The sequence below is a fragment of the Arthrobacter sp. UNC362MFTsu5.1 genome (genome assembly GCF_000685965.1).
GTDB lineage: Bacteria > Actinomycetota > Actinomycetes > Actinomycetales > Micrococcaceae > Arthrobacter.
The window spans coordinates 56,901-100,518 of sequence record NZ_JMLE01000017.1 but is presented as its reverse complement, the minus strand read 5'-3'; the positions used below and the strand labels follow the sequence as shown (position 1 = coordinate 100,518).

Sequence of the window (43,618 nt, the reverse complement as noted above, 5' to 3'; positions counted from 1 at the left end):
GCATGGTCACCAAGTCCAACCTGATCCTGGGCATGGGCGAGACCCGCGAGGAAATCTCCGAGGCCCTGCGGGACCTGCACGAGGCCGGCTGCGACCTGATCACCATCACCCAGTACCTGCGCCCGTCCGAACGCCACCTGCCGGTGGACCGCTGGGTCAAGCCGCAGGAATTCGTGGACCTCGCCACCGAGGCCGAGGAGATCGGCTTCCTCGGCGTCATGTCCGGCCCGCTGGTCCGCTCCTCCTACCGTGCCGGCCGGCTCTGGGCCACCGCGATGCGCAAGAAGGGCTGGGAGATCCCGGCCGAACTCGCGCACATCGAAAGCTCCGGCAGCACCCGCCAGGAAGCCAGCTCCCTCATCGCGGCACACCACTAGGACCTTTCGTAACATTTACGCCTGAGGGCCGGCACCGGAGCAATCCGGCGTCCGGCCCTCAGGCATAAATCACGTAGAATTAAGGCACTATGGCGAATTCCCCTGATTCCAGCAAACCGACTCCGGCAGCCTCCGACGCTCCGAAGCGTGGCCTCTTCTCTCGCAAGCCGAAGGAAGCCAAGGTCAAGAAGCCCAGCAGGCTGAAGCAGATCAACGAAGTCTTCCAGATGACGCGCCGCCACGACCCCATGGTGGTCTGGATGATGCTGCTTGCTTTCCTGGGCGTCGTCGCCGTCAGCTTCCTGGTGGGCTTCCTCCTGGAAAACTGGATCACGGGCCTGATTATCGGCATCCCCCTCGGCCTGCTGGCCGCAACCCTCATCCTTTCGCGCCGCGCTGAGCGGGCCGCGTTTGCCCAGATTGAGAACCAGCCCGGAGCCTCGGGCGCGGCACTGGGTACCCTGAAGCGCGGCTGGATCACTGAGGACCAGCCGGTTGCGGTCAACCCGCGGACCCAGGACGCCGTCTTCCGCGCCATCGGCCGTCCCGGCGTCGTACTCGTCAGCGAAGGCCCCACCCACCGGGTCCGGCCCCTCGTCGACGCCGAACGCAAGCGCCTCGCCCGCATCCTGCCCAACGTAACCGTCCACGTGATCGAGACCGGCCGCGGCGAAGGCCAGACCCCCCTCAGCCAGGTCGCCAAGAAGATGAACAAGCTGGACAAGGAACTCACCAAGCTCGAAGTGAGCGCGGTGTCGAAGCGGATTTCCTCGCTCGGAAACCGCCTCCCCATCCCCAAGGGAATCGATCCTTACAAGGCTCGGCCGGACCGCAAAGCAGCCCGCGGCCGCTAGCAGCCTTGGCAACGCCCCGGAACCGGTCATCAGCCGGCGCCGGGGCGTTCGTTTTGAGCCGGTCAGCCGTACTCACGGCTTTGTCAGCCCCGCACCCCCGTAGCAAAACCGCACTGCCCCCCAGAGAAACCGGAGTACCGTGAAACTGCCCTCGAAATCCACCGTTATCCGGCTCTTCCGGGTCCTCGCCGTGGCCGAAGCCTTCAGCTGGGCGGCCCTCCTGACCGGAATGTACTTCAAATGGATTGCCCGGACCTCCGAGCTTGGCGTGGAGATTGCAGGACCGATTCACGGCGCACTGTTCATCGCCTATGGAGTGGCGGCGCTTGCCCTGTGGCGCCTGCAGCGGTGGCCGTTCCTGGTGGCGTTCCTCGCCGGTTTCTCAGCGGTGTTGCCGTTCGCCACCGTCCTCTTCGAACGGTGGGCGGGCAAGCGCGGCTACCTGACGCCGACGGGCAGCAGGCCGGCAGAGCAGCGCGATAACGTCACCGCAGGCGTCTAAGCCGGACCGGCTACCTACGGACGAGGACGGTGTTCATCGCCTTGTCGTGCAGGCCGCGGTGATCCGGATCAAAGATGACCGCCGGAATCACGAGGCACAGCAAGATGGTGCGGACCAGCGCCGCGAGCGGTCCGGCCGGAGCGCCGCCCAGGCGGACTACGTGGATGCCAAGGAGCCGGTGGCCGATGCTGTAGCCGAGGGTGCCGATCAGGAGGATCTGCTCTATGGCGAACACGGCAAGCGTGCCCCACGGATCCCCGCCGAACGCGTAGTTGCTGATCAGCAGCGCGAGTCCCCAGTCGATGCAGATGGCAAGGATCCGGCGTCCGGCCCGGGCGATCGAGCCGGGGCCTGCCTCGGGCCGGCCGAGGCGCTCCCCCGGGTACTTGGAAATGCCGGACGTATCCGGCCCGCTGAGCCAGGAACCTATATCTTTACGATCAACCACGGATCAAGCCTATCCGTTGCACGGGTCCCGCAGTTAAGTTCACAGTATGGATGCGGATGGACCACAGTGTGGACACCGTATAGCGTTTACATATCAGGCGGTTCTGTAACCTGCCGGAAACATAGCGGACACGGACGGGAAATCCCGTGTCCCTAGGGTGGTAACAGTTGCTAGCGAGCTGGGAGCGGGGACACTTTTGTGTTTTCGCGCCGTCGGATTGCGCTGGACCATATGGCTTTCCAGCCAGTTATTACTTATGCGTAAGGAGCATAGATGTTCAAGACTGCGGACGAAGTCCTCAAGTTCATCAAGGACGAAGATATTAAATTCGTCGATATCCGCTTCACCGACCTCCCTGGCGTGCAGCAGCACTTCAACGTGCCGGCCAAGAGCGTTGATGCAGACTTCTTCATCAACGGCCAACTGTTCGACGGTTCGTCCATCCGCGGTTTCCAGGGCATCGCCGAGTCCGACATGCAGCTCATCCCGGATGTCACCACGGCATTCCTGGACACGTTCCGCATGGAGAAGACGCTCGCGCTGAACTTCTCCATCGTGAACCCCCGCACCGGTGACCCTTACCACCGCGACCCCCGCGGCGTGGCCGAGAAGGCTGAGGCCTACCTCGCTTCCACCGGCATCGCCGACACCGCGTTCTTCGCTCCCGAGGCCGAGTTCTTCGTGTTCGACAACGTCCAGTACCAGTCCTCCCCGCAGGGCAGCTTCTACAAGATCGACTCCGAAGAAGCCCACTGGAACACCGGCCGCGAAGAAGAAGGCGGAAACCTGGGCTACAAGACCCCCGTCAAGGGCGGTTACTTCCCGGTCTCCCCCACCGACAAGCAGGCCGACCTGCGCGACGCCATGTGTGTTGCCCTGGACGAAGCCGGCCTTGAGGTCGAGCGCAGCCACCACGAAGTGGGCTCCGCCGGCCAGGCTGAAATCAACTACAAGTTCACCACGCTGACCCACGCGGCTGATGACCTGCAGAAGTTCAAGTACGTCATCAAGAACACCGCCGACGCCTGGGGCAAGTCGGTCACCTTTATGCCGAAGCCGGTCTTCGGTGACAACGGCTCGGGCATGCACTGCCACCAGTCGCTGTGGAACGGCGGCGAGCCGCTGTTCTACGACGAGAAGGGCTACGCAGGCCTCTCCGATATGGCCCGCTGGTACATCGGCGGCCTGCTGAAGCACTCCTCCGCCGTCCTCGCCTTCACCAACCCGACGGTCAACTCGTACCGCCGCCTGGTCAAGGGCTTCGAAGCTCCGGTCAACATGGTCTACTCGCAGGGCAACCGCTCCGCCGGTATCCGTATCCCGATCACGGGCTCCAACCCGAAGGCCAAGCGCATCGAGTTCCGCGCTCCGGACCCCTCCTCCAACCCGTACCTGGCGTTCGCTGCCCAGCTGATGGCCGGCATTGACGGCATCCGCAACCGCATCGAACCCCCGGCTCCCATCGACAAGGACCTCTATGAGCTCCCCGCTGAAGAAGCCAAGGACATCCCCAAGGCTCCGGGCACCCTCGAGGAAGCCCTGGACGCACTGGCCGAGGACAACGAGTTCCTCCAGGCCGGCGGCGTGTTCACCCAGGACCTGATCGACACCTGGATCGAGTACAAGTACGAGAACGAGATCCGCCCGCTGTCCCTGCGCCCGAACCCCTACGAGTTCGAGCTCTACTACGGCGTCTAGTCAGACCCCCGGCCTAACCATCGCTTAGTCCGCAGAAAGTCCGCATGTGCTGCTACGGCAGCACGTGCGGACTTTTTTGTGTCGAAAGACGAGTAACAGCAGCCCGCCGCGCGCGGAGGGCAACCAGTTTGCCAGTAGCGCCCACTCTACGAATGCCTGGACTCCTTCTATATGCTCCGGGGACGGTATAGGGATACGCGAGGTTTGGGGGACTCCATGAAGCGGGCCGGAGCATGCATGGCAATGGTGACGGCTTTCTTCCTCACCTTCAGCGCAAGCGGACCGGCGGGGTCCGCCGGTTTGGCTACGATGGTCGGGCTGGCCACCGAGGCGGGGGGCCCCATTCCAATCGGCGTGGCGTCGCCCGTGTACGGTTCCCCTCCGCAGGCGCTCACCACCGCGCGTGCTTTGCTGAGTTCGCTGACCGTCCGCCCGCCGGGCGGTCCTGCGTACCAGGAAACCGCATATGACTATCCGGCAATGGGAGACGATGGCTGCAACACCCGCGAGCATGTCCTGATCGCCAGTGCGGGGGGTCCAACGATGGCAGGACCCTGCACTGTGGCCACGGCACAATGGATCTCCCAGTGGGACCGCGTGGTCACGGGTGATCAGGCGTTGCTCGATGTGGCCCACACTGTGCCGCTGGAGGAAGCCTGGCTGTCCGGGGCGTGGGCCTGGACGCCGGAGCAGCGCCGGGACTTCGCGAACGACCTGGTTGGCAACATCTCGCTCTACGTCACCACCAAGGACACAAACGTTGAGCGGGGATCCGCCGACCCGGCCCGATGGTGGCCGCCGCACGACGGAGTCCACTGCAAATACGCAACCGAGTGGGTCTGGATCAAGGCCCGGTGGAATCTCAGCGTCGACGAGGCAGAGTACACGGCGCTAATGACCCAGCTCAACGAAGCGGAAACCAACATGTGCCGGGATAAACCCTCTAACGTCCCGCCGTTGGGGCTGACACCGGGTGTGGGACCGGCAGCCATCGTGGGACGCATTTTCGCCCCGTCCGGCACGCCTTACAGCCCGGTGAGCGTACAGGCGTATTCCGCTAACCACGCAATTGTCAAACAAACCCAGGTGCGGGTGGAGGGAACGTATGAATTGACCGGCCTCCCCGCGGGTACCTACACAGTGAAATTCCTGGGCGGCACCAGCGGCACCACAGACCAGTGGTACAGCGAATGGGGACCGGGCGGTTTCCCGAAGCCGATCACAGTAGCGGCCGGCGGGATCGCGAGCGGCGTCGATGTGGGGATGATCGTGGCACCTTCCTTCACGGACATCCGCGCCGACAACCAGTTCTACGGCGAGATAGCCTGGTTGTTCTCCACCGGTATCACGGAGGGATATCCGGACGGAACCTATAGGCCGCTGACTGGGATCAAGCGGGATGCCATGGCGGCCTTCCTCTACCGCCTGGCCGGGAATCCGGCGGTCCCTGCGGACGCACCGACTTTCCCGGATGTTCCCGCCGGAAGCCAGTTCTACGACGAGATCCGCTGGCTGGCATCGACCGGCATTACCCGCGGATTCCCCGACGGCGGATTCCACCCTGCAGACAACGTCAACCGCGATGCAATGGCCGCTTTCCTGTACCGCTTCGACGGCAGCCCTAACATCAGCCTTGCTCCCTCTGTATTCTCGGATGTCCCCGCCGGCAGCCAGTTTGCCGCGGAGATCTCGTGGCTCGCCGCCGAGCGGATCACCACAGGTTACCCGGATGGATCCTTCGGAGCCCACAGGGAGGTCAACCGTGATGCGATGGCAGCGTTCATGACCCGGTACGCCGCGAGTGTTGCGATCCCTTCGACACCCTGAACGTTCGGCGGCGCAACTCGTCGCAGTGCCGGCACGAAGGCTCAGAAGGACCGGTACATGGTCCGTTGCGGTCCGGCGTCGCCGCCGAGGTACTGTCCGCGGTCTTCAAATCCGGCTTTGCGGTAGGCGGCCTGGCCGGCCGGGTTGCGCTCGTTGACTGACAGTACGACGCCGGCCTCTCCGCCACCCAGCCTTACCGTCAGTTTCGCTGCTTCCCTGACCGCTGCTGCGGCCGCAAGGGTGCCGAGTCCCCTGCCCTGCCGGTTCCTGTCGATGAGGAAGCCGCGCAAGAGCCACACCGCCTGATCATCCTCCCAGCCCGCCAGTGTCGCCGCACCGCGCTGCAACGTGAATACGCCGACGGCTTCTCCGCCGGAGTCCACCACATAGGGAAAGCGTGAATCCTCCTCCAGCGCCACGAGCATCATGCGCAGCGGATCACCGGCGAAGTCGCGCTGGTCCTCCCCCAGTTCCAGTCCCGCGACCTCGCCCAGCTTGATGGCCCTGGCGTCGTCGTCGAGGTTCTTCAGGGCGATAAGCCAAACGGATTCAGACATGGATCGAGCCTACCCAGAACCCGCGACGCCGGCCGCCACCTTTCGGGTGACGGCCGGCGTCGTGCCTCTGGCCGGTGCCGCGGCGGTGACGGCCGGCGTCGTGCCTCTGGCCGGTGCCGCGGCCGCCGGCGGGGCGGGGTGAAGCTATGGCGTCTGGGCGTCAGCCGGCGGCCCGGCAGGGTCCATCCAGAAGACCTCCCAGAGGTGGCCGTCCGGGTCCTGGAAGCTGTGGTTGTACATAAACCCGTAGTCCTGGGCCTCCTGCGAAGGCGCACCTCCAGCAGTCATCGCCTTCCGGATCGTGTCGTCAACAGCTTCACGGCTGTCAACGGAAAATGCCACGATCGCTTCGGCGGTGCTGCCGGTATCCGCAATGCCCTTGGAAATGAACGTCTTGAAGTAGCCTTCCACCAGCAGCATGACGTAGGCGCCGTCATTGATGATCATGCAGGTGGCATTTTCGTCGGTGAAATCCGGGTTGAAGGAAAAGCCGAGCGCGGTGAAGAACTCGACCGACCTGTTCAGGTCCTTGACGGGGAGATTCAGAAAGAGTTGCGTGGCCATTGGCTCAAACTAGCATCCGGGCCGCCCTGTGTCAGCCCCCGCGATGACGTGCCACCGCCGAAAACCAGCCCGGTTACTGCCCGTAGAAAACCCTTTCGAAAACACCGCGGGCACGCCTGCTGAGCCTCAGGTAGTCCTCTTCCAGCGTGGCCGCGTTGCCTGGCGGGTAACCGCACCAGCGGGCGACTGCTTCCAGGTCCCTGCGGGAAGACGGCAGCAGGTCGGAGGCACGGCCGGTCCAGATCACGTTGGCGGACCTGATGCGGCTGGCCAGGTGCCAGGCCTTGAGGAGGAGTTCCGCCTCGTCCCGTTCCAGGAACCCGAGGGAAGCTGCGGCCTCCAGCGCCGGCACCGTGGACGCGGTCCGCAGTTCCGGGTGCTTGCCGGCGTGCTGCAGCTGCAGCAGCTGCACGAGCCATTCAACGTCGCTAAGCCCGCCGCGCCCCAGTTTGAGGTGCCGCGCGGGATCCGCGCCGCGGGGCAGCCGCTCCGCTTCCACCCTTGCTTTGACGCGGCGGATTTCGCGCACGTCCTTGTCCGACAGTTCCGCGGGATAGCGGATGGTGTCGATCAGCTCCACGAAGTCCGCTGCCAGGTCGTCATCCCCTGCGATGGGCAGGGCCCGCAGCAACGCCTGGGCTTCCCACACGAGCGACCACCGGCGGTAGTACTCTGCGTAGGAATCGAGGGAGCGGACCATGGCACCGCTCTTGCCTTCGGGCCGCAGGTCGGCGTCCACCATCAGTACGCGTTCGGCCAGGATGGCGGGCTTGAGCGGCTGGGTCAGAAGGTTCGAAATGTGTCCCACGATCTGCGCGGCCTGGTTCTGCGCTTCTTCCTCGGGAACGCCCGGCAGCCCGCGGTGCACGTACATGACATCCGCGTCGGAGCCATAACCGATTTCGCGGCCGCCCTGCCGGCCCATGGCCACCACCAGGACACGTGTCTTCAGGGGACCCGAGGCACCCACGATGCCTTCGGCGACCCGGAGGGCGCCCAGCACGGCTGCGCGGTCCGTGTCCGCGAGGGCGGCACCCACCTGGTCCTGGTCCAGCAGCCCGGCGCTGTCCGCAATGGCTACCCGCAGGATTTCCCTGCGCCGGATCAGGCGGATGAGCCGCATGGCGCTTTCCGGGTCCTCATGCCGCGACATCTTTGAGGTGATTTCGAGCCACTGGGCCTCGAATCCCAGCGGAGCCAACTCCTTGTCCGTCCCCAGCCAGGCCACCGATTCCGGAGACACCTCCAGGAGGTCGGCGATCAGGCGCGAGTTGGACAGGACATGGCAGAGCCGCTCGGCCGCCGCCGTCGAATCCCGCAGCATCCCCAGGTACCAGTGCGTTGTTCCCAGCGCCTCGCTGACGCGGCGGAAACCCAGCAGCCCGGCGTCGGGGTCCACGCCGTCGGCGAGCCATCCGAGCAGGATGGGCAGGAGCTGGCGCTGCAGCGCCGCACGCCGGCTGACCCCGGCCGTGAGCGCCTCGATATGCCTCATGGCGCCCCGGGGATCCTGGTAACCGAGGGCGGCAAGGCGGCCTTGTGCTGCCTCCGGCGTGAGCCGCGCTTCTTCGCTGCTCAGCTTGGCGGCGGTGTTCAGCAGGGGCCGGTAGAAAATGCGTTCATGCAGTTCCCTGACAGCGCGTTTGGTTTTCTGCCAGGCAGCCAGGAGCGCATCAGGGTGCGGGCGTTCCCGGGCGAAGGGGCCCAGCACGCCCTTCGCCAGCGCGCGCAGGGCGTCTTCCCTCACCGGCATCAGATGCGTGCGGCGCAGCTGGAAGAGCTGGATCCGGTGTTCCAGGAGCCGGAGGTACCGGTAGGCGTGGTCAAATTCGGCGGCATCCGTCCGGCCGATGTAGCCACCGGCCGAGAGCGCGGCGATGGCTGAAGTGGTGTCTCTGTGCCGGAGGGATTCATCGGCTTTGCCGTGCACCAGTTGCAGCAACTGAACCGTGAATTCGACGTCCCTCAGGCCGCCGCGGCCCAGCTTGATCTGGCGCTGTTCCTCATCCGCGGGAATGTTGTCCGTGACGCGCCGGCGCATGGCCTGCACGGATTCCACAAATCCTTCGCGGTTCGCCGAACCCCAGATCAGCGGAAGGACGGCGGCCTCGTACCGGGCGCCCAGCTCCGCGTCCCCGGCAATGGTCCGGGCCTTCAGGAGGGCCTGGAATTCCCAGCTTTCGGCCCAGCGGGCGTAATAGCTCTGATGCGACGCCAGCGTCCGCACCAACGGTCCCGATTTGCCCTCCGGCCGCAGGTTGGCGTCCACCTCCCAGAGGCCGGGCTCCCGGCCGATGGACATGATGGCCCGCGAGATCCCGGTGGCAAGGGCCGTCCCGATCGTGTTGGCGCGGGCATCATCCAGCTCGCCGGCGTCGATCACATAAATGACGTCGACGTCGGAAATGTAGTTGAGCTCGCGGGCACCGCACTTGCCCATGCCGATGACGGCGAGACCCACTTCGGCGACTTCGGATGCCGAGAACTGCTCGCCTGCCTCGGCCCGGGATACTGCCAGCGCCGCCTCGATGGCAGCACCGGCAAGATCCGCCAGTTCGGCACCGGCCGCGGGCATGAAGTCCAGCGGGTCGGCGGCACACAGGTCCTTCACCGCCAGGTCAACCACGCCTCTGCGGTACGCGGTGCGAAGGGCCACGTAGGCCTCCGGGCCGGAGAGCCCCGCCACCGGCCTGCGCGCCTTCGGGTCGGCCTGGACGGACCGCAGGAGACGCGCCCTGAGTTCCCCGGCATCCGCCGCCGCAGGCTCCGGGCTGGCCACCACGTCAAAGGCGTCAAGGTGCTCCGGATGGCGGATCAGGAATTCACCCAGCGCCTCCGAGGCACCCAGGACCCGGTACAGCGGCTCGCTGGTGTCGATGTCCGCAGCAGCAAGCTTCCGGAGATCGGGATGTTTTTCGATCAGGCGCACCAGCGACTGCAGGGCGGTGTCCGGGTTGGCGGCCAGGTGGAAGCCCGCGAACAAAGCCTCCTGGTCGATCCCTTCCAGTTCCCGGGCAGCAAGGAACCGCTCCCCCTTTTCCAGGTCACTGAAACCGGCGGAGATCAGGCGACGGGCGAGGCTCACCGCAGCCTCCTACAGAATGCCGAGGTTTCGCTGCAGCTCGTAGGGCGTCACCTGGAGGCGGTAGTCCTGCCATTCTGCGCGCTTGTTGCGCAGGAAGTACTCGAAGACCTGTTCCCCGAGGATCTGCGGCATAAGCTCGGAATCCTCCATGGCCCTGATGGCATCGTGCAGGCTCGCGGGGAGCGGATCGTGGCCCATGGCGCGGCGTTCGGCCGAGCTCAGCGACCAGATGTCGTCCTCGGCGGCAGCCGGAATCTCGTAGCCCTCTTCGATGCCCTTGAGGCCGGCGCCGAGCAGGACGGCGTATGCCAGGTAAGGGTTGGCCGCGGAGTCGATGCCCCGGTACTCGATGCGTGCGGACTGCCCCTTGCCGGGCTTGTACAGCGGAACTCGCACCAGGGCGGAACGGTTGTTGTGGCCCCAGCTCAGGTAGCTGGGGGCTTCGCCGCCGCCCCACAGGCGCTTGTAGGAGTTCACGAACTGGTTGGTCACGGCGGTGAACTCGGGCGCGTGCTTGAGGATGCCCGCAATGAACTGTTTGGCCGTCTTGGACAGCTGGAATTCCGCGCCGGCTTCGTAGAACGCGTTGGTGTCGCCTTCGAAGAGCGAGAAGTGGGTGTGCATGCCCGAGCCCGGGTGCGCCGTGAACGGCTTGGGCATGAAGGTGGCGTAGGTGCCCTGCTGCAGGGCCACTTCCTTGATGACGGTGCGGAAGGTCATGATGTTGTCCGCAGTCTGCAGGGCGTCCGCGTAGCGAAGGTCGATCTCGTTCTGACCGGGACCGGCCTCGTGGTGGCTGAACTCCACCGAGATGCCCACGGATTCCAGCATGGTGACCGCGGTGCGCCGGAAGTCCTGCGCAACGCCGCCGGGGACGTGGTCGAAGTAGCCGCCCTCGTCAACGGGGACGGGTGAACCGTCCGGGCCGGGCTCCTGCGACTTCAGCAGGTAGAACTCGATTTCGGGATGCGTGTAGCAGGTGAAGCCCATGTCGGCGGCCTTGGCCAGGGTGCGCTTCAGGACGTTGCGCGGGTCCGCTGCGGAGGGCTCGCCGTCGGGGGTCAGGATGTCGCAGTACATGCGCGAGGTCTGTTCGGTCTCACCGCGCCACGGCAGGATCTGGAACGTCGACGGGTCCGGCTGTGCCAGCATGTCCGATTCGAACACCCGGGCCAGGCCCTCGATCGCGGAGCCGTCGAAGCCAAGGCCCTCTTCGAAGGCGCCTTCAACTTCAGCGGGGGCAAGCGCAACAGACTTGAGTGAACCCACGACGTCCGTGAACCACAGACGCACAAACCGTACGTCGCGCTCTTCGATTGTCCGCAGGACAAACTCTTGCTGGCGGTCCATAATGGCCTCTTCTCCGGATCAACGTATTGATGCCCCGGGTCTGTATTCGCTAGAGCCGGCGGCAGCTCACGATTCACTTTACTAAGCATTCGCGCGGAATGTTGGAGCCGGAGGTCCGCGTAACACAGCGTTAACACGCACACCGGCCCGCGGCGCCCGGCGGCGGCGCCGCGACCGGGCCCGGGCGCTGCGTTTGTGACGCGATTCACCGGCTACGGCCCGGCGCCCGGTAGCTAGGACGCGCAGTACCGCATTACGCTCTAGCCATGGCCACAAGCAACAGCTCCGATTCCAGCATGTCCGCAGAAGTACCTGCTCCCTACGGCAACGGTCCCGCGGGGCCGGCCGCAACGCCGTCGGACACCGTCAGGAAGCCCGCGGCCCGGATCCGGATCCACCACCTGCAGCAGGCCAAGGAAAAAGGTGAGCACTTTGCGATGCTCACAGCCTACGAACAGTACACTGCCGAGATCTTTGACGAAGCGGGCATTGAAGTGCTCCTTGTCGGCGACTCCGCATCCAACAACGTCTTCGGCAACGAAACCAGCCTCCCGGTCACTGTGGACGAGCTGCTTCCGCTGTGCCGCGCCGTGGCCCGGTCGGCCAAGCGGGCCCTGGTGGTCGCGGACCTTCCGTTCGGAAGCTACGAAGTTTCGGCTCAGCAGGCCGTAGCCACCGGCGTCCGCTTCCTGAAGGAAGGCCTCGCCCATGCCGTCAAGATTGAAGGCGGCAAGTTTTACGCGGACACCGTCCGGGCCATGGTCCAGGCCGGTATTCCGGTCATGGCGCACATCGGTTTCACCCCCCAGAGCGAGCACTCGTTGGGCGGCTACCGGGTCCAGGGCCGCGGCGATGACGCGCAGCGGCTGATCGACGACGCTGTCGCCCTCGCCGACGCCGGCGCCTTCAGCGTCCTGATGGAAATGGTTCCCGCCGCCACCGCAGCGGCCGTCGATGCTGCCATTTCGGTTCCTACCGTCGGCATCGGCGCCGGAAACACGACCACGGGCCAGGTCCTGGTCTGGCAGGACATGGCGGGGCTTCGAGGCGGGAAGATGGCCAAGTTCGTCAAGCAGTATGCTGACCTGCGCACGTCGCTGGGCAACGCGGCCAAGGCGTATGGCGAGGACGTGCGGACGGGCCAGTTCCCCGGCCCCGAGCATTCGTTCTAACAAAGCTGCGGGGCCGGGATTTCCCCTATTCGGCGGCCGGTGTGGCGCCGTCACCGACTTTGATGGCGGACACTTCAAACTCCAGGGTGATCTTGTCCGACACGAGCACGCCGCCGGAGTCCAGGGCCGTGTTCCATTTGAGCCCGAAATCCTGGCGGTCGATGCGACGGGAACCTTCGAAGCCGGCCCGAAGGTTGCCCATCGGGTCCCGCTCGACGCCGATGAAGTCGATCGGGATCGAAATCTCCTTGGTGACGCCCCGGATGGTGACGTCTCCGCTGACAATGAAGTGGCCCTCGTCAACCTGATCCACGCGGTTGCTCAGGAACGTGATCTCGGGGAACCGGGGAGCGTCAAAGAAATCGTTGGTCCGCAGGTGCTGGTCGCGGTCGGCGTTGCGGGTGTCAATACTCGCTACCTTGAGAGTCAGCGCCACCTTTGAGCGGTCAACGTTCTGCGCGTCGACGGTGATCGAGCCTTCGAGATCGTTGAAAGCTCCGCGGACCTTGGTGACCATTGCATGGCGGGTGGAGAAGCCGATGCGCGTATGCGTCGGGTCGAACCGCCACTCTCCTGTGTATTCTGGCTTGATTTCGGCCATGACTCTCCTCGTTGCGGTACCGGCCGGTCCGGTACTCGGAAGTGTACTAACTCTCGCAGACGGTCAGTCCTCGTCGCCCTTTTCCCATGCTTCATTGCGCGTCTTGACCTTCTCGAGCGCGTGCTCTGCTTCCTCGCGCGTTTTGTAGGGCCCGATCAGCTGCGTCCAATCGGACATGGCGTCTTCCTCCACCTCGTGGGTTTTGACGTTGTACCAGTACTCGGTCATCGTTGCTCCTCGCATTATGCAGGCTCCACGCCCGCCGAAAGTGATCCACGTAACGTAGGGCTACATCGTGTTCCGATCCGGCTTTCCGTTACATGGGCTTCTACGCCTGCTTATATGATCAATCTATGCCTTCTCTTGCCTCGACTGCACCCACCGGCACACTGGTCCCCGGAACCATCAGCCCGCAGCTGCCCGTCCCGGCGTCTATCCCCCGCCCTGAGTATGTGGGCAAACCGGGTCCGGAGAAGTTCACGGGCTCAGAGGTGAAGTCTGCCGAGACCGTCGAGAAGATCAGGATCGCCAGCCGGATCGCGGCCCAGGCAATCGTCGAGGTCGGCAAGCACATCGAACCCGGCGTAACGACCGACCAGCTGGACAAGATCGGCCATGAGTTCCTGGTCGACCACCATGCTTATCCGTCGACTCTTGGCTACCGGGGCTTCCCCAAGTCGTTGTGTTCGTCGCTGAACGAGGTGATCTGCCACGGAATACCGGACAGCACGGTGGTCCAGGACGGCGACATCCTGAACATCGACATCACCGCCTTCATCGGAGGGGTCCACGGCGACACCAATTTCACGTTCCTTGTAGGCGACGTGGATGAAGAGTCCCGGCTCCTGGTGGAACGGACCAGGGAATCCCTCAACCGTGCCATCAAGGCGGTGGCCCCCGGACGTGAAATCAACGTCATCGGCCGCGCCATCCAGTCCTACGCCAAGCGCTTCGGCTACGGCGTTGTCCGGGATTTCACCGGCCACGGTGTCGGCGAAGCATTCCACACCGGCCTGATCATTCCGCACTACGATGCCGCCCCCGCCTACAACACGGTCATGGAAGCCGGCATGGTCTTTACTATTGAACCGATGCTGACGCTCGGTACGGTGGAGTGGGACATGTGGGCCGACGACTGGACCGTGGTGACGCGCGACCGCAAGCGCACCGCCCAGTTCGAGCACACCCTGCTCGTCACCGAATCAGGCGCAGAAGTCCTCACCCTGCCCTGATTGCCCCGCCCGGCGCCGCCGGCAGGCACATTTGCCCAGTTAACCCTTTCCCGCCCACAGCCACGAACGGAATCACATTGGCCAAGAAGGACGACAAGTCAACCAAGAACGCACCGCTGATCGGTATTGATATCGGCGGCACCGGAATCAAGGGCGGCATTGTCGACCTCAAGAAGGGCAAACTCGTAGGCGACCGCTTCCGCGTTCCCACCCCACAGCCGGCGACGCCCGAGTCGGTCGCCGAAACAGTGGCCGCGGTGGTCGCCGAGCTCGACGCACGGCCGGATGCGCCGGCTCCCGATTCGCCCATCGGAGTGACGTTCCCCGGCATCATCCAGCATGGTGTGGTCCATTCCGCAGCCAACGTCGACAAGTCCTGGCTCAACACGGATATTGACGCCCTGCTGACCAAACGCCTGGGGCGCCCCGTGGAGGTCATTAACGACGCCGACGCCGCCGGGCTCGCCGAAGCCCGCTACGGCGCCGGTGAGGGCGTCTCCGGCACGGTCCTCGTGATCACACTGGGGACCGGCATTGGTTCGGCCTTCATCTTCAACGGCAAGCTGGTCCCGAACGCCGAACTCGGGCACTTGGAAATCGACGGCTACGACGCCGAGAGCAAGGCTTCCGCCGTGGCCCGCGAACGCGACGGCCTCAGCTGGACCGAGTACAGCGTGCTACTCCAGCGCTATTTCTCGCACGTTGAGTTCCTCTTCTCCCCTGAGCTGTTCATCGTCGGTGGTGGAATCTCCAAGCGCGCCGACGAATACCTGCCGCACATGAAGCTGCGCACAAAGATCGTCCCGGCCGAGCTCAAGAACGACGCCGGCATCGTGGGCGCCGCGATCGAGGTTGCGCTGACGCACAAACTGGCCAAATAGGCGGACCTGCCGGCTCCGCAACAGCGGCGCCGGCAGGTCCCTGGTACAGCACGTGGTGCCGGTGGTGGCTTCGGCTTCCCCTCCGCTGCCACCACCGGAGTCTAGAGGGGGCTCTTCTCGGAGCTCTTGCCCTTGGCCGCTTTGGCTTCGACTTCCGCTTCATGGCGAAGGATGGCAATGGCGGTCTCAAAATCCTCAAGGGACTCGAATGCCTGGTACACGCTCGCGAAGCGGAGATAGGCGACTTCGTCCAGCTTCTGCAGCGGGCTAAGGATGGCGAGGCCCACTTCATGGGCGTCGATTTCCGCAGCGCCGGACGCGCGGATCGTTTCCTCGACCTCCTGCGCCAGCATGGCAAGGTCGTCTTCGGTCACAGGCCTGCCCTGGCATGCTTTCCGCACCCCGTTGATCACTTTGCTGCGGCTGAAAGGTTCGCCGACGCCGGAGCGCTTGATCACCGTGAGGCTGGTGGTTTCCACTGTCGTGAAGCGGCGGCCGCATTCAGGACACTGACGGCGGCGGCGGATCGCGGAGCCGTCATCGGCCATCCGGCTGTCCACCACGCGGGAATCAGGGTTGCGGCAAAACGGGCAATACACGTTGCTTCCTTCCCTGGCCGGAAAACATTTTGGCCGGAATATTCTTCCACATCAGTTTACGACTACATGTAGCCGAATCACAAGCCTGTAATTACTACATGTAGTGGTTAGGCATCGCCGGTGAACCGCGCCGTCACGGCCTCGCCGTGGGCCGGCAGGTCCTCTGCCCCTGCGAGGCTGACGATGTGCCCGCTGACCCGTTCCAGGGCAGGCTTGCTGTAGTTGACCACCTGGATGGCACGAAGGAACGTGGTGACGTTGAGGCCGGAAGAGAAGGCTGCCGTGCCGCTCGTCGGCAGCACGTGGTTTGACCCTGCGCAGTAATCCCCCAGGCTGACCGGGCTGTAATCCCCCACGAAGATTGCCCCCGCGTTGCGGATGCGCGCAGCGACAGCCGGGGCGTCCGCCGTCATGATCTCCAGGTGTTCCGCGGCGTAGGCATCGCAGGCCGCGATTCCCTGGTCCAGGCCGTCCACCAGCACCACGCCGGACTGCGGCCCGGACAGGGCTTCCCGCACCCGGTCAGAGTGTTTTGTCAGGGCAGCCTGCACGTCAAGCTCGGCCCGGACGGCCGCAGCGAGCTCTTCGGAATCCGTGATGAGGACCGACGCCGCCTTCGGATCGTGTTCGGCCTGGCTGATGAGGTCGGCCGCCACCAGCGACGGGCGGGCGCTGCCATCGGCAAGGATGGCGATCTCCGTGGTGCCCGCCTCGGAATCGATGCCCACAACGCCTTTGACCAGCCGTTTGGCCGTTGCCACAAAAATGTTGCCCGGCCCGGTGACAACGTCCACCGGATCCAGGGCTGCCGCCGGGTCTTCCGCGGGGACACCGTATGCAAAGGCCGCGATGGCCTGGGCACCGCCGATGGCGTACACCTCGTCGATGCCCAGCAGCGCCGCGGCGGCCAGGATGGTGGGGTGCGGGAGTCCGCCGAAGTCTTTCTGGGGAGGCGAGGCCAGGGCGATGGATTCCACCCCTGCCGCCAGTGCGGGGACGACGTTCATGATGACCGACGAAGGATAAACAGCCAGTCCGCCGGGAACGTACAGCCCGACGCGGCCAACCGGCACCCAGTTCTGGCTCACGACTGCGCCCTCGCCGAGTTCGACGTCGACGTTTGCCGGCCGCTGGCGGTCAGCGAACTTCCGTGCGCGGCTGATGGATTCTTCCAGGGCTGCCCGCACTGCGGGGTCCAGTTTCTCCAGCGCCTCCTGCAACGCAGCGCCCGGCACCCGCGGGTGTGCCTGCTCGACGCCGTCGAACGCCTGTGCGTACTCGCTCAGCGCGGCGAAGCCCCGGGAACGGACCGCCGTGATGATGTCGGTGACCTTCTGTTCGGCGTCCGCCATGGTCTGGTGCCGGGCCCGGGGAACAGCCGCCCGGAGTTCGGCCAGGGAGAGCCTCTGGCCGCGCAGGTCAATGGTGCGGTAGCTGACGGCCGGCGCGGTGATCTGGGCGGGGCTGTCCGGAGAAATAGTCACCCGCCCATTTTACGTGGTTTGCCCAGGAGGCTGAGCAGGTTGGCCACAAAGACGGAAATGGCCACCGCTGCCGGCCAGATGGCCAGGACGGCGAAGGACCGGAGCGAGAAGGCAATGCTGGCGTTCGGGGCGGTATCTTCAGCCGGGCCCCACCACTGCCCCGCCAGCACCCCTGCCTGCCAGGCGATGACGGCGCCTAGCGCACCGCCGATCACGGCGAGCAGTACGGTCCGTGGCGCAGGGGCTCCGGTTCGTTTTCCGTCGAGGAGGAAGCCGGTGACGCAGCCTGCCAACAGGAACAGGCCAGCCAGCACAAGGTCCCGGGGAAGCCAGCCTTCCGCATTCGTTCCGGTGGCCAACGAGGGGTCGCCGGAGAGCAGGTTCAGGCCGCCGGGCGCCAGCAGCCACCACGCAAGTCCGACGGGGATCCCGGCAGCGGCAATGACTGCCGGCACGCGCCACGAACCCCCGTCACCGCGGTAAAGTTCACCATAGGCGGGAGGGAGTCCGGCGTCCCCGGGATGGCTCGGATTTTGCGGAGCCGGGCCGGTGCCTGATGGCTGTTTCATGAAACAAACATTAACAAACGTTCACCGCCGTTCAACAAATGACGCGGCAGGTAACCAAGTCACGGACGGCACCGGGGCACCCATACGCTGGCATGCAGGACAAACCGGATTAGTTTCAGCAGGGAGTTAGATCACAGTGACCTCAGATAACGCAGCCTTCGAAGGCACGTTCAAGGAGATGTTCCGCCGGCATGCGGCCGGCGTGGCAATTATCACAGTGAACTACAACGGCGTCCCGTACGGATTCACGGCCACGTCAGTGGCCTCGCTGTCCGCTCAGCCGCCGCGCTTTACCTTTAACATGGCCCGCAGCTCCAGTTCGTGGCCGGCCATTGCCAACACCACGCACATCGGTGTGCACATGCTTGGCCTGGAGAACCAGGAACTGGCGGACCGCTTCGCACGGACCAAAAACCGGTTTGAGGGAGACCATTGGGAACTCGGACCGCACGATGTGCCCGTCCTCAAAGACGTCGCTGGATGGCTGATCGGCAAGATCCAGATGCGTCTCTCCTTCGAGAACAACGCGGTGGTTGTGGTGGAAGTCGTGGAAGGACAGGTGGGCGAGGACGGTTCTCCCCTGCTGTACCACTCCGGCGCCTACAGCCAGCCCGTCCCGCTCGACTACGAAATCTAGCGCCCTACCAGGGCAGCGGCGCGGACGATCCGAGTTCGAAGAACCGCGGACTGGTACCACCCGGTTCGGAAAGCTCCCGCAGCAGCTCGCTGGCCGCCGTCGCAGGCTCCTTCGAGGCTCCGCTTCGTCCCATCCCGGTGGCCAGGGCTCCCGGATGCACGGACCATACGTCCAAGACCGCGCCGAACTCCTCATGCAGGCTCAGCGTGAGCATGTTGAGGGCGGCCTTGCTGAGCCGGTAGCCGTAGCTCGTCCCGAAGCCGGCGAATTCACCGTTCGCCTGCAGCGCTGCGGATCCCAGCCGGGACGACACGTTGACGACGAAGGGCCGGCGGCCGCCTGCGCCCGGGCGGAGCAGCCCGGCCAGCGACGCCCGGGTCACCCTGACGGCGCCCGCGACGTTATTGTCGAGGAGGTGCGCGAGGGAATCGGGGTCTACTGCCGCCAGTGTCCTTTGGTTGCTGCCCACTGCGGCGTTGTTGACGACGACGTCGATGCTGGCCCCGGCGAGAACCCCCGCCACGCCGTCCGGGCAGGGTTGCGCGATGTCCCATTCCAGGAACCGCACCCTGCCGTCGGTCCCGGTTTTTGCCGCGGAGCCCGGCCGGACAATGCCGTAGACCGTCCATCCTTCCGCGGCAAGGACCGCCGCCAGGGCGGCGCCGAAGCCCCGGCCCGCACCGGAAATCACCGCGACGCCCGCGGCCGGGGCCGGGCCCTGTGCCGGGGCCGGGGTCACCGGATGTCCAGGCGCAGTGGCTGCCCGGGCAACTAGCTGTCCAGGCAGGTGGGCCCGAGGAGCACCTTGAGGTCGCCGAACAGTGATGGACTCGGGTTGACCCTCAGGTGCACCGGAAGCGCCATCACTTCCACCCTTGTGTCGCCTTGCAGGTGCAGCCTGACTTCCGAATTGCCGCGGTGGGTCCGCAGTACGTCGCCAAGCTCGGTCACCACAGCCTCTGTGGCCTTGTGCGTCTGCATGGTGATCACCAGCGGCCCGTTCAGGCCCTCGCTGAGGTCCGGGACGGACAGCTCCATGCAGTTCAGGGCGACTGCGCCGTCGTCGCGGCGCTGCAGCCGGCCCTTGACCACCACGACCAGGTCTTCGGCCAGCACGGACGCGATGGGGCCGTACACCTGGCCGAAGAACATGACCTCGATTGAGCCACCCAGGTCCTCGATTTCCGCGCGGGCATAGGCGTTGCCGCTGGCTTTCGCGATCCGCCGGCTCAGGGAGGTGATCATGCCCGCAATGGTGATGATGGCGCCGTCGTGCGGGCCGTCCTCGGCGATGACCGAGGTGATGGACTGGTCGGCGTGCTGGCTCAGCAGCCCTTCGAGGCCTTGCAGCGGGTGGTCCGAGACATAGAGGCCCAGCATGTCGCGTTCGAAGGAGAGCTTGTCCTTTTTCTCCCACTCGGGAAGGTCCGGGATTTCGATGCTCAGGGACGCTTCGGATTCGGCCTCGTCGAAACCGGCGAAAAGGTCGAACTGCCCGATCGCTTCGTTGCGCTTGAGGGTGATGACGGAGTCGATCGCTTCTTCATGGATCATGGCAAGCGCGCGCCGGTGGTGGTTCAGGGAGTCGAACGCCCCCGCCTTGATCAGAGATTCAATGGTGCGTTTGTTGCACACCACCGCCGGGACCTTCATGAGGTAGTCCTTGAAGGACGTGTACGCGCCTTCCTTTTCCCGCGCCGCCACCATGGCTTCGACGGCGTTCACGCCGACGTTGCGGATCGCGCCCATGCCGAAGCGGATGTCGTTGCCCACAGGGGTGAAGTTCAGGGCTGACTCGTTGACGTCGGGCGGCAGCACCGTAATGCCCATACGCCGGCATTCGTTCAGGTAGATCGCCGATTTGTCCTTGTCGTCGCCCACCGAGGTCAGCAGCGCAGCCATATATTCCGGCGCATAGTGCGCCTTCAGGTACGCGGTCCAATAAGAGATCACGCCGTAGGCGGCCGAGTGCGCCTTGTTGAAGGCGTAGTCGGAGAACGGGAGCAGGATGTCCCAGAGGGTCTTGACCGCGGCCATGGAATAGCCGTTGTCCTGCATGCCCTGGGAGAAGCCGGCGAACTGCTTGTCCAGCTCGGACTTCTTCTTCTTGCCCATGGCGCGGCGCAGGATGTCGGCCTGGCCCAGGGTGTAGCCGGCGAGCTTCTGCGCCACGGCCATAACCTGCTCCTGGTACACGATCAGCCCGTAGGTGCCGCCGAGGATTTCGGAGAGCGGCTCTTCCAGCTCGGGGTGGATCGGGATGACTTCCTGGATCTTGTTCTTGCGCAGCGCGTAGTCGGTGTGGGCGTTGGCGCCCATAGGACCGGGCCGGTACAGGGCCAGCACCGCGGAGATGTCTTCGAAGTTGTCGGGCTTCATCAGCTTGAGCAGCGAACGCATGGGGCCGCCGTCGAGCTGGAACACGCCCAGGGTGTCTCCCCGGGCCAGCAGCTCGTAGGACGCGGTGTCGTCGAGTTCCAGGGTTTCGAGGTCCAGATCGATGCCGCGGTTCATCTTGATGTTTTCCAGGGCGTCCGAAATGATCGTCAGGTTCCGCAGGCCGAGGAAGTCCATCTTGATCAGGCCGAGGCCTTCGGACGTCGGATAGTCGAACTGCGTAATGACCTGGCCGTCCTGGAAGCGGCGCATGATCGGAATCACGTCGATGATGGGGTCCGAGGACATGATGACGCCGGCGGCGTGCACGCCCCACTGCCGTTTCAGGCCTTCGATGCCCAGCGCCGTTTCGAAGACCTTGGCGGCCTCCGGGTCGGTGCTGATCAGCTGGCGGAAGTCACCGGCTTCGCCGTAGCGCTTTGCTTCCTTGTTCTGAATGTCGGCCAGCGGAATGTCCTTGGCCATCACGGCCGGCGGCAGCGCCTTGGTCAGCGTCTCGCCCATGCTGAAGGGGTAGCCCAGCACGCGCGAAGAGTCCTTCAGGGCCTGCTTGGTCTTGATGGTGCCGTACGTGACGATCATGGCCACGCGTTCGTCGCCGTACTTGCGCGTGACGTAGTCGATTACTTCGGAGCGGCGCCGGTCATCGAAGTCGACGTCGAAGTCAGGCATGGAAACGCGGTCCGGGTTCAGGAAGCGCTCGAAGATCAGGCCGTGGTGCAGCGGGTCCAGGTCGGTGATGCGCATGGCGTAGGCCACCATGGAACCTGCACCCGAGCCACGCCCGGGACCCACGCGGATGCCGTTGTTCTTGGCCCAGTTGATGAAGTCTGCCACCACGAGGAAGTAGCCCGGGAAGCCCATGGAGGTGATGACTTCCAGCTCATAGTCGGCCTGCTTGCGGACCTTGTCCGGGATGCCCTTCGGATAGCGGTACTGGAGTCCCTTGTCCACTTCCTTGACCAGCCAGGACGTCTCGTCCTCCCCCTCCGGGCAAGGGAACCGGGGCATGTAGTTGGCCCCAGTGTTGAACGAGACTTCACAGCGCTCTGCGATCAGCAGCGTGTTGTCGCACGCATCGGGGTGGTCGCGGAAGAGTTCGCGCATTTCCTGCGGTGACTTCAGGTAGTAGCCGCTGCCGGAGAAGGCAAAGCGGGAACCGCCGTTGTCGTAGGTCGGCTCCAGCAGGGTGGATCCGGACTGGATGGCCAGCAGGGCCTCATGCGCCTTCGCATCGTGCTCGTGCGTGTAGTGCAGGTCGTTGGTGGCCACCAGCGGCAGGTTCAGCTCCTTGGCCAGGCGCAGAAGGTCGCCCGTGACGCGACGCTCGATATCCAGGCCGTGGTCCATGAGCTCACAGAAGTAGTTCTCCGCGCCGAAGATGTCGCGGAACTCTGCAGCAGCCTCCAGCGCTTCGCGGTACTGGCCGAGCCGCAGGCGGGTCTGGACCTCACCCGACGGGCAGCCGGTGGTGGCGATGAGCCCTTCGGAGTAGGTGTTCAGCAGCTCGCGGTCCAGTCGGGGCCATTTGCCGAAGACCGAATCCAGTGAGGCGATCGACGAGGCCCGGAACAGGTTCCGCATGCCCACGTTGTTGTAGCTCAGCAGCGTCATGTGCGTGTACGAGCCACCGCCCGAGACGTCGTCCTTGCGCTGGCTTTCCTCGCCCCAGCGGACGCGGCTCTTGTCCCCGCGGGCGGTCCCGGGAGTCACATAGGCTTCGACGCCGATAATCGGCCTGATGCCCTTGTCCGTGGCCCGCTTCCAGAAATCGAAGGCGCCGAAGAGGTAGCCGTGGTCGGTGGTGGCCAGCGCGGGCATGCCCAGCCGCTCGGTTTCATCGAAGAGTTCACCGAGCCGGGCGGCGCCGTCCAGCATCGAGTACTCGGTGTGGTTGTGGAGATGGACAAACGAGTCATTGCTGGAAGTCACCGGACCATTCTAGTGCCGGGCAGGGACAGTTCCGGCTCAGGCGTCCCCGGAGGCCAGAACTTCCAGCGCATACGCAAGATCCTGCGGGTACTCACTGGTGACTGTCACGCGCTCTCCGGTCCTGGGGCTGTCGAACCCGAGCTGCCGGGCGTGGAGCCACTGCCGGGTCAGTCCCAGGGTTGCGGCAAGCCGCGGATCGGCTCCGTAGGTCAGGTCACCGGCGCAGGGGTGGCGCAGGGCCGAAAAGTGGACGCGGATCTGGTGGGTGCGGCCGGTTTCCAAGTGCACTTCCACGAGCGACGCCTTACCGAAGGCCTCCAGGACCTCGTAGTGGGTCACGGATTCCCGTCCGTCCTCGATGACGGCAAAGCGCCAGTCATGGCCGGGGTGGCGGCCGATCGGTGCATCGATCGTGCCCGCCAGGGGATCCGGCAGTCCCTGGACCACTGCGTGGTACACCTTGTCCACTGTGCGCTCCTTGAAGGCGCGTTTGAGCGCCGTATAGGCGCGTTCGGACTTGGCCACCACCATGGCACCTGACGTGCCGACGTCGAGGCGGTGCACGATGCCCGCCCGCTCGGGTGCTCCCGACGTCGAAATCCGGTAACCGAGACCGGCCAGTCCCCCCACCACCGTGGGTCCCACCCAGCCCGGGGACGGGTGGGCGGCCACACCCACCGGCTTGTCGATGACGACGAAGTCCTCATCGTCCAGCAGTACCTTCAGGCCTTCCACAACTTCCTCCACGACTTCCAGGGGGTCCCGCCGTTCCGGGACAACGACTTCCAGCACGGTGCCGGAGGCCAGCTTCAGGGACTTGCCCACTGCTTTGCCTGCGGAGCTGACGTTGCCCTCGGCGATCAGGGTGGCCGCCTGGGACCGGGATATGCCCATCAGCTTGGCGAGGCCCGCATCGACGCGGGTGCCGGCCAGCTCTTCGGGAACGGTGAGTTTCTCAGGCATCGGTGCCCTCCGCCGGCTTCTGGACCCGTGAACCGTCCAGCGAAATACCACGAAGCGTCAGCAGGCAGATGATCACGACGGCCGAGACAACAGCGGAATCGGCGATATTGAAGATCGCAAAATTGGGCAGCTGGATGAAGTCCACCACGTGGCCCATGGCGAAGGACGGCTCCCGGAACAGCCGGTCCGTGAGGTTGCCCAGGGCACCGCCAAGTAGCAGGCCCAGCGCCAGGGACCACCAGGCGGAACCAAGTTTCCGAAGCTGGAAAAGAATGGCAACGGAGACGCCGGCCATGATGATCGTGAAAACCCAGGTGACATTCTCGCCGATGGAAAATGCTGCCCCGGAGTTCCTGATGTAGTACCAGTGCAGCAGCGGGGGCAGCACCGGGATGCGCTCCCCCTCCACCATCGTGGAGGTGACCCACAGCTTGGTGAGCTGGTCGAAGACGTAGGCGAAAACAGCGAAGCCGGCGAAGAGCGTCAGCAGGACCGCCTTTCGCGGCCGGGCTTGCGTCGTTGCTGGCTGCGCTGCGGCAGGTGCTGTTTCGTCAGTCATAAAGCTTTCATTCAAGAGCCAGTCCCGGGACTGGAGGGAAACTGCTGGTGCCCGCTGCCGGCAGCGCCGGTAGCGGTTAATGGCAAAAGCCGGCGGCCGAGGAGTCCTCAGCCACCGGCTTTCAGAATACTTGCTAAACGGCGGGGCTGCCGTCGCCAACCTCGGGCGCAGCCACGGAACCGCGGGCATCCAGGTCGCGGAGCTGACCTTCGATGTATGCCTTCAGACGTGAGCGGTAGTCGCGCTCGAAGCCGCGCAGCTGTTCCACCTTGCGCTCCAGGACGGACCGCTGCTGTTCCAGGGCGCCGAGGATCTTGCGGGACTTCTCCTGCGCGTCGTTGACCAGGCTGCTGGCTTCGATCTGCGCTTCGGCGATGATCTTGTCCTTCTGCTGCTGACCGTCGGCGACGTGCTTGTCGTGCATCTGCTGCGCCATGGCCAGGAGGCCGGCGGCGGACTCCGCGGTCGGGTTGACCGCGGAAGGGGCCGGAGCGGCAACCGGGGCAAGGGCCGCTGCCGGCTCGGGCGCCTTCTTCTTGGCTTCGGCGGCGGCCTTGGCTTCGGCTTCCGCCTTGGCCCGGGCTTCGTCCTTTTCGGCCTTGACCGGGGCGGGGACCTTCTCCACCACCGGCGCCGCTACTGCGGAGCTGGCGGGCGTGCCTGAGCCGCTCTCGGCAAGCTTCTTGCGAAGCTCGTCGTTCTCTTGGTTCAGGCGGCGCAGTTCGACGACGATTTCGTCCAGGAAGTCGTCAACTTCGTCCTGGTCGTAGCCTTCGCGGAACTTGGTCGGCTGAAAGCGCTTGTTGACAACGTCTTCTGGCGTCAAAGCCATCTGGTCACCTCGTTGGTCTAGTTAGTCAGTAGGCCTTCCGGCCGTCAAAACTACGGTACCTAAATATGGTCTGGTTCCTCTAATTCAACACTGAGGTGTCAAACCGGAGATTCTACGCGATGCCGTGGATGGCGGTTTCCCGTCCTGCTACTGCGCCGCAAGCTGTAATGAAAATTACGCGAGATTCCTCACGATTGCCATAGCCACGCTGATGGCTATGAAGAACAGCAAAAATCCGAGATCCAGCGAAATCCCGCCCAGGCGCAAGGGTGGAATGAGGCGCCTCAGCACCTTCAGCGGCGGATCTGTGACGGAGTAGACAGTGTGGGCCGCCACCAGTGCCGCACCCCGGGGCCGCCACTCACGGGCAAACATCTGCACCCAGTCGTAGACCAGCCGGATGATTAATGCCACAAAAACGAATAATAAAGCGATATAGATAAGTCCGAAAACAATTCCCATGAGTTAACTCATATCTCCATGTTCATTCCGGATCCCGCAGTCTCCTGTTGCCATTCTTATCTATTTCAGCACGGATGCCAGACAGGTGTCCTGCCTGGCATCCGTTCGGCTCCGGAGCTAGCTCTGGTTGAAGAAGCTGGCCTGGGTCTCGCTGACCTTTTTGTCATCGCCGATGACCTCGATGTACGACGGCGAGAGCAGGAACACCTTGTTCGTGACCCGTTCGATGCTGCCGCGGAGGCCGAACACCAGGCCGGCGGAGAAGTCGACCAGGCGCTTGGCATCGGCTTCGCCCATGTCCGTGACGTTCATGATCACAGGGATGCCGTCACGGAAGCTTTCGCCGATCAGCTTGGCATCGTTGTAGGACCGCGGGTGGATCGTGGTGATCTGGCGGAGTCCGGTGGTCTCTTCGCGGCTCGAGGCCGCGCGCTTGATAGGTGTCACAGGTGCGCGATATTCCTCTTCGGCGGCGTGTGGAGTCGGCGTTTCGCGGGCGACCTCGCGGACGGGCGCCGGCGCCCGGCGTTCCTCGCGGTCATGCTCCATTGAATCGTCCTCGTCTTTGTGCGGTGTGTGGTGCTCAGACTCGTAGTGTTCATCGCCATCGGCGAGCCCAAGATAGATCATTGTCTTGCGCAGAGCGCCAGCCATGGTCGACTCCTAATCGTGTCCGTAAGCGGGCCGCTGAGTTGACTTGACAGTATTGGAATCCCCGCCATTCTCTTCCAATACTTTGACGCTACCGCAACGCAGGACGCGAACCCAATATATCCGAGCCTATTCTCAGGTGTGTCGCACCCGCCCTGACGGCGGATTCCAGATCCTGGCTCATGCCCGCGGAAATCCCCGAAGCCGAGGGGTGGTCCCTGAGCAGATGCGCCGAAATTTCGGCCAGTTTGGCGAACGCCGCCTCCGGATCCGAACCCAGCGGAGCCACTGCCATCAGGCCTGCCAGTACAATCCCCGGCGACCCCGCCAACTGGTCGGCCAGGCCCGGCACCTCCAAGCGGCTGGCGCCGCCCCGGTGGCTTCCGGCGTCTTCGTCGAGGCTGACCTGGATGAAGCACTCGAGTGGACCCCGGCCGGTCCGGTCCTGCTCGGCGGCCACGGACCGGGCAAGGGCGGCTGCCAGCTGCGGCCGGTCCACGGAATGGATCGCATGGGCATACCGGACCACCGACTTGGCCTTGTTGCTCTGCAGCTGCCCCACAAAATGCCAGCGCAGTCCGAGTTCGCCGAGGGCGGAGGCTTTCTCTGACGCTTCCTGGTCCCTGTTCTCACCGACGTCGGTGACTCCCAGGGCAGCCAGCCTGCGGACGTCGTCGGCAGGGTGAAATTTGGTCACGACGATCAGCTTCGGCGGGTTGTCCTGCCGGCCGGCGGCTTCCGCGGCGGCGGCAATCCTCCCCCGGACCGCGGCCAGGCGGCCCTGGATCTGGAGCAGTCGGGGGTCGTCGGCGGCTGTTACCTCCCGGGGTTCACTCACCGGTCCACACCAATCCGGCGAACCGGCCGGCGGCCGGGTTCCCGCGGTAGGAGAACAGATTGTCGTTTTCGAGGGTGCAGGGTCCGGAATACTCCACGACGACCCCGCAGGCTTCCAGCTGGCTGCGCGCCCCGGCCGGCAGGTCCAGGCCGGGGGTGCCCCAGGAAGTTGTGGTCCAGGTGGCAGGAACGGCCGCGGCGACGTCGTCCCGCATGCCTTCCGGCACTTCGTAGCAGGATCCGCAGATTGACGGGCCGATCCAGGCCCGGATGTCTTCGGCCCCCTCGGCGCGCATTCGCTCCACCGTTGCCGGCAGGACACCGCTGGCAACACCCGGACGGCCCGCATGGGCAACTGCCAGGACCGGCTGTCCCCCCGATGTTGTCCCGGCAAGGACGACCGGGACGCAGTCCGCCACCATGACGGCAAGCGGACGACCGGAAGACACCATCGCATCAGCGGTCGGCGCGGCCGGGCAGGCCGCCTCGCCGTCGCCGTCGCTGTCTCCGATAAAGGCGACGGTATTGCCGTGCACCTGGTTCATGTACTGGAAGCCGCCCGCCGCCAGGCCTGCTTCGGCCTCAACGAGTTCACGCCGGCGGCGCACTTCAACCGGATCGTCCCCCACGTGGAGGGCGAGGTTTCCGGCCCCGGCGTCAGTGAATGCCACCCAGACGCCGGGCCGGACTTCGGTTCGCCACCAAAACAATCAAAACACCGCTAACTGACGAGCTGATAAAACGTCCTGCCAATGCCTGCTTCCGGAAGTGCCTACTTCAGGAAGTCCGGGACATCCAGGTCGTCCGAGCGGCTGCCGGAAAGGTCCGGCTCCACTACCGAGGGAAGGTCGACGTCGAAGCCTGAGTCGGCGGGGACGGCAGAGGGACGCTGCTGACCCCAGTTGCTGAGACCCGAAGCTCCGATGCCGGCGTGTACGGGCTGAACGTGCTGCGACGGCGCCTGCGAGGGGGCAGGAGCAGCGGCGGGCGCAGCAGGGCGCTGCGGGGCAGCCTGCGGCTGCGACTGGTCCATGGACGGCGAGGTGGCTTTGACGTCGTCGAAGCCAGCCGCGATGACCGTAACGCGGGCCTCGTCACCGAGGGCGTCGTCGATGACGGCACCGAAGATGATGTTGGCTTCGGGGTGCGCCACTTCCTGGACCAGGCGGGCAGCTTCGTTGATTTCGAAGAGTCCGAGGTCGGAGCCGCCCTGGATGGACAGCAGGACACCGTGGGCGCCGTCGATCGAAGCCTCCAGCAGGGGTGAAGCGATGGCGAGTTCCGCGGCCTTGACGGCACGGTCCTCTCCACGTGCCGAGCCGATGCCCATCAGCGCGGAACCCGCGCCCTGCATCACGGACTTGACGTCTGCGAAGTCGAGGTTGATCAGGCCCGGGGTGGTGATCAGGTCGGTGATGCCCTGGACACCGGACAACAGGACCTGGTCGGCGGAGCGGAAGGCGTCCAGGACCGAGACATTGCGGTCGCTGATGGACAGGAGCCGGTCGTTGGGGATGACGATCAGGGTGTCGACTTCGTCGCGGAGGGCGTCGATGCCCGCCTCGGCGGAACCTGCACGACGGCGGCCCTCGAAGGTGAACGGGCGGGTGACAACGCCGATGGTGAGCGCGCCGAGCGAACGGGCAATGCGGGCCACGACCGGTGCGCCGCCGGTACCCGTGCCGCCACCTTCGCCGGCGGTCACGAAGACCATGTCCGCGCCACGGATGACCTCTTCGATCTCGTCGGCGTGGTCCTCGGCCGCCTGCTTGCCGACCTCCGGGTTTGCACCGGCTCCGAGACCACGCGTCAGCTCGCGGCCGACGTCAAGTTTGACGTCGGCGTCGCTCATGAGCAGAGCCTGGGCATCGGTGTTGATTGCGATGAATTCGACACCGCGGAGACCGACTTCGATCATGCGGTTGACTGCGTTCACGCCACCGCCGCCGATGCCGACGACCTTGATGACGGCCAAGTAATTCTGCGGAGCTGCCACGTTACGTGTCCCTTGTTCGTGTCCTATTGCGAAAACTGATGGAGTCGTGCTTGAAAGTTCCAACCTTAACCTTCGACTTGAAGGTTATAGTTATGTCAAGTAACTCATGCTGTGACGCTATTTCCTATGCCTGAGACATTCAATGACCTGATCCGCGTGTCGTTGGAATACCCGCGAAATAGAGCGGAAATCGCCGTGGATGACGGCTGCCGGCCCGCCGGTCTCAGAGCGCAGGTGAATGCCTGTCCCGCTGCTTGCGCGGGGAGGCCGTCCACTATCGTGTCACGGGATGCCGCGGCACGCTGACATCGTAGACCTGGACGGGATTCTTGGGGTTGGCCGGCGCCTTCAGCAGGGCTTCGAGCACCTTGGCTTTGAGTTCCTTCTCCCCCGCGTTGCCCCAGACAATGGTCTGTCCGTCCACAAGTTTGAGTTCGACGGCGTCAACGGATTTCGCCGACGCATCGGACAGCCTGGCGAGGACGTCGGCAGGCAGCGCGGCCAGCACCGCGGTGATGGCCTTGAAAAGATCCTTGCCGATCACCCCTGCCCCGCCGTCGATCACCGGTAGCAGGATGCTGTCCGGATCCTGGGTGGTGCCGAGCTGCACGCCGTCAACATCAACAAGCTGGAACACCTCCCCCTGTTTCACCAGGGCCACCGGGGTGCGTTCATGGATGTGGACCACCAAGACCGACGGCGGCCGCGCTTCCGTGGTCACGTCCCTGACCTGCACGAGCGGTTGCAGCAACTGCTTCACTTCGTCGTCATGAACCTGCGGCAGCGGCTTGCCGCGCAGCGGCCCGAGGGCGTCCTGGACCTGCTGCGGCGTGAGCATTTTGGTTCCGTCCACGGACACCGTCTGCACGGCGAACACCGGCGAATAGACGGCGGCCGCCAGCAGGCCGGCCACCAGTGCAGCGACGATGCACACCGCCAGGATGATGTTCCGCCGGATCCGCCTGCCCTTGGGCTCCGGGAACGACAGCACATTGTCCGTGGCGCGGTCGGGAGTTGATGCGCCTTCCGCCGCGGGCGCGGGCTTGGACGCGGAAATCACGTCCGCGCGGCCGTTTCCCGGTTCGGCCTTGCCTTTGCCCGGGGGTGCCCCCGTCTTGTACGTGGGCCGGCGCGTGCTAGGCATCCGGCGCCTCTGCCGCTAGTGCCGCCACGATCAGCGGGCCGTAGGCGGTGACGTCGCCGGCACCGGCGGTGAGCACAATGTCCCCGGGCGCAGCGTTGGCCACGACGGCGCGGACTGCCTCGTCGGCAGCTACGAGCCGGCCGCCCCCGGAGAGGCGGTCACCGATCAGCTGGCTGCTGACCCCGGGAATGGGATCCTCGCGGGCAGGATAGATGTCCAGCACCAGAGCGGTGTCTGCAGCGTTGAGCGCCTCGGCAAACTCGGCAGCAAACTCGCGTGTGCGGGAAAACAGGTGCGGCTGGAAGAGTACATGAACCTTGTGGTTCCCGGCGACGGATCGTGCCGCAGCGAGTGCCGCCCGGACTTCCGTGGGGTGGTGGGCGTAGTCATCGTAGACCCGGACACCCCGTCCCTCGCCTTTGAATTCGAAGCGCCGCGAGGCTCCCGAGAAATGGGCCAGGGCACCGGAGGCGGGGCCGGGGTCGACGCCCAGCTCGAGTGCCACGGCGAATGCCGCGGCAGCATTGAGGGCGTTGTGGCGGCCGGGAACCTGGAGCTCCAGCGCAAACTTTCCCGCGGGGGTGGATACCCACACGTCGCCCGGTCCGCCGTCGTGCAGCCTCAGCTGCGAATCTTCGGCAGTGCCGTAGGTGACCACCCGGGTGTTGCCCCGTTCCGTTGTTCGCTCCGCCAGTGCGCGGGCGCCGGGGTCATCGGCGCAGGCCACCAGGACGCCGTCGGGCGGGAGCAGTTCGGTGAAGCGGTCAAACGACTCGTAGACGGCCTCGGCGGTGCCGTAGTAGTCGAGGTGGTCCGGTTCCACGTTGGTGACAACGGCAATGTGCGGACGGTAGTTGAGGAACGATCCGTCGGATTCGTCGGCCTCGGCAACGAAGATGTCCGACGTGCCGCTGGCCGCGTTGACCCCCAGTGCCGGGACGTTGGCGCCGATTGCAAACGTGGGGTCCAGGCCGGCGCCCTGCAGCAGCACGGTGATCATCGACGTCGTGGTTGACTTCCCGTGTGTTCCGGCCACCGTGACCACGCGGTCGCCTGCCATGGTCGCCGCCAGTGCCTCGGACCGGTGCAGCACAGGCAGCCCGGCGTCACGCGCGGCCAGGAGTTCCGGATTGTCCGCGCGGATGGCGGAGCCCGCCACCACGGACTGCGCCGCACCCAGGTTGCCCGCGGCATACCCCACATGGATGCCCGCGCCGGCGGCGGCGAGGTCCGCCATGACGGGCAGGTCCTTGGCGTCGGAGCCGGTCACGGGGACCCCGCGGGCCACCATGATCCGGGCCACGGCGGACATGCCCACGCCGCCCACGCCGATGAAGTGCACGCGGCCCAGGGATTCAAGGCTCTGCGTGCCCGTTGCTGCTGTGGGCGTGGTCATTTGCTTACCGCTTCCAGGACAAGGCCAGCCATGCGCTGGTCTGCGTTTCGGATGCCGAGGGCTTCGGCGCTGGCTGCCATCCTCGCCAGGCGGGCGGGATCCGACAGCAAGGGGATGATTTCACTGCTGACCCATGCGGGCGTGAATGATTCGTCGTCGATCACCAGCGCCCCTCCCGCCGCTACCGGCCCGGCGGCGTTGAGGGCCTGCTCGCCGTTGCCGATCGGGAGCGGGACGAACACCGCCGGGACACCTACGGCCGCGGTTTCGCAGACGGTGGCTGCTCCTGCGCGCCCCACCAGCAGGTCGGCGGCCGCGTAGATGTTCTCCATGCTGTCGACGTACTCCACTTGCCGGTAGCCGTCCGCGGCGAGGGGCTTGCCGTCGCCGTCAAGGACCGCCTTGCCCTTGCCGGTGATGTGGAGTGTCTGGATGCCGGCCTTGGCCAGTGCTTCCACGGACGCTGCGATGGTCCGGTTGATGCTCTGCGCACCGGACGAGCCGCCTGTGACGATGAGCGCGGGCTTGTCCTGGTCGAGCCCCAGCAGGTCACGTGCGGCCTGCCGGGAGCCGGCACGGTCCAGCCCGGATACTTCCTTGCGCATCGGCATGCCGACGTGGCGCGCCCCGCGGAGTTTCGTGCCGGCGAAGGCTACGCCGACGTGATGGCTGAACCGGGCGCCCACCTTGTTGGCCAGGCCGGCCCGCGTGTTGGCCTCATGAATGACGACGGGAATCCGGCGGCGCCAGGCCGCGAGGTAGAGCGGTGTGCAGACGTAGCCGCCAACGCCGACCAAAACGTCCGCATGGGCGTCGTCGAGGATTTTTCCGGCCTGTTTGACCGCGCCCGCCAGCCGTCCGGGGAGCCGCAGCAGGTCCAGCGAGGGCCTGCGCGGGAAGGGCACGCGGTCGATGGTGGCCAGCTCGAGGCCGGCTGCAGGGACCAGCCTGGTTTCCATCCCGCTGGGCGTTCCCACGGCCAGGAGTCGCACGTCCGGACGCGCGTCACGCAACGCGGCCGCAATGGCCAGCAGCGGACTGATGTGGCCCGCTGTTCCGCCGCCGGCAAGGACTACTGACAAAGACTCGGCATTCATTAAGTGCTATTTACGCTTTCGTGAGGTGTGTGGGCGCGCGCCCTTGGTGCGGAACTTGAGCAGCCGTTTGGGCTGGACGCTGGGCGCCATCTGTTCCCGGGCCAACGACAACACTACGCCGACGGCACACAGCGACATCAGCAGCGCCGAACCGCCATAGGAAATGAACGGCAGTGGCACGCCGATGACGGGGACGAGCCCGGTGACCACGGACATGTTGACCGTGGCCTGGCCCAGGAGCCACACCATGATGGTTCCGGCCAGCACACGGTGGAACAGGTCCTCCTGCGCCACCACGACGCGGTAGATTGCGGCACCGAGGATGGCAAAGAGGATGAGTACGACGACGGTGCCCACCAGCCCGAGTTCCTCGCCGATGATCGCGAAGATGAAGTCGTTATGGGCTTCCGGGATCCAGCTGTACTTCTGCCGGCTCTGCCCCAGGCCGACCCCGAGCCAGCCCCCGGAGGCCAGTCCGTACAGGCCGTTGGTTGACTGATAGTTGGCGTCGATGCCTTCGCCGCAGGAATTTCCGGTCCACCACGAGGTAATCCGGCACATCCGGTTCGAGCTCGTGACAGCCATGAACCCGGCACCGGCCACGGCAATCAGAGCCGCAATGCCGAACATGTAGATCGGGACGCCGGCGAAGAACAGGGCTGCGGCCATGATCATCATGATGATCATGCCGGTGCCGAGGTCATTTCCGGCCAGGACGAGGCCGATGATGCCGGCGGCAATGGGAAGGACCGGGACCACCACATGCTGCCAGCGGTGGAGCAGTTTGGCCTTGACGGCCAGCACCGTGGCCATCCACAGTGCAAGGGCCAGTTTCGACGCTTCTGACGGCTGGAAGGTGATGCCGCCGAATTCAATCCAGTTCTGGTTGCCGTTGGTGCTGGTGCCGATGAGCAGCACAAGGACCAGGAGCACATAGGCGCCGGCGATCCCCGGCCAGGCGAGGCGCTTAAGCCAGACGACGTTAACCCGCGAGAGCACAAACATCAGGAACACCCCGATGGCGGCGAACATGCCCTGTTTGAGGGCTGCCGTGTACGGCGACTCTCCGGCGGCAATGGCCTCGACGCTGGAGGCGGAGAGAACCATCATGATGCCGATGGCCGTAAGCGCGAGGGTGGAACCCAGGATGAGGTAGTAGGTGGAACCGTTGCGTGACTTTCCGGTTCCTTCCAGCTTCGCCCAGAAGCTTCGGTAGCCGCCGCGGAGCCTGGCCAGCGGAGGCACATGCCCTGACCGGGCAGTCCCGCCTGCCGTAGCCTGGGGCGACGGCGGCCGGGTCCCGGCGGCCTTGCCTGTCCGCGAAGCCGGCGGAAGCCGGGTGGCACCCCGCTGCTTGGCAGCCGGGGCACGGGTGGGCGTGCTGACCATTGTTACTCCTCGCCGGTCTGAGCCTGCCCTTCCACGAGCCCGCGGACAGCTTCAATGAAGGCATCGCCACGGTGAGCGTAGGAAGAGAACTGATCCATGGAAGCAGCCGCCGGGGCCATCAGCACAGTGTCCCCCGGAGAGGCCAGCTGCGCTGCCGCGGCTACGGCCTGGGCCATCACAGTTTCCCCGTAGATCGGCGAGGGCACCGTGCCGGCGTCGTCCGTTTCGGCAGACTGCACATTTTCAGTGTCGCCCTTGCTGCGCCCGATCACGGGGACATCCGGTGCGTGTCGCTTGAGGGCGTCCGAGAGCGGTGCCGTGTCAGCTCCGATCAGGACAACGGCCTTCAAGCGGGATGCCTGTTCCTTGACCAGATCGTCGTAGCTGACACCCTTGGAGAGGCCGCCGGCAATCCAGATGACGTTGCTGAACGCCGACAGGGACGCCGCCGCGGCGTGCGGGTTGGTTGCTTTCGAGTCGTTGATCCACAGCACATCATTGTGGCGGGCAACGAGCTGGATCCGGTGCTCTCCCGGAATGTAGGCCTTCAGTCCCTGCCGGACGGCCTGTGGTTCCACGCCGTACGCCCGGACCAGCGCGGCCGCTGCCAGGGCGTTGGCCACCATGTGGCGCGGGGCCACCGGACCGAGGTCCGCCATGGCGGCCAGCTCAGCGGCGCTGTCCTTGCGCTCGGCGATGAAGGCGCGGTCCACCAGGAGGCCCTCGACCACGCCGAGCATGCTGATGGCCGGCGTCAGCGTGGTGAATCCAACGGCGCGGCAGCCTTCCACGACGTCGGCATCCTCCACCATGCGTTCGGTTTCGATCTGCTCGGCGTTGTAGATGCAGGCCTTCTGCGTCTGCCCATAGACCTTGGCCTTGTCGGCCAGGTACGAGGCGTAGGATCCGTGCCAGTCCACGTGGTCTTCGGCGACGTTGAGGCAGACACTTGCCACCGGAGAAACGGAGTGGCTCCAGTGCAGCTGGAAACTCGACAGCTCGACTGCCAGGACGTCGTACTCCACCGGGTCGCGCAGTGCGTCGAGGATGGGCGTGCCCACGTTCCCGACGGCAATGGCCTTGAGCCCGGCGGCCTGCAGCATGGATTCGGTCAGGCCCACGGTGGTGGTCTTCCCGTTTGTTCCGGTGATGGTCAGCCAGTCCGCGGTCTTGCGGCCCTTCCGCTCACGCACCCGCCAGGCGAGTTCCACATCGCCCCAGACCGGGATGTGGGTCCGGGCAGCCAGCGCGAGGAGGGCCTGGTCCGGCCGCCAACCCGGCGAGGTCACGATCAGGTCCGGCTTCTGGCCGTCGATCTTCGGCATGGTGTGCACGGCGTCTTCGCCGAGAAGCACATCCACGGCGCCGACGATCTTCAGCGTGTCCGCCTGGGCGCGGGCCTTCGGGCTCGTGGCCGCGTCCACCACCACCACGCGGGCACCGAGTTCGATCAGGGTGTCCGCGGCAGCGAAGCCGGACACGCCGATGCCCGTCACGACCACACGGAGACCGGTCCAGTCGGAGTCCCAGCTCACCAGGTTCTCGAGCCGGGGGGACGTTGCCAGCGGCGAAGGTATTGGACTGCTCACAGCAGGACCACCCATTCTGCGTAGAAGATGCCAAGGCCTGCGGCGACGAAGAGTCCGCCGAGGATCCAGAACCGAACCACCACGGTGACTTCCGCCCAGCCCTTGAGTTCAAAGTGGTGCTGCAGCGGAGCCATTTTGAAGAAGCGCTTGCCCTTGGTGATCTTGAAGTAGCCCACCTGGATGATCACCGAAAGCGTGATCAGGACGAACAGTCCGCCGATGAAGGCGAGCAGCAGTTCGGTCCGGGACAGGATGGCGAACCCGGCGACGGCGCCGCCGATGGCCAGCGAGCCGGTGTCGCCCATGAAGATCTTCGCCGGAGACGTGTTCCACCACAGGAAGCCCACCAGGGCGGCGCTGAGGATTGCTGCAAGCAGTGCCAGGTCCAGCGGGTCGCGGACGGAATAGCAGCCGCCGCCTGCCTGCCGCGGCGAGCCGCAGGCCTGGTTGCTCTGCCAGATTCCCATCAGCGTGTACGCGCCGAACACCATGACCGATGCCCCGGCAGCCAGTCCGTCCAGACCGTCGGTGAGGTTCACCCCGTTGGTGGCCGCAGTGACGATCAGGTTGGACCACAGGACAAACAGGATGGCGCCAAGGACTGTGCCGCCGAAGGCAAGGTTCAGCCACGGGATGTCCCGCACCAGGGAGATCTGGGTGGATGCGGGAGTGACTCCGTCCGCATTGGGAAAGTTCAATGCCAGGACGGCGAAAATGATGCCGACGGCGCCCTGCAGCACCAGTTTGGCTTTGGCGTTCAGGCCAAGGCTGCGTTGCTTGGAAATCTTGATGAAGTCGTCCAGGAAGCCCACGAGGCCCATTCCCACCATCAGGAACAGCAGCAGGAGCGCGGAGGCCGACGGTCCGGCTGACCGCGGATTCAGCATCCACATGATGAGGTGGGTCAGCGCGTAGCTCAGCAGGACCGCGAAGACCACCACGGTGCCGCCCATGGTGGGCGTGCCGCGTTTCGTGTGATGGGAGGTGGGTCCGTCGTCGCGGATGAACTGGCCGTAGCTCTTCCGAACCAGCAGACGGATGAACAGCGGAGTTCCCACCAATGCAAACAGCAGGGCCAGCCCGGCGCCGATGAGTAGTGCAATCACAGCGACTCGCTCCCTTCATTGGCGGTTGCTCGGACTTGTGGGGGTAATGCTATCCGATCCCCCAGATGCCTCAGTCCCACGCTGTTGGAGGACTTGAAGAGGACCAGATCGCCGGGTTCCAGTTCCCGTTGAAGCAGATCGTAGGCTTCGTCCACGGACTCCGCGAAGACGCATTCGTCCCCCCATGAGCCTTCGTTGACGGCGGAAACGTAGAGCGAACGCGCCTCGCGGCCAACAACCACCAGGCGGGAAATGTTGAGCCGCACCACTTGGGTGCCCACTGCCATGTGCTCCCGGATGGACTCGTCGCCCAGTTCCAGCATGGCGCCCAGCACGGCCCAGGTGCGGCGTCCGCGGCCCAGGTCCGCCAGCGTCCGCAGCGCGGCGCGCATCGATTCAGGGTTGGCGTTGTAGGCATCGTTGATGATGGTGACGCCGTCAGGCCGCTCTGTGCGTTCCATCCGCCACCGGCTGGCTGCGGTCTGTGCACTGAGTGACGCGGTGATCCGTTCCGCCGGGATGCCTGCGGCATAGGCTGCACCGGCTGCTGCCAGGAGGTTGGTGACATGGTGCGCACCGATCAGCCGGCTGCGGACCTGGTACCCCGCGGCGTTGCCGGGGAAGTTAAGTTCGAACTCGGGATTTCCTGCCGCATTCGTCTCCACGTGGACGGCGCGCAGTCCGGCAGCCGGGACGTCATCTGCGGCCTGCGCGGAAAATCCCAGGACGTTCGCCTTCGTCCTGCTTGTCATGGCGGCGACGCGCCCGTCGTCGAGGTTGAGCACGGCGGTCCCGCTGTCCGGGAGGGCTTCTACAAGTTCGCCTTTGGCAACGGCGATGTTGTCGACGCCGCCAAACTCCCCGGCATGGGCGGTACCGATGCCGAGGACCACCCCGATCTCGGGCCGGACCATCTCTGCGAGGTAGCGGATGTGGCCCACCCCGGTGGCACCCATCTCGATCACAAGGTAACGGGTGTCGAATCCGGCCTTGAATACGGTCAGCGGAACTCCCACTTCGCCGTTGTAGGAACCCTGGGGGGAGACAGTGTTGCCTTCGGCGGAAAGGATTCCGGCGAGGAGGTCCTTGGTGGTGGTTTTTCCGGCCGAACCGGTGATGCCGATTACCGTGAATTCCGAGCCTTCGGCCTCGCGGCGGGCCCGGATCCGGCGCACGGATTCAGCGGCCAGGGCGCCCATGGCGAGGACCGCGTCTTCCACCACAATGGAGGGGTAGGGAGTGCCGGAGTGATCGGCAGCGTCCCGTTCCACCAGGGCAAGGACAGCGCCGCGTTCGAAGGCTGCGCCGATGAAGTCGTGGCCGTCAGCAGTCTCCCCGGGCTTCGCCACGTAGAGGGACCCCTCCGTGGCTTCCCGGGAATCCGTGACCACTGCCGTGGGCGTGATGGTCGGTTCGGCGGCAAGGCGGCCGTCTGTAATTTCGGCAATTTCCGCCGCAGTAAATGCAATCATCTCGGTCTAGGACTCTATCCGCTCGTCATTCAGAACGGTGAATCCACGGGCTGTCAAGGCCTCGCGGAGCTCCACCCTGTCGTCGAGCGCCAGATTGACGCCTTTGACTTCCTGCCATACTTCATGGCCGCGGCCGGCCACGAGGATCGTGTCTTTCGCCTGCGCCATCTCCACAGCCTGCCTGATCGCCGTGTCCCGCGGGAACGACTCCAGGATGGTGCAGCCAAGGCCGGCGGTTTCCTTGGCCTCCTGCGCGCCCGCCAGGACGTCCGCGCGGATCGCGGCGGCGTCCTCGTCGTGGGGGTCGTCATCGCTGATGATCACCACATCCGCCAGCCGGGCGGCGATGGCGCCCATCGCCGGCCGTTTGCCCTGGTCGCGCTGGCCGGTGGCTCCGAAGACCACAATCACCTTCGAGCCGGGCTCGGGTGAGCGCACTGCTTCCAGTGCCCGTTGCAGGGCGTCAGGGTTGTGGGCAAAGTCGACGACGGCGGCCGGGGCGGTGCAGACGAGCTGCATGCGCCCGGGGACGGCCACGGTGAACGGGTCGGCCGCGTCCAGCGCTGACTGCAGCGTCTCTGCGGCGACTCCGCTGGCCAGCACCATGACGGTTGCGAGAGCGGCGTTGGAAACATTGAAGCTGCCCGGAAGCCCCGTGTGAACGCGGAGTTCCGTGCCGTCACGGTGCCGGAGCCGGAACGCCGTACCCAGGCCCCGGGGCGCGGTGTCCGTGACGGCCCAGTCCGCGCCGGATGCTGCGGGATCAATGCCCGGGACTGTCGCCAGGGTGGTGACCGGAATGGCGGCACCGGCGGCAAGGCGGCGGCCCCAGTCGTCGTCCACGGTGATGACCGCCTGCTTGGCGCGGGGTCGTGTAAAGAGCTCCGCTTTGGTCTGGAAATATTCGTCCATGGTGCCGTGCAGGTCCAGGTGGTCCTGGGTCAGGTTGGTGAACCCGGCGACGTCGAACTGCACACCGTCCACGCGGTGGAACGACACAGCGTGCGAGGAAACCTCCATGGAGGCGGCGTCCAGGCCGCGTTCCCGCATCAGGGCCAGGAGTGCGTGGATGTCGGTGGACTCCGGCGTCGTCAGCAGGCTGGGAATGGGCTCACCGCCGGCCAGGATCTCGATGGTGCCGATCAGTCCGGTCTTGCGGCCCAGGGCCTGCAGCAGGGAGTTGATGAAATAGGTGGTGGTGGTCTTGCCGTTGGTGCCGGTGACGCCGAACAGCGAGGGCACTGCGCCGCCATCGGGACGGCTCTGGTAGATCAGCGCAGCGAGCCCGCCCACCGCGCTACGGGGCTTGTCAACGACGAGGACCGGCACGGGAGTGTCAGCGGACAGCGCAAGGAGCCTGGCGCCGTCGTCGTCCGTGACAACCGCAACAGCGCCTGCCGTAACGGCCTGCGACACGAAGTCCGCCCCGTGCCGGGTGGCGCCGGGGAGGGCGACGTAGAGGTCGCCCGGCTGCACGGACCTGGAGTTCAGGGAGATCCCGGTGACCGGAATGGCGCTGGACGCCCCGGGAACGACGACGCCGACGGACTCGCCGATGATTCCCAGCGGCACCGCGGCAACGGCGGACGGCCGGAACCCGGAACCGGGAACCGCACCGCTCGTTTCGTCGGTACTGTCTGGGGCATGGTGCTCTGACAAGTGGATCTCCGTTGGTGCTAGTGGATCACACCGGGCGTAGGGGAAGATCCCCTGATGCGTACGATGTTGTGGACGTGCTACTTGACGTATTGGGGCAGCCTGACCGGCTCGCCCGTTGACGGCGGAACGTTGTACGTCCGCAGCGCCTGGCTCATCACCGAGCGGAACACGGGACCATTGGTGATTCCGTAGATGCTGCCCTTGGGGCGCTGCAGGACAACTTCAACAATAAACCGCGGATCGTCCATCGGCGCCATTCCCACCATGGAGGCCGTGTAGCCGCAGTACCCGGATTTGCCGTCGTCGCACGGCGACTGGGACGTTCCGGTTTTAGCGCCCACGCGGTAGCCGTCGATTGCTGCTTCCTTGATCTGCCCCTCGGTCACGGCGCTCTCCAGGATGTCCCGGACCTGCTGTGCGGTTTCCTTGGACACGATCTGACGGCTCTCCTTCGCCGGGACCTTTTCCTCGGTTCCGTCCGGGCTGATGTAGCTGTCGATCAGGCGCGGCTGGAGCATCACGCCGTTGTTGGCAATCGACTGGTAGGCGCGGACGGTCTGCAGGGTGGATTGCGAAACGCCCTGGCCGAAGAGGACGGTGTACTCCTGCCGGCCGTCCCACTGGTCAGCAGGGGTGAGGATGCCGGTGGCTTCGGCGGGAATCCCGATGTCGGGGGCTTCGCCGATGCCGAACTTCTGCAGCCAGTCGTGGCGCTGTTCCTTGGTCAGCCGCTGCCCGGCCATGACCGTTCCGGTGTTCATCGACCAGCCCAGGATCCCGGCCAGGGTCCGTTCCTCGGTCCCGTGATCGAACGAGTCGGTGAAGACCTGGCCGTCCACCACGTAGGACGGCGGGATGGTGAACTTGTCCAGCGGGCTTGACTTGCCCTCCTCGATCACGGCGGCGGCCGTGATCATCTTCTCCACGGAACCCGGTTCGTATGCGGCCGTCACTGACCGTACGCCGCGGTCCTTGGCGGCCACCTTGCCGGGGTCGTTGGGGTCCGGGGCGTTGGTGTCTGCCATGGCGATGATGTTGCCGGTCTTGATGTCCTGGACGATGATGACGCCCCATTCGGCGCTCAGCTTGTCCGACTGGTTCTGGATTGCCTGCTGGGCAAAGTACTGCAGGTCGGAATTGAGGGTGAGGCGGATGTCCTTGCCGTCGACGGCGGGCGTCAGTTCGTCCACGCCGACGGGGATGCGCAAGCCGTCGGCGCCGATTTCGAAGAGCCGCTTGCCGGGAGTTCCCTTGAGGACCTCATCCTGGGTCTGCTCCAAGCCCGCCTGCCCGGTTGTTCCGTCCTGCAGGAAACCGACGATCCCGCCGGCGACAGAGCCGTTCGGGTAAACGCGCTTGCTGGTGCCTACGGTGACTATGCCCGGGATCTGCAGCTGGGAGATCCGGTCCTCCATATCGGGCTTGAGGTCCTTCGCCACGATGTAATAGGGCTTCTCCCCCGTCAAGGCCTCCTTGACGTCCGCGGGGTCCTGCCCCAGCACGGCGGCCAGTTCCTCGATGCCCTTGTCCCTGGAAACGGTGACGAGCTCTTCCTTGTCACCCACCGTGTCCAGTCGCTTGAACGACTCCGTCTTGGTGTTGACGCGCTGGTCCACCACTACGTTGTAGCGGATGACGCTGTTGGCGAGGACAGTTCCGTTGGCGTCCAGGATGCTGCCGCGTTCGGCGGGGAGCTCGATCGGCGTCAGGCGGTTGTTCAACGCGGCCTCAGCCATTCCGCCGATGTCCAGTCCCTGGACCATGAACAGTTTGCCACCGACCACCAGCAGAAGCGCCAGCATCATACCCAAGCCGAGGCGGAGCCTCCTGGTGGCGTTCGGCACTTTTGCGGTTGTTTTCTTGCCGGTGCTCTGCGCCACGGTGAGTCCTTGCTGGTTGCTTACTGGTGGTCAGTCCTGTCAGTTACTGCCCGGCGTCTTCTGCTTTGGTGCCGGAACGGATCCGCCGTGGAGATCGGCCGCGGGCTTCGCGGCGGCCGGCGGCTTCGCGGCAGCGGCAGCCTGGGCAGCTGCTGCCGCCGGCGCCGAAGCGGCCTCCTGCGCCGGCTTGCGGACGGCCAGTGGCTCCTTGGTAGTGGCGGGAGGAACCACCGTCAGCTGCCCGGCGACTGCCGGCGCTGCAATGATGGCTCCGGGCTTGTCACCCTTGACTGCCGGTTTGGGTGTGCCGCTGACGACCAGTGTGGAGAGGTCGATCTGCCCCTTGCCGGTGGAAGCCACCATGCCCAGTTCCGAGGCCCGGGCGGCCAGGTTCTGGGGAGCGTCGAAGTTCTGGACCTGCTGTGTCAGGTCCTGGTTCTGCTTCGTCAGGGTGGACTGGTTGCTCCTGAGCTGCACCAGCTGGTACTGCGCTGTGGAAACGGAGATGTTCAGGACCAGGACCGCCATGAGGGCGACCGCCAGCAGTGCGAAGCAGAGCACAACAAAAGGAGCCCTGCGCTTGCGCGGGGTCGAACGGACCACGGACAGCGGGGTCCGCAGCTTCCGCTCGGATCCGCCGGAAGGCTTAAGGCCTGTGAGGGCTCGGGCCGCCGTGCCGGACACGACTGGGAAGTTCTTGGCAGCGGCGGTGCTCATGCGGCCCTCCTGGCTCTGATTCGTTCAACTGCGCGCAACCGGGCGGACGCTGCGCGTGGGTTTTCGGCGATTTCATCGGCGGTGGGCACCTCGGTGCCCTTAGTCAGGGTTTTGAGTTCGGGCTTGTGTTCTTCCAGTTCCACCGGGAAGCCCAGCGGCGCGGAGGACTTGGATCCGGTCTGGAAGACTTTCTTGACGATTTTGTCCTCCAGCGAGTGGTAGGACATGACCACGACGCGGCCCCCCATCGCGAGGGCGTCCACAGCGGCAGGCACCGCACGTTCCAGGACGTCGAGTTCCTCGTTGACTTCGATCCGCAGGGCCTGGAAGGTCCGTTTGGCCGGGTGGCCTCCGGTCTTCGCCGCCCCTGCCGGAACCACCGCGCGGATGGTGTCGACCAGTTCACCCGTGGTGGTGAACGGCTTGACTGCGCGCGCAGCCACGATGCGGTTAGCGATCCTGCCGGCGAACTTTTCCTCACCCCACTTGCGGATGATCCGGACCAGGTCCTCTTCGCTGTAGTTGTTCACGACGTCCGCGGCCGTCTGGCCCCGGCTCGTGTCCATGCGCATATCCAGGGGCGCATCAAAAGAATAGGCAAAACCGCGTTCGCGCTCATCCAGCTGCAGGGAAGATACGCCCAGGTCCATCAGGACGCCGTGGACTTCCCCGACGCCAAGGTCCCGGAGGACGTCCGGGATTTCGTCGTAGACGGCGTGGACCAGGTCAGAGCGGTTTTCGAAGGGCTTCAGACGCTCGCCGGCCAGGGCCAGGGCTTCTTCGTCGCGGTCGATTCCGATGAGGTGAAGGTCCGGAAACCGCTGGAGCAGGGCTTCGGAGTGACCGCCCATTCCCAGGGTTGCGTCGATGACCACCGGCGTCTCGCCCCGGCTGCGGGCCGCCTCGATGCCAGGGGCCAACAAATTGATGCACCGGTCCTTGAGGACCGGTACATGGCGTTCGGACGTGGGTTTTGGCTGGTTGGGATCGCTCATACCTTCGTCCTTTCGTGCCTCTGTTTGCCTTGCTGGGCCTGGCTGGTCCTCGGTGCGGTTCTTAAGCCAGATCCCCATCCGCGCCTATCCCAACGTCCGCCTGGCTCC

At 65.3% G+C, this 43,618-nt stretch carries 40 protein-coding genes and 1 pseudogene; 10 read left to right on the top strand and 31 right to left on the bottom strand.

What is annotated here, in order from left to right:
* The 3 genes and pseudogenes from BS38_RS0116190 to BS38_RS0116180 all read left to right on the top strand — a co-directional run.
* Positions 1-377: pseudogene (locus BS38_RS0116190) on the top strand (lipoyl synthase); the annotation flags it as partial.
* A gap of 89 nt (positions 378-466) precedes the next feature.
* On the top strand, positions 467-1,231 hold the full coding sequence (locus BS38_RS0116185) for a DUF4191 domain-containing protein (protein ID WP_028271761.1): 765 nt from the start codon (positions 467-469) through the stop codon (positions 1,229-1,231).
* Between the two features lie 139 nt (positions 1,232-1,370).
* Positions 1,371-1,733: a DUF3817 domain-containing protein gene (locus BS38_RS0116180; protein WP_028271760.1), complete on the top strand. Its 363-nt coding sequence runs from the start codon at positions 1,371-1,373 to the stop codon at positions 1,731-1,733.
* 10 nt (positions 1,734-1,743) lie between these two features.
* Here BS38_RS0116180 and BS38_RS0116175 read toward each other — a convergent pair whose 3' ends face one another.
* A complete protein-coding gene (locus BS38_RS0116175; protein ID WP_028271759.1) occupies positions 1,744-2,181 on the bottom strand; it encodes an RDD family protein in 438 nt (145 codons plus the stop codon).
* A 273-nt stretch (positions 2,182-2,454) separates the two neighbouring features.
* On the opposite strand from BS38_RS0116175, the gene glnA (BS38_RS0116170) reads away from it, so the two are divergent.
* Together glnA (BS38_RS0116170) and BS38_RS0116165 are read left to right on the top strand one after the other, a co-directional pair.
* Positions 2,455-3,879: a type I glutamate--ammonia ligase gene (gene glnA, locus BS38_RS0116170; RefSeq protein WP_011691460.1), complete on the top strand. Its 1,425-nt coding sequence runs from the start codon at positions 2,455-2,457 to the stop codon at positions 3,877-3,879.
* 237 nt (positions 3,880-4,116) lie between these two features.
* The gene (locus tag BS38_RS0116165) at positions 4,117-5,706 is read left to right on the top strand and encodes an S-layer homology domain-containing protein (protein WP_028271758.1); all 1,590 of its coding nucleotides are present in this window, start codon (positions 4,117-4,119) and stop codon (positions 5,704-5,706) included.
* Positions 5,707-5,747: 41 nt separating this feature from the next.
* On the opposite strand, the gene BS38_RS0116160 is transcribed toward BS38_RS0116165, so the two are convergent.
* Positions 5,748-6,263 carry a GNAT family N-acetyltransferase gene (locus BS38_RS0116160; RefSeq protein WP_028271757.1) on the bottom strand — a complete coding sequence of 172 codons (516 nt, stop codon included), beginning with the start codon at positions 6,261-6,263 and terminating at the stop codon, positions 5,748-5,750.
* Here BS38_RS0116160 and BS38_RS27150 point away from each other — a divergent pair.
* Complete coding sequence (locus BS38_RS27150) at positions 6,262-6,405, top strand: hypothetical protein (protein WP_156037149.1); 144 nt, start codon at positions 6,262-6,264, stop codon at positions 6,403-6,405. The two genes, BS38_RS0116160 and BS38_RS27150, sit on opposite strands and share 2 nt — an antisense overlap.
* Before the next feature lie 2 nt (positions 6,406-6,407).
* Here BS38_RS27150 and BS38_RS0116150 read toward each other — a convergent pair whose 3' ends face one another.
* From BS38_RS0116150 to glnA (BS38_RS0116140), 3 genes are all read right to left on the bottom strand, one after another.
* On the bottom strand, positions 6,408-6,827 hold the full coding sequence (locus BS38_RS0116150) for a VOC family protein (protein ID WP_028271756.1): 420 nt from the start codon (positions 6,825-6,827) through the stop codon (positions 6,408-6,410).
* A 73-nt stretch (positions 6,828-6,900) separates the two neighbouring features.
* Positions 6,901-9,912, bottom strand: a complete 3,012-nt coding sequence (locus tag BS38_RS0116145; RefSeq protein WP_028271755.1) for a bifunctional [glutamine synthetase] adenylyltransferase/[glutamine synthetase]-adenylyl-L-tyrosine phosphorylase — start codon at positions 9,910-9,912, stop codon at positions 6,901-6,903.
* Between the two features lie 9 nt (positions 9,913-9,921).
* On the bottom strand, positions 9,922-11,262 hold the full coding sequence (gene glnA / locus BS38_RS0116140; RefSeq protein ID WP_011691452.1) for a type I glutamate--ammonia ligase: 1,341 nt from the start codon (positions 11,260-11,262) through the stop codon (positions 9,922-9,924).
* Between the two features lie 266 nt (positions 11,263-11,528).
* Here glnA (BS38_RS0116140) and panB point away from each other — a divergent pair, with 266 nt between their 5' ends.
* A complete protein-coding gene (gene panB / locus BS38_RS0116135) occupies positions 11,529-12,434 on the top strand; it encodes a 3-methyl-2-oxobutanoate hydroxymethyltransferase (protein WP_028271754.1) in 906 nt (301 codons plus the stop codon).
* Between the two features lie 25 nt (positions 12,435-12,459).
* Here the strand turns inward: panB and BS38_RS0116130 are convergent, their stop codons facing one another.
* Both BS38_RS0116130 and BS38_RS27145 read right to left on the bottom strand, forming a co-directional pair.
* Positions 12,460-13,035 carry a YceI family protein gene (locus tag BS38_RS0116130; RefSeq protein WP_028271753.1) on the bottom strand — a complete coding sequence of 192 codons (576 nt, stop codon included), beginning with the start codon at positions 13,033-13,035 and terminating at the stop codon, positions 12,460-12,462.
* A 63-nt stretch (positions 13,036-13,098) separates the two neighbouring features.
* Positions 13,099-13,263, bottom strand: a complete 165-nt coding sequence (locus tag BS38_RS27145) for an SPOR domain-containing protein (protein WP_156037148.1) — start codon at positions 13,261-13,263, stop codon at positions 13,099-13,101.
* A gap of 125 nt (positions 13,264-13,388) precedes the next feature.
* On the opposite strand from BS38_RS27145, the gene map reads away from it, so the two are divergent.
* Both map and ppgK read left to right on the top strand, forming a co-directional pair.
* Positions 13,389-14,267 carry a type I methionyl aminopeptidase gene (gene map, locus BS38_RS0116120; RefSeq protein WP_028271752.1) on the top strand — a complete coding sequence of 293 codons (879 nt, stop codon included), beginning with the start codon at positions 13,389-13,391 and terminating at the stop codon, positions 14,265-14,267.
* 77 nt (positions 14,268-14,344) lie between these two features.
* On the top strand, positions 14,345-15,148 hold the full coding sequence (gene ppgK, locus BS38_RS0116115; RefSeq protein ID WP_028271751.1) for a polyphosphate--glucose phosphotransferase: 804 nt from the start codon (positions 14,345-14,347) through the stop codon (positions 15,146-15,148).
* A gap of 101 nt (positions 15,149-15,249) precedes the next feature.
* Here the strand turns inward: ppgK and nrdR are convergent, their stop codons facing one another.
* From nrdR to BS38_RS0116100, 3 genes are all read right to left on the bottom strand, one after another.
* Complete coding sequence (nrdR, locus tag BS38_RS0116110; RefSeq protein WP_028271750.1) at positions 15,250-15,747, bottom strand: transcriptional regulator NrdR; 498 nt, start codon at positions 15,745-15,747, stop codon at positions 15,250-15,252.
* Positions 15,748-15,854: 107 nt separating this feature from the next.
* Positions 15,855-17,231, bottom strand: coding sequence for a histidinol dehydrogenase (gene hisD, locus BS38_RS0116105; protein ID WP_028271749.1), 1,377 nt, complete (start codon positions 17,229-17,231; stop codon positions 15,855-15,857).
* Entirely contained in the window at positions 17,228-17,800 is a 573-nt protein-coding gene (locus BS38_RS0116100) for a hypothetical protein (protein WP_028271748.1), read from the bottom strand. The genes hisD and BS38_RS0116100 overlap by 4 nt, the downstream gene beginning before the upstream one ends.
* Before the next feature lie 178 nt (positions 17,801-17,978).
* Here BS38_RS0116100 and BS38_RS0116095 point away from each other — a divergent pair, with 178 nt between their 5' ends.
* Complete coding sequence (locus BS38_RS0116095) at positions 17,979-18,437, top strand: flavin reductase family protein (RefSeq protein WP_442853349.1); 459 nt, start codon at positions 17,979-17,981, stop codon at positions 18,435-18,437.
* A 4-nt stretch (positions 18,438-18,441) separates the two neighbouring features.
* Here BS38_RS0116095 and BS38_RS25360 read toward each other — a convergent pair whose 3' ends face one another.
* From BS38_RS25360 to rsmH, 21 genes are all read right to left on the bottom strand, one after another.
* Positions 18,442-19,176 (bottom strand): SDR family NAD(P)-dependent oxidoreductase, encoded by a 735-nt coding sequence (locus BS38_RS25360; RefSeq protein ID WP_051628963.1) that lies wholly within the window; start codon positions 19,174-19,176, stop codon positions 18,442-18,444.
* Positions 19,177-19,208: 32 nt separating this feature from the next.
* Positions 19,209-22,766: a DNA polymerase III subunit alpha gene (gene dnaE / locus BS38_RS0116085; protein ID WP_028271746.1), complete on the bottom strand. Its 3,558-nt coding sequence runs from the start codon at positions 22,764-22,766 to the stop codon at positions 19,209-19,211.
* Positions 22,767-22,802: 36 nt separating this feature from the next.
* Entirely contained in the window at positions 22,803-23,729 is a 927-nt protein-coding gene (locus BS38_RS0116080) for an RluA family pseudouridine synthase (RefSeq protein ID WP_028271745.1), read from the bottom strand.
* Positions 23,722-24,288 carry a signal peptidase II gene (gene lspA / locus BS38_RS0116075; protein ID WP_028271744.1) on the bottom strand — a complete coding sequence of 189 codons (567 nt, stop codon included), beginning with the start codon at positions 24,286-24,288 and terminating at the stop codon, positions 23,722-23,724. The genes BS38_RS0116080 and lspA overlap by 8 nt, the downstream gene beginning before the upstream one ends.
* Positions 24,289-24,421: 133 nt before the next feature.
* A complete protein-coding gene (locus BS38_RS0116070; protein WP_028271743.1) occupies positions 24,422-25,120 on the bottom strand; it encodes a DivIVA domain-containing protein in 699 nt (232 codons plus the stop codon).
* A gap of 174 nt (positions 25,121-25,294) precedes the next feature.
* Positions 25,295-25,582: a YggT family protein gene (locus BS38_RS0116065; RefSeq protein ID WP_028271742.1), complete on the bottom strand. Its 288-nt coding sequence runs from the start codon at positions 25,580-25,582 to the stop codon at positions 25,295-25,297.
* Positions 25,583-25,699: 117 nt separating this feature from the next.
* Positions 25,700-26,236 (bottom strand): cell division protein SepF, encoded by a 537-nt coding sequence (locus BS38_RS0116060; protein WP_028271741.1) that lies wholly within the window; start codon positions 26,234-26,236, stop codon positions 25,700-25,702.
* An 88-nt stretch (positions 26,237-26,324) separates the two neighbouring features.
* Complete coding sequence (locus BS38_RS0116055; protein ID WP_028271740.1) at positions 26,325-27,071, bottom strand: YggS family pyridoxal phosphate-dependent enzyme; 747 nt, start codon at positions 27,069-27,071, stop codon at positions 26,325-26,327.
* Positions 27,064-27,780, bottom strand: coding sequence for a polyphenol oxidase family protein (locus BS38_RS0116050; RefSeq protein WP_028271739.1), 717 nt, complete (start codon positions 27,778-27,780; stop codon positions 27,064-27,066). The genes BS38_RS0116055 and BS38_RS0116050 overlap by 8 nt, the downstream gene beginning before the upstream one ends.
* A gap of 62 nt (positions 27,781-27,842) precedes the next feature.
* Positions 27,843-29,066: a cell division protein FtsZ gene (gene ftsZ, locus BS38_RS0116045; RefSeq protein WP_028271738.1), complete on the bottom strand. Its 1,224-nt coding sequence runs from the start codon at positions 29,064-29,066 to the stop codon at positions 27,843-27,845.
* A gap of 274 nt (positions 29,067-29,340) precedes the next feature.
* Positions 29,341-30,210: an FtsQ-type POTRA domain-containing protein gene (locus BS38_RS0116040; RefSeq protein WP_028271737.1), complete on the bottom strand. Its 870-nt coding sequence runs from the start codon at positions 30,208-30,210 to the stop codon at positions 29,341-29,343.
* Positions 30,203-31,606 carry a UDP-N-acetylmuramate--L-alanine ligase gene (gene murC, locus BS38_RS0116035; protein WP_028271736.1) on the bottom strand — a complete coding sequence of 468 codons (1,404 nt, stop codon included), beginning with the start codon at positions 31,604-31,606 and terminating at the stop codon, positions 30,203-30,205. The genes BS38_RS0116040 and murC overlap by 8 nt, the downstream gene beginning before the upstream one ends.
* Positions 31,603-32,703, bottom strand: coding sequence for an undecaprenyldiphospho-muramoylpentapeptide beta-N-acetylglucosaminyltransferase (gene murG / locus BS38_RS0116030; RefSeq protein WP_028271735.1), 1,101 nt, complete (start codon positions 32,701-32,703; stop codon positions 31,603-31,605). The genes murC and murG overlap by 4 nt, the downstream gene beginning before the upstream one ends.
* 6 nt (positions 32,704-32,709) lie before the next feature.
* Positions 32,710-34,092: a putative lipid II flippase FtsW gene (gene ftsW, locus BS38_RS0116025; RefSeq protein ID WP_028271734.1), complete on the bottom strand. Its 1,383-nt coding sequence runs from the start codon at positions 34,090-34,092 to the stop codon at positions 32,710-32,712.
* Positions 34,093-34,094: 2 nt separating this feature from the next.
* Positions 34,095-35,696 carry a UDP-N-acetylmuramoyl-L-alanine--D-glutamate ligase gene (murD, locus tag BS38_RS0116020; RefSeq protein WP_043438931.1) on the bottom strand — a complete coding sequence of 534 codons (1,602 nt, stop codon included), beginning with the start codon at positions 35,694-35,696 and terminating at the stop codon, positions 34,095-34,097.
* Positions 35,678-36,787: a phospho-N-acetylmuramoyl-pentapeptide-transferase gene (gene mraY, locus BS38_RS0116015; RefSeq protein WP_028271732.1), complete on the bottom strand. Its 1,110-nt coding sequence runs from the start codon at positions 36,785-36,787 to the stop codon at positions 35,678-35,680. The genes murD and mraY overlap by 19 nt, the downstream gene beginning before the upstream one ends.
* Positions 36,784-38,259 (bottom strand): UDP-N-acetylmuramoyl-tripeptide--D-alanyl-D-alanine ligase, encoded by a 1,476-nt coding sequence (locus BS38_RS0116010; protein ID WP_028271731.1) that lies wholly within the window; start codon positions 38,257-38,259, stop codon positions 36,784-36,786. The genes mraY and BS38_RS0116010 overlap by 4 nt, the downstream gene beginning before the upstream one ends.
* Positions 38,260-38,265: 6 nt before the next feature.
* Positions 38,266-39,918: a UDP-N-acetylmuramoyl-L-alanyl-D-glutamate--2,6-diaminopimelate ligase gene (locus BS38_RS0116005; protein ID WP_028271730.1), complete on the bottom strand. Its 1,653-nt coding sequence runs from the start codon at positions 39,916-39,918 to the stop codon at positions 38,266-38,268.
* A 77-nt stretch (positions 39,919-39,995) separates the two neighbouring features.
* A complete protein-coding gene (locus BS38_RS0116000) occupies positions 39,996-41,798 on the bottom strand; it encodes a peptidoglycan D,D-transpeptidase FtsI family protein (RefSeq protein WP_028271729.1) in 1,803 nt (600 codons plus the stop codon).
* 39 nt (positions 41,799-41,837) lie between these two features.
* On the bottom strand, positions 41,838-42,515 hold the full coding sequence (locus tag BS38_RS0115995; RefSeq protein WP_028271728.1) for a hypothetical protein: 678 nt from the start codon (positions 42,513-42,515) through the stop codon (positions 41,838-41,840).
* Positions 42,512-43,510 (bottom strand): 16S rRNA (cytosine(1402)-N(4))-methyltransferase RsmH, encoded by a 999-nt coding sequence (gene rsmH / locus BS38_RS0115990; RefSeq protein WP_028271727.1) that lies wholly within the window; start codon positions 43,508-43,510, stop codon positions 42,512-42,514. Before rsmH ends, BS38_RS0115995 begins: the two co-directional genes overlap by 4 nt.
* Positions 43,511-43,618: the final 108 nt, after the last annotated feature.

Coding starts and splice junctions, on each gene's coding strand:
- lspA (WP_028271744.1), bottom strand. CDS start 24,288: ATGACTGACGAAACAGCACCTGCCGCAGCGCAGCCAGCAACGACGCAA.
- BS38_RS0116010 (WP_028271731.1), bottom strand. CDS start 38,259: ATGATTGCATTTACTGCGGCGGAAATTGCCGAAATTACAGACGGCCGC.
- BS38_RS0116130 (WP_028271753.1), bottom strand. CDS start 13,035: ATGGCCGAAATCAAGCCAGAATACACAGGAGAGTGGCGGTTCGACCCG.
- murC (WP_028271736.1), bottom strand. CDS start 31,606: ATGACCACGCCCACAGCAGCAACGGGCACGCAGAGCCTTGAATCCCTG.
- map (WP_028271752.1), top strand. CDS start 13,389: ATGCCTTCTCTTGCCTCGACTGCACCCACCGGCACACTGGTCCCCGGA.
- BS38_RS0116060 (WP_028271741.1), bottom strand. CDS start 26,236: ATGGCTGGCGCTCTGCGCAAGACAATGATCTATCTTGGGCTCGCCGAT.
- BS38_RS0115995 (WP_028271728.1), bottom strand. CDS start 42,515: ATGAGCACCGCCGCTGCCAAGAACTTCCCAGTCGTGTCCGGCACGGCG.
- BS38_RS27150 (WP_156037149.1), top strand. CDS start 6,262: ATGGATCGAGCCTACCCAGAACCCGCGACGCCGGCCGCCACCTTTCGG.
- glnA (WP_011691452.1), bottom strand. CDS start 11,262: ATGGACCGCCAGCAAGAGTTTGTCCTGCGGACAATCGAAGAGCGCGAC.
- BS38_RS0116070 (WP_028271743.1), bottom strand. CDS start 25,120: ATGGCTTTGACGCCAGAAGACGTTGTCAACAAGCGCTTTCAGCCGACC.
- BS38_RS0116065 (WP_028271742.1), bottom strand. CDS start 25,582: ATGGGAATTGTTTTCGGACTTATCTATATCGCTTTATTATTCGTTTTT.
- BS38_RS0116040 (WP_028271737.1), bottom strand. CDS start 30,210: ATGCCTAGCACGCGCCGGCCCACGTACAAGACGGGGGCACCCCCGGGC.
- BS38_RS0116095 (WP_442853349.1), top strand. CDS start 17,979: ATGTTCCGCCGGCATGCGGCCGGCGTGGCAATTATCACAGTGAACTAC.
- murG (WP_028271735.1), bottom strand. CDS start 32,703: ATGAATGCCGAGTCTTTGTCAGTAGTCCTTGCCGGCGGCGGAACAGCG.
- BS38_RS0116100 (WP_028271748.1), bottom strand. CDS start 17,800: ATGAAACAGCCATCAGGCACCGGCCCGGCTCCGCAAAATCCGAGCCAT.
- panB (WP_028271754.1), top strand. CDS start 11,529: ATGGCCACAAGCAACAGCTCCGATTCCAGCATGTCCGCAGAAGTACCT.
- murD (WP_043438931.1), bottom strand. CDS start 35,696: ATGGGTGGTCCTGCTGTGAGCAGTCCAATACCTTCGCCGCTGGCAACG.
- glnA (WP_011691460.1), top strand. CDS start 2,455: ATGTTCAAGACTGCGGACGAAGTCCTCAAGTTCATCAAGGACGAAGAT.
- ftsW (WP_028271734.1), bottom strand. CDS start 34,092: ATGGTCAGCACGCCCACCCGTGCCCCGGCTGCCAAGCAGCGGGGTGCC.
- BS38_RS0116165 (WP_028271758.1), top strand. CDS start 4,117: ATGGCAATGGTGACGGCTTTCTTCCTCACCTTCAGCGCAAGCGGACCG.
- rsmH (WP_028271727.1), bottom strand. CDS start 43,510: ATGAGCGATCCCAACCAGCCAAAACCCACGTCCGAACGCCATGTACCG.
- BS38_RS0116150 (WP_028271756.1), bottom strand. CDS start 6,827: ATGGCCACGCAACTCTTTCTGAATCTCCCCGTCAAGGACCTGAACAGG.
- BS38_RS27145 (WP_156037148.1), bottom strand. CDS start 13,263: ATGACCGAGTACTGGTACAACGTCAAAACCCACGAGGTGGAGGAAGAC.
- BS38_RS0116185 (WP_028271761.1), top strand. CDS start 467: ATGGCGAATTCCCCTGATTCCAGCAAACCGACTCCGGCAGCCTCCGAC.
- BS38_RS0116160 (WP_028271757.1), bottom strand. CDS start 6,263: ATGTCTGAATCCGTTTGGCTTATCGCCCTGAAGAACCTCGACGACGAC.
- BS38_RS0116080 (WP_028271745.1), bottom strand. CDS start 23,729: ATGCCTGAGAAACTCACCGTTCCCGAAGAGCTGGCCGGCACCCGCGTC.